Source organism: Bowdeniella nasicola, assembly GCF_900107735.1.
Lineage (GTDB): Bacteria > Actinomycetota > Actinomycetes > Actinomycetales > Actinomycetaceae > Bowdeniella > Bowdeniella massiliensis.
This window is the reverse complement of record NZ_FNQV01000008.1, coordinates 57,155-114,825: the sequence shown is the minus strand read 5'-3', so window position 1 is coordinate 114,825 and position 57,671 is coordinate 57,155. Positions and strand designations below refer to the sequence as shown.

General features: G+C 64.3%; 53 protein-coding genes (2 of these 53 running past the window's edge). 46 read left to right on the top strand and 7 right to left on the bottom strand.

The features are described from left to right. A protein-coding gene (gene polA / locus BLU67_RS07475) for a DNA polymerase I (protein WP_092564551.1) crosses the window boundary here: on the top strand, positions 1–1,957 show its 3' portion. The gene continues 722 nt to the left of window position 1, outside the view; the window shows 1,957 of its 2,679 coding nt (coding positions 723–2,679); its start codon lies beyond the left edge, outside the window; the stop codon is at positions 1,955–1,957. Here the strand turns inward: polA and BLU67_RS07470 are convergent. After that, positions 1,954–2,754, bottom strand: coding sequence for a class I SAM-dependent methyltransferase (locus BLU67_RS07470; protein ID WP_092564549.1), 801 nt, complete (start codon positions 2,752–2,754; stop codon positions 1,954–1,956). The two genes, polA and BLU67_RS07470, sit on opposite strands and share 4 nt — an antisense overlap. 173 nt (positions 2,755–2,927) lie before the next feature. Here BLU67_RS07470 and rpsA point away from each other — a divergent pair, with 173 nt between their 5' ends. From rpsA to rarD, 6 genes are all read left to right on the top strand, one after another. Continuing rightward, a complete protein-coding gene (gene rpsA, locus BLU67_RS07465; protein WP_092564547.1) occupies positions 2,928–4,394 on the top strand; it encodes a 30S ribosomal protein S1 in 1,467 nt (488 codons plus the stop codon). Between the two features lie 79 nt (positions 4,395–4,473). After that, the gene (locus BLU67_RS07460) at positions 4,474–5,316 is read left to right on the top strand and encodes a siderophore-interacting protein (RefSeq protein WP_143027370.1); all 843 of its coding nucleotides are present in this window, start codon (positions 4,474–4,476) and stop codon (positions 5,314–5,316) included. 1 nt (position 5,317) lies between these two features. After that, positions 5,318–5,956 (top strand): dephospho-CoA kinase, encoded by a 639-nt coding sequence (gene coaE, locus BLU67_RS07455; protein WP_092564543.1) that lies wholly within the window; start codon positions 5,318–5,320, stop codon positions 5,954–5,956. A 102-nt stretch (positions 5,957–6,058) separates the two neighbouring features. Then, the gene (locus tag BLU67_RS07450; RefSeq protein ID WP_261977067.1) at positions 6,059–7,063 is read left to right on the top strand and encodes a TerC family protein; all 1,005 of its coding nucleotides are present in this window, start codon (positions 6,059–6,061) and stop codon (positions 7,061–7,063) included. Between the two features lie 25 nt (positions 7,064–7,088). Beyond that, positions 7,089–9,182, top strand: a complete 2,094-nt coding sequence (gene uvrB, locus BLU67_RS07445; RefSeq protein WP_092564539.1) for an excinuclease ABC subunit UvrB — start codon at positions 7,089–7,091, stop codon at positions 9,180–9,182. 19 nt (positions 9,183–9,201) lie between these two features. Then, on the top strand, positions 9,202–10,143 hold the full coding sequence (gene rarD, locus BLU67_RS07440; protein ID WP_092564537.1) for an EamA family transporter RarD: 942 nt from the start codon (positions 9,202–9,204) through the stop codon (positions 10,141–10,143). 4 nt (positions 10,144–10,147) lie between these two features. On the opposite strand, the gene BLU67_RS07435 is transcribed toward rarD, so the two are convergent. Then, positions 10,148–10,786 carry an MBL fold metallo-hydrolase gene (locus tag BLU67_RS07435; protein ID WP_092564535.1) on the bottom strand — a complete coding sequence of 213 codons (639 nt, stop codon included), beginning with the start codon at positions 10,784–10,786 and terminating at the stop codon, positions 10,148–10,150. A gap of 61 nt (positions 10,787–10,847) precedes the next feature. On the opposite strand from BLU67_RS07435, the gene BLU67_RS07430 reads away from it, so the two are divergent. The 11 genes from BLU67_RS07430 to BLU67_RS07380 all read left to right on the top strand — a co-directional run bounded on the left by BLU67_RS07430 (position 10,848) and on the right by BLU67_RS07380 (position 25,342). Next, positions 10,848–13,286, top strand: coding sequence for an HAD-IC family P-type ATPase (locus tag BLU67_RS07430; RefSeq protein ID WP_092564533.1), 2,439 nt, complete (start codon positions 10,848–10,850; stop codon positions 13,284–13,286). Beyond that, complete coding sequence (uvrA, locus tag BLU67_RS07425) at positions 13,283–16,117, top strand: excinuclease ABC subunit UvrA (protein ID WP_092564531.1); 2,835 nt, start codon at positions 13,283–13,285, stop codon at positions 16,115–16,117. The genes BLU67_RS07430 and uvrA overlap by 4 nt, the downstream gene beginning before the upstream one ends. 180 nt (positions 16,118–16,297) lie before the next feature. After that, entirely contained in the window at positions 16,298–18,334 is a 2,037-nt protein-coding gene (gene uvrC, locus BLU67_RS07420; protein WP_092564529.1) for an excinuclease ABC subunit UvrC, read from the top strand. Between the two features lie 39 nt (positions 18,335–18,373). Next, on the top strand, positions 18,374–19,309 hold the full coding sequence (rapZ, locus tag BLU67_RS07415) for an RNase adapter RapZ (RefSeq protein ID WP_092564528.1): 936 nt from the start codon (positions 18,374–18,376) through the stop codon (positions 19,307–19,309). Between the two features lie 9 nt (positions 19,310–19,318). Next, positions 19,319–20,320, top strand: a complete 1,002-nt coding sequence (gene yvcK / locus BLU67_RS07410) for a gluconeogenesis factor YvcK family protein (protein WP_092564526.1) — start codon at positions 19,319–19,321, stop codon at positions 20,318–20,320. A 3-nt stretch (positions 20,321–20,323) separates the two neighbouring features. Further along, on the top strand, positions 20,324–21,307 hold the full coding sequence (gene whiA, locus BLU67_RS07405) for a DNA-binding protein WhiA (protein ID WP_092564524.1): 984 nt from the start codon (positions 20,324–20,326) through the stop codon (positions 21,305–21,307). Between the two features lie 166 nt (positions 21,308–21,473). Beyond that, a complete protein-coding gene (gene gap / locus BLU67_RS07400) occupies positions 21,474–22,478 on the top strand; it encodes a type I glyceraldehyde-3-phosphate dehydrogenase (RefSeq protein WP_092564522.1) in 1,005 nt (334 codons plus the stop codon). 108 nt (positions 22,479–22,586) lie between these two features. Then, entirely contained in the window at positions 22,587–23,777 is a 1,191-nt protein-coding gene (locus BLU67_RS07395) for a phosphoglycerate kinase (RefSeq protein ID WP_092564520.1), read from the top strand. Beyond that, the gene (tpiA, locus tag BLU67_RS07390) at positions 23,778–24,566 is read left to right on the top strand and encodes a triose-phosphate isomerase (RefSeq protein ID WP_092564517.1); all 789 of its coding nucleotides are present in this window, start codon (positions 23,778–23,780) and stop codon (positions 24,564–24,566) included. It abuts the gene before it with no gap. 165 nt (positions 24,567–24,731) lie between these two features. Continuing rightward, on the top strand, positions 24,732–24,977 hold the full coding sequence (gene secG, locus BLU67_RS07385) for a preprotein translocase subunit SecG (RefSeq protein ID WP_092564514.1): 246 nt from the start codon (positions 24,732–24,734) through the stop codon (positions 24,975–24,977). Positions 24,978–24,982: 5 nt separating this feature from the next. Then, on the top strand, positions 24,983–25,342 hold the full coding sequence (locus BLU67_RS07380) for an RNA polymerase-binding protein RbpA (RefSeq protein ID WP_092564511.1): 360 nt from the start codon (positions 24,983–24,985) through the stop codon (positions 25,340–25,342). Here the strand turns inward: BLU67_RS07380 and pgl are convergent. The 5 genes from pgl to tkt form a co-directional block, all read right to left on the bottom strand. Continuing rightward, entirely contained in the window at positions 25,339–26,127 is a 789-nt protein-coding gene (gene pgl, locus BLU67_RS07375) for a 6-phosphogluconolactonase (RefSeq protein WP_092564508.1), read from the bottom strand. The genes BLU67_RS07380 and pgl overlap by 4 nt on opposite strands. Continuing rightward, positions 26,127–27,053 (bottom strand): glucose-6-phosphate dehydrogenase assembly protein OpcA, encoded by a 927-nt coding sequence (locus tag BLU67_RS07370; protein WP_176780738.1) that lies wholly within the window; start codon positions 27,051–27,053, stop codon positions 26,127–26,129. Before BLU67_RS07370 ends, pgl begins: the two co-directional genes overlap by 1 nt. A 16-nt stretch (positions 27,054–27,069) precedes the next feature. Then, positions 27,070–28,617, bottom strand: coding sequence for a glucose-6-phosphate dehydrogenase (gene zwf / locus BLU67_RS07365; RefSeq protein WP_092564502.1), 1,548 nt, complete (start codon positions 28,615–28,617; stop codon positions 27,070–27,072). A gap of 78 nt (positions 28,618–28,695) precedes the next feature. Beyond that, on the bottom strand, positions 28,696–29,820 hold the full coding sequence (gene tal, locus BLU67_RS07360; RefSeq protein WP_092564499.1) for a transaldolase: 1,125 nt from the start codon (positions 29,818–29,820) through the stop codon (positions 28,696–28,698). Positions 29,821–29,822: 2 nt separating this feature from the next. Continuing rightward, positions 29,823–31,916 carry a transketolase gene (tkt, locus tag BLU67_RS07355; RefSeq protein WP_092564496.1) on the bottom strand — a complete coding sequence of 698 codons (2,094 nt, stop codon included), beginning with the start codon at positions 31,914–31,916 and terminating at the stop codon, positions 29,823–29,825. A 138-nt stretch (positions 31,917–32,054) separates the two neighbouring features. On the opposite strand from tkt, the gene BLU67_RS07350 reads away from it, so the two are divergent. The 28 genes from BLU67_RS07350 to rpe form a co-directional block, all read left to right on the top strand. Continuing rightward, positions 32,055–32,993 (top strand): heme o synthase, encoded by a 939-nt coding sequence (locus BLU67_RS07350; RefSeq protein ID WP_222842423.1) that lies wholly within the window; start codon positions 32,055–32,057, stop codon positions 32,991–32,993. 15 nt (positions 32,994–33,008) lie between these two features. After that, positions 33,009–33,932, top strand: coding sequence for a site-specific tyrosine recombinase XerD (locus BLU67_RS07345; RefSeq protein WP_092564490.1), 924 nt, complete (start codon positions 33,009–33,011; stop codon positions 33,930–33,932). Positions 33,933–33,984: 52 nt separating this feature from the next. After that, positions 33,985–35,352: a replication-associated recombination protein A gene (locus BLU67_RS07340; protein WP_092564487.1), complete on the top strand. Its 1,368-nt coding sequence runs from the start codon at positions 33,985–33,987 to the stop codon at positions 35,350–35,352. A gap of 130 nt (positions 35,353–35,482) precedes the next feature. After that, positions 35,483–36,106 carry a 30S ribosomal protein S4 gene (gene rpsD, locus BLU67_RS07335; protein ID WP_092564484.1) on the top strand — a complete coding sequence of 208 codons (624 nt, stop codon included), beginning with the start codon at positions 35,483–35,485 and terminating at the stop codon, positions 36,104–36,106. A gap of 73 nt (positions 36,107–36,179) precedes the next feature. Then, complete coding sequence (locus tag BLU67_RS07330; RefSeq protein WP_092564481.1) at positions 36,180–36,530, top strand: DUF948 domain-containing protein; 351 nt, start codon at positions 36,180–36,182, stop codon at positions 36,528–36,530. Beyond that, a complete protein-coding gene (locus tag BLU67_RS12260; protein WP_176780737.1) occupies positions 36,530–36,673 on the top strand; it encodes a hypothetical protein in 144 nt (47 codons plus the stop codon). The genes BLU67_RS07330 and BLU67_RS12260 overlap by 1 nt, the downstream gene beginning before the upstream one ends. 9 nt (positions 36,674–36,682) lie before the next feature. Further along, a complete protein-coding gene (gene alaS, locus BLU67_RS07325; RefSeq protein ID WP_092564478.1) occupies positions 36,683–39,364 on the top strand; it encodes an alanine--tRNA ligase in 2,682 nt (893 codons plus the stop codon). 11 nt (positions 39,365–39,375) lie between these two features. Then, positions 39,376–39,816, top strand: coding sequence for a Holliday junction resolvase RuvX (gene ruvX, locus BLU67_RS07320; RefSeq protein ID WP_261977066.1), 441 nt, complete (start codon positions 39,376–39,378; stop codon positions 39,814–39,816). Positions 39,817–39,830: 14 nt separating this feature from the next. Continuing rightward, the gene (gene mltG / locus BLU67_RS07315; protein ID WP_261977065.1) at positions 39,831–40,994 is read left to right on the top strand and encodes an endolytic transglycosylase MltG; all 1,164 of its coding nucleotides are present in this window, start codon (positions 39,831–39,833) and stop codon (positions 40,992–40,994) included. Beyond that, positions 40,987–41,643: a prepilin peptidase gene (locus tag BLU67_RS07310; RefSeq protein WP_092564469.1), complete on the top strand. Its 657-nt coding sequence runs from the start codon at positions 40,987–40,989 to the stop codon at positions 41,641–41,643. The genes mltG and BLU67_RS07310 overlap by 8 nt, the downstream gene beginning before the upstream one ends. Positions 41,644–41,655: 12 nt before the next feature. Further along, the gene (aroC, locus tag BLU67_RS07305; RefSeq protein WP_092564466.1) at positions 41,656–42,849 is read left to right on the top strand and encodes a chorismate synthase; all 1,194 of its coding nucleotides are present in this window, start codon (positions 41,656–41,658) and stop codon (positions 42,847–42,849) included. Next, positions 42,849–43,364 (top strand): shikimate kinase, encoded by a 516-nt coding sequence (locus BLU67_RS07300; protein ID WP_092564463.1) that lies wholly within the window; start codon positions 42,849–42,851, stop codon positions 43,362–43,364. Before aroC ends, BLU67_RS07300 begins: the two co-directional genes overlap by 1 nt. A 60-nt stretch (positions 43,365–43,424) precedes the next feature. Then, the gene (locus BLU67_RS07295; RefSeq protein ID WP_092564460.1) at positions 43,425–43,994 is read left to right on the top strand and encodes a hypothetical protein; all 570 of its coding nucleotides are present in this window, start codon (positions 43,425–43,427) and stop codon (positions 43,992–43,994) included. 121 nt (positions 43,995–44,115) lie between these two features. After that, complete coding sequence (efp, locus tag BLU67_RS07290; RefSeq protein WP_092564457.1) at positions 44,116–44,679, top strand: elongation factor P; 564 nt, start codon at positions 44,116–44,118, stop codon at positions 44,677–44,679. Positions 44,680–44,682: 3 nt separating this feature from the next. After that, entirely contained in the window at positions 44,683–45,579 is an 897-nt protein-coding gene (gene nusB / locus BLU67_RS07285) for a transcription antitermination factor NusB (RefSeq protein ID WP_092564454.1), read from the top strand. A 99-nt stretch (positions 45,580–45,678) separates the two neighbouring features. Next, complete coding sequence (gene pyrR / locus BLU67_RS07280; RefSeq protein ID WP_092564451.1) at positions 45,679–46,230, top strand: bifunctional pyr operon transcriptional regulator/uracil phosphoribosyltransferase PyrR; 552 nt, start codon at positions 45,679–45,681, stop codon at positions 46,228–46,230. After that, positions 46,227–47,210: an aspartate carbamoyltransferase catalytic subunit gene (locus tag BLU67_RS07275; protein ID WP_092564448.1), complete on the top strand. Its 984-nt coding sequence runs from the start codon at positions 46,227–46,229 to the stop codon at positions 47,208–47,210. Before pyrR ends, BLU67_RS07275 begins: the two co-directional genes overlap by 4 nt. After that, positions 47,207–48,514, top strand: a complete 1,308-nt coding sequence (locus tag BLU67_RS07270) for a dihydroorotase (RefSeq protein ID WP_092564445.1) — start codon at positions 47,207–47,209, stop codon at positions 48,512–48,514. Before BLU67_RS07275 ends, BLU67_RS07270 begins: the two co-directional genes overlap by 4 nt. Before the next feature lie 6 nt (positions 48,515–48,520). Further along, on the top strand, positions 48,521–49,366 hold the full coding sequence (gene pyrF, locus BLU67_RS07265; protein ID WP_092564442.1) for an orotidine-5'-phosphate decarboxylase: 846 nt from the start codon (positions 48,521–48,523) through the stop codon (positions 49,364–49,366). 10 nt (positions 49,367–49,376) lie between these two features. Further along, entirely contained in the window at positions 49,377–49,937 is a 561-nt protein-coding gene (gmk, locus tag BLU67_RS07260) for a guanylate kinase (RefSeq protein ID WP_092564439.1), read from the top strand. 36 nt (positions 49,938–49,973) lie between these two features. Beyond that, complete coding sequence (gene rpoZ, locus BLU67_RS07255; RefSeq protein ID WP_092564436.1) at positions 49,974–50,234, top strand: DNA-directed RNA polymerase subunit omega; 261 nt, start codon at positions 49,974–49,976, stop codon at positions 50,232–50,234. A 7-nt stretch (positions 50,235–50,241) separates the two neighbouring features. Then, complete coding sequence (gene coaBC / locus BLU67_RS07250; RefSeq protein ID WP_222842422.1) at positions 50,242–51,471, top strand: bifunctional phosphopantothenoylcysteine decarboxylase/phosphopantothenate--cysteine ligase CoaBC; 1,230 nt, start codon at positions 50,242–50,244, stop codon at positions 51,469–51,471. 67 nt (positions 51,472–51,538) lie between these two features. Next, positions 51,539–52,741 carry a methionine adenosyltransferase gene (gene metK, locus BLU67_RS07245; protein ID WP_092564433.1) on the top strand — a complete coding sequence of 401 codons (1,203 nt, stop codon included), beginning with the start codon at positions 51,539–51,541 and terminating at the stop codon, positions 52,739–52,741. 28 nt (positions 52,742–52,769) lie between these two features. Next, positions 52,770–54,737, top strand: a complete 1,968-nt coding sequence (locus BLU67_RS07240; RefSeq protein WP_092564430.1) for a primosomal protein N' family DNA-binding protein — start codon at positions 52,770–52,772, stop codon at positions 54,735–54,737. 17 nt (positions 54,738–54,754) lie between these two features. Continuing rightward, complete coding sequence (locus tag BLU67_RS07235; protein WP_176780736.1) at positions 54,755–55,375, top strand: HAD family hydrolase; 621 nt, start codon at positions 54,755–54,757, stop codon at positions 55,373–55,375. After that, positions 55,372–56,301 carry a methionyl-tRNA formyltransferase gene (gene fmt, locus BLU67_RS07230; protein WP_092564326.1) on the top strand — a complete coding sequence of 310 codons (930 nt, stop codon included), beginning with the start codon at positions 55,372–55,374 and terminating at the stop codon, positions 56,299–56,301. The genes BLU67_RS07235 and fmt overlap by 4 nt, the downstream gene beginning before the upstream one ends. Further along, complete coding sequence (locus BLU67_RS07225) at positions 56,298–57,653, top strand: RsmB/NOP family class I SAM-dependent RNA methyltransferase (protein ID WP_261977064.1); 1,356 nt, start codon at positions 56,298–56,300, stop codon at positions 57,651–57,653. Before fmt ends, BLU67_RS07225 begins: the two co-directional genes overlap by 4 nt. A 9-nt stretch (positions 57,654–57,662) precedes the next feature. Then, positions 57,663–57,671, top strand: partial view of a ribulose-phosphate 3-epimerase gene (gene rpe / locus BLU67_RS07220; RefSeq protein WP_092564324.1) — the 5' portion only. Its footprint extends 660 nt past the window's final position; only the first 9 of its 669 coding nucleotides appear in the window; it begins with the start codon at positions 57,663–57,665; its stop codon lies off the right edge, out of view.

Sequence of the window (57,671 nt, the reverse complement as noted above, 5' to 3'; positions counted from 1 at the left end):
CCTGCGCAACCGCAAGCTCAATCACCTCCTGACCGACATGGACCTCGCGGTCTCGCTGCCGGACCTCGTGACCGAACCCGTGAACCGGGAAGCAGTTCACGGCGTCTTCGATGCCTTGGAGTTCACCACCCTGCGAGAGCGCGTCTTTGCCATGCTGCCCGCCGATTCGGCCGCACCGGACCAGGACGAGAGCACCGAGCTGTCCTTCGATATTGCCTCGTGGGCAGACGATGGCGACCTCGCCGCATTCCTGCAGGCCCATGCTGATGGCGAGGACGCGCAGCGCATTGCGCTTGTCTTGGATGATGGCGCCACGGATGTCGAACGCCTCGCGCTCGCCACCCGCACCCATGCTCTTGTCCTCGAGCTTGCCGCCCTGCCCGCAGGTGAGGATGCCGTCCTTGCGGCGTTTTTGTCCGGGCCGGCGCCAAAAACCGCCCACGACGCGAAGTCCATGTGGCATCGCCTCACCGAACGCGGCTATGACCTGAAGTCGGTCGTCTTCGATACGGATATCGCCGCCTACCTCATTCACCCGGATCAGCGCCGCCACACTCTTGTCGATCTGGCCCAGCGCTACCTTGATCGCGATGTCGCCTCCGATGCGGCCGCCTCCGGCCAGCTTGCCTTCGACCTCGAATCAGATGCCACGATCGATACGCTCGCTCGCCAGGCCCTCGCAGTTGCCGAACTTGAGGTCCAGTTGACCGGCGCGCTGGAAGACCGGGGGCTGTCCCACCTCATGACGAAGCTCGAGCTTCCTGTCCAGCGCATCCTGCAGGACATGGAGGCCACCGGCATCGCCGTGTCGGAGACCGTCTTCAACGAGCTTTACGATCAGCTGGATGCCGACGTCAAGCAGGCAGCCGATGACGCCTACGCCGCCATCGGCCAAGAGATCAACCTTTCCAGCCCCAAGCAACTGCAAAAGGTCCTCTTTGAGGACCTCGATATGCCGAAGACGAAACGCACTAAGACCGGCTGGACCACGGACGCCGAAGCACTATCGGATCTTTTCGAGAAGACCGCGCACCCTTTCCTGGCCGCACTGCTCGCGCATCGGGACCGCATCAAGCTCCGCCAGATCGTGGAAACCCTGCGCAGCGCTCGCGCCGCTGACGGGCGGATCCACACGACGTTCCAACAGACGGTCGCGGCCACGGGGCGGTTGTCCTCGACCGACCCCAACCTGCAAAACATCCCCGCCCGGTCCGAGGATGGACTGCGCATCCGAGAAGCGTTCGTCGTCGGCGAGGGCTACGAGACCCTCATGACCGTCGACTACTCCCAGATCGAAATGCGGATCATGGCCCACCTGTCCCAGGATGCTGGCCTCATCGAAGCCTTCCGAGAGGGCGAGGACCTGCACAACTACGTCGGCGCGCGAGTCTTTGATGTGCCGATCGATGAGGTCACGGCCCAGATGCGTAGCCGCGTCAAAGCAATGAGCTACGGACTTGCTTACGGACTGTCCTCCTTCGGGCTCTCCCGCCAGCTCGGCATCGAGGTCGGCGAAGCCAAGGCTCTCATGGACGACTACTTCGATCGCTTTGGCGGAGTGCGCGACTACCTGCGCACAGTCGTCGAGCAGGCCCGGCGTACCGGCTACACCGAGACGATGTTCGGACGTCGCCGCTACCTGCCCGATCTCACGAGCGATAACCGCCAGCGACGCGACATGGCCGAACGCGCGGCCTTAAATGCTCCCATCCAGGGCAGCGCCGCCGACATCATCAAGATCGCGATGATTGCAATCGAGGATGCGCTTGAAAGAGAAAAGCTCGATTCTCGCATGCTGTTGCAGGTCCACGATGAACTCGTCCTGGAGATCGCGCCGGGCGAGCTTAAGCGAGTGGAAGCCCTGGTGCGTGAGCACATGGCGGGCGCCGCGAAACTTGATGTGCCGCTCGACGTCTCCGTCGGGCTCGGTCCCTCGTGGCGGGAAGCCGGTCACTAACGAAGTCGTGCGGAAATCAGGAGCGTGCCGGGGAACATCTCGGCACGCTCCTTGCTCCAGCCCGCCCACGTTGTCTCGATACCGGGCGCAAACCGCGGCTCCTTCAGGTCCTCGATAACGAAGCCCGCGGCTGCCAGGGCAGCCGCGTGATCCTCCAGGGTATGGTGAAACTCGGCGTAGGTGGCGACCTCACCTCGCATCTCGACGTAGGGACGACGATCAAAGTAGGAGCGACGCATCGCTGGGGCCGCCACGTCTGCTGGATCGTCTGAAAAAACCCAGCGCATCGGGTGCGCCGTAGTAAACACCCAGCGAGAACCCGGCTTCAGTACTCGGGCGACCTCCGAATACAGTGCCGCCAGATCCAAGACGAATGCCACGGCCCCGAAGGCAGAAAATGCCAGATCGAACGTATCCGCGGCAAACGGCAGCTGCGTCGCATCGGCGGCAATGAGCGGGGGAGCAGGCGCTTTGTTTCTTGCGGCCAGTTCGATCCCTTCCCGGATCATCCCTGCCGCGACATCGATACCGACAGCCTTTGCCCCGAGCGAGGAAAGGTAGCGGGTGCCCTGGCCGAGCCCGCACCCGATCTCAATAACCTGCCTGCCGGCAAGCATGCTCGGGTCACCGAGCCAGCGAACCTCAGCCTCATCCCAACCCTCCGGCCCCCAGATCAATCGGTCGATGGTTAAGTGCTCGAGATTCTCGCGAGCATACTCGGACGCTCCCTGATCCCAGTACTCGTGACTGATTTTGGTTCCTGGGACGATCTCGCGATAGCCGGATTGAGACTCCATACAGCACACGCTAGGTGAATTGTTGCCAAAACGTGACCCGTTTATCGGCGTTATTGGGCATAATTGGTTGCCCACACTTCGTCACCGTGAGTAGACTCGCCTACGGCGACGACTGCGTTGCCACAACATTGTCCACCAATACCTACAATTGTCCGTATCGGAGTCATCACTCAATGACCACCACCTCCACCACCCCTTCGACCCCCCAGGTCGCTGTTAACGATATCGGCTCGGAAGAAGAACTTCTTTCCGAGATCGATAAGACCATCAAGTACTTCAATGACGGGGATATCGTCGAAGGCACAGTCGTCAAGGTCGACCGCGACGAGGTTCTCCTCGACATCGGCTACAAGACCGAAGGTGTCATCCTCTCCCGCGAACTCTCGATCAAGCACGACATCGACCCGGATGAGGTCGTTGAGGTCGGCGACAAGATCGAAGCCCTAGTCCTCCAGAAGGAAGACAAAGAAGGCCGTCTGCTGCTGTCCAAGAAGCGCGCTCAGTACGAGCGTGCCTGGGGCACGATCGAAAAGGTCAAGGAAGAAAACGGCGTCGTCACCGGTACCGTCATTGAGGTCGTCAAGGGCGGCCTGATCCTGGACATCGGCCTGCGTGGCTTCCTGCCTGCGTCCCTCGTCGAGATGCGTCGCGTGCGCGATCTGCAGCCCTACATCGGCCGCGAGATCGAAGCCAAGATCATCGAACTGGACAAGAACCGCAACAACGTCGTGCTCTCGCGCCGCGCGTGGCTTGAGCAGACCCAGTCCGAGGTTCGCTCCCACTTCCTGCAGACCCTGCAAAAGGGCCAGGTCCGCTCGGGCGTGGTCTCCTCGATCGTCAACTTCGGTGCGTTCGTGGATCTCGGTGGTGTCGACGGCCTCGTCCACGTCTCCGAACTGTCCTGGAAGCACATCGACCACCCGACCGAAATCGTCGAGGTTGGCCAGGAAGTCACCGTCGAGGTGCTCGACGTCGACATGGATCGCGAGCGCGTCTCCCTGTCGCTGAAGTCCACCCAGGAAGATCCGTGGCGTCTGTTCGCCCGCACCCACGCCATTGGCCAGGTTGTGCCGGGTAAGGTCACCAAGCTCGTTCCCTTCGGTGCGTTCGTCCGCGTCGAGGACGGCATCGAGGGCCTCGTGCACATCTCCGAACTGGCGGTGCGCCACGTCGAGGTGCCTGAGCAGGTCGCGAAGGTCGGCGATGAGCTCTTCGTCAAGGTCATCGACATTGATCTGGACCGCCGCCGCATCTCGCTGTCGCTCAAGCAGGCCAACGAGGGCGTCGACCCGAACTCCGATGACTTCGATCCGTCGCTGTACGGCATGGCTGCGGAGTACGACGAGCAGGGCAACTACAAGTACCCCGAGGGCTTCGACCCCGAGACCAACGAATGGCTCGAAGGCTACGAAGCCCAGCGCGAGGCTTGGGAAGCGCAGTACGCGCAGGCCCAGGCTCGCTGGGAAGCCCACAAGGCTCAGGTCGCCAAGGCGATGGAAGACGACGCTGAGGCTTCGGCTGAAGGCGACACCTCCGTGCCGGCTCCGGCCTCCTACACCGCAGCTCCGGCCGATGCCGGCGGCACCCTGGCCTCTGATGAGGCACTTGCCGCGCTGCGTGAGAAGCTCACCGGTAACTAAGACCCGATAGCTGCACAGTTCCGCCCGCCCAGCCACTCGGCTGCGGCGGGCGGTTCGCTGTTACCGATAGACTGCGAACGTGTCGATCCCTCTTTCCAGCAGTCCGATTACTCGGGACAAAGTACGCCACGACTTTCGGGCCCGGCCCGTCACCGTCGCGGCCGTCTCACGCATCACGACGAACATGATTCGCGTGACATTCCAAGGGCCAGACCTCCTGGATTTCGCGTCCTTCGGGCCGCACGACCACCTCAAACTCGTGGTTCCGGACGACACCGGCACCGCACCCGAGCCGCGGATCATCGATGGCCGACTCGAGCGGCCCTTTGACGGCATCCTGCGCGACTACACGCCCCGCTTTTACTCCACCGCCATCCGCCCGCCCGAGCTCATGATAGATTTCTTCGACCACGACGATCCGGGCCCCGCCACCGCCTGGGCCCGCAGGGCCCGGCCCGGCCAAATGACGTGGATTCTTGGACCGCGGGGCTCCGCGCTCGTGCCTAATGGCGCCGAGGAACTCCTGTTGTTCGCTGACGAGACGGCGCTGCCATCGATCGCGCGATGGATCGAGATGAGTCCGGGGCTCGACATCACCGCACACGTCATTGCCCGCGACGGCGACCGAGCCTACCTCGACTACCTGCCCGGGGCGGCTGATCCTTCCCTGGCGGCCGATCCCGAGGCTCCGGGCGCCCCCGCCATCGTGTGGCACGAGGATCCGGCATCCCTGCTTGCTGCGGCCCGCGCCATCACCACCGTGGCCCCCACGACCTTCGTCTGGGCTGGGGGAGAGGCTGGCCTGCTTGCCGAGCTGCGCCGCCACCTGCGCACCATCACCGAGCGCCCCCAACTATCGATCGTTGGCTATTGGCGCGCTGGCGAAGCCAACTACGACCACCACGCACCCCTGCCGGATTAGCATGCCCGCTCTACGTATCGGACTGACCGGTGGAATCGCCGCCGGCAAATCGACCGTGGCCTCCCACCTGGTCCGCCGCGGCGCCATCCTCATCGACTATGACGTGCTGGCGCGTGAGGTCGTTGCACCGGGAAGTCAGGGCCTGGAGTACATTGTTGAGCGATTCGGACCCAAGGTCCTCACTGCTAGCGGAGACCTCGACCGGGGGGCCCTTGCCGCACTCGTCTTTTCCGATCCGCAGGCGCGCGCGGATCTGAACGACATCACTCACCCCCTCATCCGCCAGCGGGCACGCGACCTGGATGCGGCCGCACCGCCAGATACCATCACGGTCCACGACGTTCCCCTGCTCGCGGAATCCTCGATGGCAGGTTTCTTCGACGTCATCATCACCGTTGAAGCCGATGAGGAAACCCGCCTGGGCCGCCTCATGACAACGCGCGGGATGACGCGAGAAGACGCACTCGCGCGCATCCGAGCCCAAGCAAGCGATGCGCAGCGGCGCGCCATTGCGACCTACGTCATCGACTCAACGCTGCCACGTGACGCGATGCTCACCGCGGTCGATGAGTTGTGGCGCGAGCTTAGTCCCCAGTCACGTTATGATGACCGACGAGGGGAGTATTCCCGCGACCGGTAGTCCGTCATCACAGCGCGCGAGGCAGCGTGCTCGGACCCGGAGCCAGACCAGGCGGAAGAGACCTCGCCCGGTTTCCCGTCCCCTCAACCGAAAGGCTCCCCATTGGGATCTGCACACTTATCTTGGACCTTTGAGGCCATCGCGCTTGGCGTCATGTGCGCCGTCATCATCTTCGACCTCCTGTGGGTGGTGCGCCGTCCACACATCCCGACGATGCGCGAATGCACAATCTGGGTCTCGATCTACGTCTCGGCCGCGCTGATCTTCGGTGGCGTGCTCTACCTCGTCGCCAACGCCCAGGTCGCCACCGAGTTTTACGCCGGTTGGCTCACCGAGTACTCGCTGAGCGTCGATAACCTTTTCATCTTCGTCATCATCCTGTCGCGCTTTAAGGTGCCGCCGAACCGTCAGCAGGAGGTCCTGATGATTGGCATCATCATCGCGCTGGTCTTGCGCGGCATCATGATCCTCATCGGTGCCGCCGTCATCTCGCGATTCTCCTGGGTGTTCTTCATCTTCGGCATCTTCCTCATCTGGACCGCGATTTCGCTCATCCGCTCCCACGGCGAGGACGAGAGCGATTACAAGGAGAACTTCGCGATCCGCGCGCTGCGCCGGGTCCTACCGATCCACGATAAGTACGACGGCATGAAGCTGCGCACCGTTGTCGACGGCAAGAAGCTGTGGACCCCGATGCTCGTCGTCATCCTGGCGCTCGGTTCCACGGACCTACTCTTCGCTCTCGACTCGATCCCCGCGATCTTTGGTCTGACGAAGGACCCGTTCGTCGTCTTTTCCACCAACCTGTTCGCGCTCATGGGGCTGCGTCAGCTCTACTTCCTGCTTGGCGGCTTGCTCGACCGGCTCATCTACCTGCCCTACGGGCTCGCCTTCATCCTCGGTTTCATCGGCGTCAAGCTCATCTTTGAAGCAATGCACACGAACTCGCTGTCCTTCATCAACGGGGGCCAGCCCTTTGACTGGGCGCCCCACGTCCCGATCTCCGTCTCGCTCGGGGTCATTGCCGGCGCACTGCTAATTACGACAGTGGCCTCGCTCATGGCATCACGCCGAGAGAAGAAGAAACCGAGCCTGTCCGACCGGTAGCAGCGCCGTCAACTACCCTGGGAGCATGCGCCCAGTTTCCGACATCGTTCGCACTCCCAACCGGCTCGAGGTTATCTCCGACTTCACGCCGTCCGGCGACCAGCCGAGCGCGATCAAAGAACTCACCGAGCGCATCAATGCGGGCGAGAAGGACATGGTCCTGCTCGGCGCGACGGGCACCGGTAAGTCGGCGACGGCCGCGTGGTTGATCGAGCAGGTCCAGCGACCGACGCTCATCATGGCGCCGAATAAGACGCTGGCCGCTCAGCTCGCCGCGGAACTTCGCGAGCTGCTGCCCAATAACGCGGTCGAATACTTCGTTTCCTACTACGACTACTACCAGCCTGAGGCCTACGTCCCGCAGACCGATACCTATATCGAAAAGGACTCATCGATCAACGACGAGGTCGAGCGGCTGCGGCACTCGGCCACGAACGCGCTGTTGACTCGCCGCGATGTCGTCGTCGTTGCCTCGGTCTCGTGCATCTATGGCCTTGGTACGCCGCAGGAGTACGTCGACCGAATGGTGCCGTTGCACGTGGGGATGCAGATCGATCGCGACGATCTGCTGCGCCAATTCGTCAGCATGCAATACACCCGCAACGATCTGGCCTTCACACGCGGTACCTTCCGGGTCCGCGGCGACACCATCGAGATCATCCCCGTCTACGAGGAACTAGCGATCCGCATCGAGATGTTCGGCGATGAGATCGATGCCCTCGCGACGTTGCACCCGCTCACGGGCGACGTCGTGGCAGAAACCGAGCAGGTCTTCCTTTTCCCAGCCTCCCACTACGTAGCGGGCCCGGAACGCATGGAACGCGCCATGAAGGACATCGAGGCCGAGCTCGCCGAGCGGCTGGCCGAACTCGAGACGCAGGGCAAGCTGCTGGAAGCCCAGCGGCTGCGGATGCGCACCACTTACGACCTGGAAATGATGCGTACGGTCGGCACGTGCGCCGGAATTGAGAACTATTCGCGCCATATCGACGGCCGCGGTCCGGGCACAGCGCCGCACACGCTACTGGACTACTTCCCGGAGGACTTCCTGCTCGTCATCGACGAGTCGCACGTGACGGTGCCGCAGATCGGGGCAATGTTCGAAGGCGATGCCTCGCGCAAGCGCACCCTCGTGGATCATGGCTTCCGGCTGCCGAGCGCGCTCGATAACCGCCCGCTGCGCTGGGACGAGTTCCTCGAACGGATCGGCCAAACCGTCTACATGTCCGCCACTCCCGGCGACTACGAGCTCAGCCAGGCCGACGGCGTCGTGGAACAGATCATTCGCCCCACCGGGCTGGTCGACCCGAAGGTCGTCGTCAAGCCCACCGAGGGGCAGATCGACGATCTGCTCGGAGAGATCACGGCCCGCGTCGAACGCGATGAGCGCGTGCTCGTGACGACCCTGACGAAGAAGATGGCGGAGGACCTCACCGACTATCTGCTCGATAAGGGCGTGAAGGTCCAGTACCTGCACTCGGATGTCGACACGCTGCGCCGCGTCGAGCTGCTGCGTGAGCTGCGCCTTGGCCAGTTCGATGTTCTCGTCGGTATCAACCTGCTGCGCGAGGGACTCGACCTGCCCGAGGTCTCACTCGTCGCGATCCTGGACGCCGACAAAGAGGGCTTCTTGCGATCGGCCAAGTCCCTCATTCAGACAATCGGGCGCGCCGCTCGTAACGTCACGGGTGAAGTTCATATGTACGCCGACAAGGTTACCGAGGCGATGCGGGTCGCGATCGATGAAACCGAGCGGCGCCGCGCCAAACAGATCGCCTACAACACCGAACACGGCATCGATCCGCAGCCGCTGCGCAAGAAGATCGCCGACGTTACCGACATGCTCGCCCGCGAGGACATTGACACGGCTGAGCTGCTCGCCGGTGGCTATCGCGGAGCCGGTAGCGGTCCGAGCGCTGCGGAACGAAAGAAGGCGGGCTCCAAGGTCCGCCAACGCGTCGTGACCGAGTCCGAAGGGGATCTCGTCACGCTCATCGAGGACCTATCGGAGCAGATGCGCGGGGCCGCAGCCGAGTTGCAGTTCGAGCTCGCGGCGCGGTTGCGCGATGAGATCTCGGACCTGAAAAAGGAGCTGCGTCAGATGAGGGCCGCGCAGTGAGCGGGCGGGGTGATCTGATGTGAGCCCCGCGACGGCGTCGACCTCGCCCCACTTCTCGCGGGGCGTCATGGCGTCAATTGGCGCCTCGGTCCTGTTTGGCGTCCTCGCCTTCTACTCCGATCTCCTTGCTAGTTTTCTTGGCGGCTGGGAGATCTTTGGCTGGCGGTTGCTGCTCACGTTTCCCGCTCTGACCGCTGCCATGGTGCTCTCCGGCAGGTGGCCGCGCATCGTCCGGTTCGTTACGACGTTGACGCACTCGTGGTGGCGCATCCCCGTGCTCGTGATCAACGCGGCGCTGCTCACCGCCCAGATGGTGCTCTTTACCTGGGCTCCGGGCGCCGGGCGCACCGCAGAACTCTCACTCGGCTATTTCCTCATGCCGCTCGTCATGATCGTTATCGGCCGTGTGGGTTTTCGCGAATCGATCACCCGCGGCCAGGGCGTCGCGACCGGGCTCGCTGCGCTTGGCGTCGGATACGAGATCGTGCGCTCCGGGGGGCTGGGGTGGGTGACTCTTGTCGTCGCGATCGGCTATCCCGCCTACTTCGTCCTGCGGCGCCTTGCGTCGATGGCGTCCTCGTCGGCGCTGTGGGCCGAGATGGGGCTCATGGTGCCGCTGTCGATCATCATCGTGGGGAATCCCGGCTCGCTGAGTGCCGTCGCAAGCTGGCAGGCCGTCGCTTTCATCGGGGGATTGGGAGTGCTGTCCGCAGGGGCGATGGCGATCTACACCGGGGCCCAGATCTGGCTGCCGTTCGCGCTGTTCGGGCTGCTGAGCTACCTCGAACCGGTCCTGCTCGTCATCGTCGCTTTTACGTTGCTCGGGGAATCGATCGAGCCCGCAGAGTTACCGACCTATGGCCTGATCTGGCTCGCCGTCGCCGTGCTCGCGATCGAAGCGAGCATGCGCATCGTGCGGCGCCGGCGCCGCCACCAGCTGTGGTGGCCCGACGAGAGCTGAGTCGCTACCAGCCGCGTTCGCGCCAGGCCGGAATGCTCCCTCGTTCGGCGCCGAGCGTCGTCGCATCGCCGTGACCGGGCAGCACGACTGCCTCATCGGGGAGCTTCGCGAAGATCTTGGCCTCGACATCGGCGAGCAGCCGGTCGAAATCCTCCCGCGAGTTCGTCTTGCCAACGCCACCGGGAAATAGCGAGTCCCCGGAGATCACGACCGGTGGGTGAGTGAGCGGCTTGAGGATGAGGGCGATGCCGCCCTCGGTGTGCCCCACGAGCTCGATGACGTCCATGATGACGCGGCCGTGGCGGATCTGGTCGCCATCGGCGAGCGGATGCTGGACAACTCCGGTCGCGTCCTGGATCGCTTGGGCGTCGTTAACGCCAGCAAATGCTTTGGAGGCCGTGCGGGCGGCGACGGCGCCGAGCGCCTTGATGTGATCGGCGTGCCGATGGGTGGTGATGATGCGTTCGACGCGGACGTTGCCGAAATCGTCCTGGCAGGCATCGACGATTGCCTCGACATCGTCGGCGGCGTCGATAATGATGACGCGACCGGACTCGGTATCGCGCACGAGGTAGACGTTGTTGTCCATCGAACCGACCACGAGTCGCGTGATGGTGACTTCGGTGCTCTCCACTATGACCATGTGCCCATTGTGGCCGTCCTCACGGCGGGCCGCCAGTGGGCGCGGGACCTAAGCTAAGGGCATGAACACCAGCACAGGGGGCGTGTCAGTCCTGTCCGGGCTGACCGGTGCCGAGGTCTCCGCCCAGATTCAAGCCGGTCACACGAACCGGGCGGCGACGCCGCATGGCCGCACGACGGGCGAGATCCTCCGGTCGAATATCTTTACGGTTTTTAACGCGATCCTCGCGGTGGCCGTCGTCATTGTGCTGCTCGTGGGGCAGTGGCAGGATGCCGTCTTCGGCGTCGTCCTCATTTTTAACACTGCGATCGGTACGATCGCAGAGATTCGAGCCAAGCGAGTCCTCGATAACGTCGCGATCCTGGACGCCCCCACCGCGCGAGTAATCCGAGATGGCGAGGGTGTCACAATTCCCGCGCAAGATATCGTGCTTGGCGACCTCGTCGAGGTCAAACTGGGTGATCAGATTCCCGTCGATGGGCGGGTCGCGCACACCGAGAATCTGCGGGTTGATGAGTCGATTCTGACAGGGGAGTCCGACGCGCTGTATAAGCACACCGGGGACAAGGTGCTCTCGGGCTCAGCCGTCGTTGCCGGAAGTGCGCTGGTTGAGGCAAATCGCATCGGCCCCGATTCCTATGCGAATCAGCTGGCTGCGCAGGTACGTAGCTACCGCAAGGTGCGCTCCGAACTCGCCGATGGCATCGACTACATCCTGACGCGGCTGTCGTGGATCATCGTGCCGCTGGCGCTGCTCGTCATGTTCTCCCAACTGCGGGCGCACGGCAGCGTGGGCGAAGCGATCGATTCGGGCCAGTGGAAGCCCGCTGTGGTGCTCGGGGTCGCTGCCGTCGTCGGGATGATTCCCCAGGGTCTCGTATTGCTTACCTCAATGAACTTCGCCGTCGCCGGCGCGAAGCTGGCACGCCGCGGCGCGATTGTTCAGGAGCTGCCGGCCGTCGAAGTTCTTGCTCGAGTCGATACCTTATGCCTAGATAAGACCGGCACGCTGACGACCGGCGCCATGGCGGTGCGGTATCTCGACGATGACGGGAAACCGCTCGATACTGCCGAACGCAGCGCGCTTGCTGCCCTGTGTGCCGACCGCGGCAACGCGACGGCGGAGGCGCTCGACGATTATGTCCGCACGTTGCCGGAGCAAGACGACCTACCGACATGTGATTACGCCGCATTTGATTCCACCCGGAAATTTGGTTCCATCCGGGTGGGGGAGACGACCTATGCGCTGGGCGCGCCCGACGTGCTGTTGGCAGGCGATGAGGTGGCTCGGGCGCGAGGCATCGCGGCGGAGGGTTACCGCGTCGTCGCCTTTGCCAGCGCCGCCGCGCACGAGTCTGCGGGGGCCGCTCGGCCAGACTTCCAGCTGCGGGTGCTTATTGTCATCGGTGAGGAATTGCGTCCCGACGCGCATGAGACCTTCGCTTACCTCACGGAGCAGGGGATCAGGCTGCTCGTCATCTCGGGTGACCACCCGGCCACGGCCGGTGCGGTGGCCGCGAACGTCGGGATCGCCGATGGCCATCCGCGGGTGCGGGATGCGCGCTCGCTACCGTATCCCGCGAGGGAAACCCCCACGGACGCGGAACGGGCTGAGCTGGCTGCTGCCCTGAAGGACGTTGACGTCCTCGGACGCGTGACGCCGGAGCAAAAGCGGGACATCGTCTTGGCGCTGCAATCCGAAGAGCACGTGGTCGGAATGACGGGCGATGGCGTGAACGACTCGCTGGCGCTGAAGGAAGCCGACCTCGGCATCGCGATGGACAACGGCGCCCGCGCGACAAAGGCCGTGGCCCGACTCGTCCTGCTGTCCGGTAAGTTTTCCGTACTGCCGCACGTCCTGGCCGAGGGCAGGCGAGTCATGGCTAATATGGAACGCGTCTCCGCGCTGTTCTTAACGAAAACGATGTATGCGATCCTGCTCGCGGTAGCAACCTCGGGGCTCGCCTTCACCTATCCGTTCTTGCCCCGCCACCTGACGATCATCGGTTCGCTGTCGATCGGGATTCCTGCGTTCGTCCTCGCGCTCGCCCCCAATACGCGCCGCTACCGACCAGGGTTCCTCAGGCGCGTCGTCAGCCTCGCCGCCCCGGCGGGGGCAGTTATTGCGGTCGCAGTGCTGGTGGTGCAGGGCCTGGCCTTGGACCCACCCTTCGCGCTGACGCGCGAGCAGGCCTTTGCCGCAACGATGCTCACCACCCTGATCATCGCACTCACGCTGCTTGGGCTGTTCTGCCAACCACTGACAACGAGCGCAGGCAGGCCGACGTGGCGGGCAGGTCTCCTCGCCGCCATGGTCGCTGCCGTGTTAGCGATTTTGGCGATTCCGCCGCTGCGGAGATTCGCAGCTCTGGATCTCCCGTCGTGGCAAGGCTGGGGCCTGGTGATCGGCGTCGGTGCCGTCGGCGCAATCCTCGTGTGGCGACTCTCGCATAGAACACGTGTGCGAAATGGCGATGGTGCGCCTACGATCAAGGGGTGAGTGATCGGCTTATTGTTCAGGGCGCTCGGGAACATAATCTCACCGGCGTCGATCTCGACCTGCCTCGCGACGAACTCATCGTCTTTACCGGATTGTCCGGCTCGGGAAAATCCTCCCTCGCCTTCGATACGATCTTCGCCGAAGGCCAACGACGCTACGTCGAGTCTTTGTCGAGCTATGCTCGCCAGTTCCTCGGGCAAATGGACAAACCCGATGTTGACTTCATTGAGGGACTCTCGCCCGCGGTCTCGATCGATCAGAAATCAACGAGCCGCAATCCGCGCTCGACGGTTGGCACCATCACCGAGGTATACGACTACCTCCGTCTCCTTTTCGCCCGGGCGGGTATCCAACACTGTCCTCAGTGCGGTGAGCGAATCGTCGCACAGACCCCGCAGCAGATCGTTGACCGGCTGCTGGCAGAGGACGAGGGGACACGCTTTCAGATCCTTGCGCCCGTCATCCGCGGTCGTAAGGGTGAATACTCCGAGCTCTTCCGCGAACTGCAATCGCGCGGGTTCGCGCGCGCCATCGTTGATGGTGAGGCCATCCGCCTGGATGCGCCCCCGACGCTAGAAAAGAAACTCAAGCACGACATCGATGTAGTGATCGATCGTCTCGCCGCTAAGCCGAGTATCAAGAATCGCCTGACGGACTCAATCGAAACGGCGCTCGAACTCGCCGATGGCCTGGTCGTTGCTGATTTTGTTGACCGAGATGAGGCGGACCCGGAGCGTCGTCGGCGATTCAGCGAAAAGCGCGCCTGCCCTAACGATCACGTCCTTACTCTGGAGGAAATCGAACCGCGGACGTTCTCGTTCAACGCACCCTACGGGGCTTGCCCGGACTGCACCGGTATCGGCTCGCGACTTGAAGTCGATCCCGAGCTTGTCATCCCAGATCCGGAACTGAGCCTCGAAGGCGGCGCTATTACGCCGTGGATGCGCGGCTCGAGCGAATACCACCTTAGGCTGATGCGAGCGCTCGGCGATGACATGGGATTCTCAGTTGATACGCCGTGGCGTGATCTGCCGAAGAAGGTCCAGCAGGCGCTGCTCTACGGTCGCAATCACAAGGTCCACGTGCGCTATCGCAACCGGTGGGGTCGCGAGCGGCAGTACTCCACGGGATTTGAGGGCGTGGTGACCTTCATTGAGCGCAAACACGCGGAAACCGAGTCGGAGAACTCCCGTGAACGCTACGAGGGCTACATGCGCGAAGTCCCGTGCCCGACCTGCGGTGGCGCCCGTCTGAAACCCGAAGTCCTCGCCGTCACGATCGGTGGGAAATCGATAGCCGATGTGACGGGAATGTCGATCGAAAATGCGCGGGACTTCCTTGCGACCCTCGACCTCACTGGCAGGGAAGCGGCTATTGCCGGGCAGGTCCTCAAGGAGATCAACGCCCGCCTCGGCTTCCTCGTCGACGTTGGCTTGACATACCTGACGCTCTCGCGTTCGGCCGGCACGCTCTCCGGCGGTGAGGCCCAGCGTATCCGTCTGGCTACTCAGATTGGCTCCGGCCTGGTCGGCGTCCTCTATGTCCTCGACGAGCCCTCTATCGGGTTGCATCAGCGTGATAATCGCAAGCTCATCGATACCCTGACGCGGTTGCGCGATCTCGGCAACACTCTCATCGTTGTCGAACATGACGAAGACACCATCCGCACCGCCGATTGGGTCGTGGACATCGGTCCGGGTGCCGGCGAACATGGCGGTCGCATCGTCCACTCGGGAACCTACGCCGGCCTGCTGAAGGCCAAGGAGTCCGTCACAGGGGACTATCTTGCCGGGAGGCGAGCCATTGAAACCCCGACCAAGCGTCGCGAGGTCGATCCCGAACGCGAGCTCACGGTCACCGGTGCGCGCGAGAATAACCTGAAGGACGTCACCGTCTCGTTCCCGCTGTCGACACTCATCGCGGTCACAGGTGTCTCCGGTTCCGGCAAGTCAACACTGGTCAACTCCATTTTGTACCGCGTCCTTGCCCGGGAATTGAACAAGAATCGGACGCCTGCGGGTCGCCACACTCGGGTCACTGGGGTGGAGCATCTCGATAAGGTCGTCCACGTCGATCAGTCACCCATCGGCCGGACACCGCGCTCGAACCCTGCGACATACACGGGAGTGTGGGACCACGTCCGTAAACTCTTCGCCCAAACCCCTGAAGCTCAGGTCCGTGGCTACGGACCGGGTCGGTTCTCGTTCAACGTCAAGGGTGGGCGCTGTGAAGCCTGCAGTGGTGACGGCACGATCAAGATCGAAATGAACTTCTTGCCCGATGTCTACGTCCCGTGCGAAGTCTGTAATGGAGCGCGCTATAACCGCGAAACCTTGGAGATTCGGTTCAAGGGAAAGAACGTGGCCGAAGTCCTCGATATGCCGATCAGCGAGGCTGCGGATTTCTTCGCCAATGTTCCCGCGATCGCGCGTCATCTCACGACGCTCACGGACGTCGGTCTTGGTTACGTCCGGCTAGGGCAATCCGCGCCGACCCTGTCGGGCGGCGAGGCGCAGCGCGTCAAGCTCGCATCCGAGTTGCACCGGCGATCCAACGGCCGCTCGATCTATGTGCTCGACGAGCCAACCACGGGCCTCCACTTCGAGGACATCCGCAAGCTGCTCCTCGTGCTCCAGTCCCTCGTCGATAAAGGCAACACGGTCATCGTCATCGAGCACAATCTCGACGTCATTAAGAACGCCGACTGGGTGATTGACATGGGTCCGGAGGGCGGAGATGGTGGCGGCCAAGTCATTGCCGAAGGAACACCTGAGGACGTCGCCAAGGTGAAGACGTCCTACACCGGCCAGTACCTGAAGGAGATTCTCTAGGGGTTCTCACCCTGAGAGCTCCTCGATAGCGCGCGAGGATGGATGCCGCGACAGGTGGCCACCGTCCTCGCTCATCGTTGGCGATGACCGTGCGGAAGCGGCCTGTCCGCAGCTTCCGCCGTCGGAGGACTTCTACGGTTTGCCTCCGCAATAGTCGAGCAGCTGTCATAGGCTTGACGGGTGCCCGATCCCGCAACCTATCGCCCGAAACGAAGCCATATTCCGACTTCGCCCGGCGTCTATCGGTTTTCTGACCCCGATGGGCGGGTGCTGTACGTGGGCAAGGCGAAGAACCTGCGGGCCCGCCTCTCCAGCTATTTCCAGGACCCGAGCGGGCTAAACCCGCGCATCCGCACGATGGTCTACTCGGCGAGCGCCGTTAAATGGACCGTCGTCACCAGCGAGATCGAGGCACTCACTCTCGAGTACGCGTGGATTAAGGAGTTCGAGCCGCGGTTTAACGTCATGTACCGCGACGATAAGTCCTATCCCTATCTCGCTGTGTCGCTCAGCGAGCAGGTTCCGCGGGTCTATGTCACGCGGCAGGCGAAGCGGCGCGGTTCTCGCTATTTCGGTCCCTATACGAAGGTATGGGCCGTCCGGGAAACCCTCGACATGCTGCTGCGGGTCTTTCCTGTTCGCACGTGCACCGCTGGCGTGTACCGCCGAGCCGCAGCGAGCGGGAGGCCCTGTCTGCTCCGTTATATCGACAAGTGTTCGGCACCCTGCGTTGGGCGCATCAGCCCCGACGACCACCGTGCCCTTGTCGACTCCCTGTGTGACTTCATGGCCGGACGGACTCAGGGCATCACGGAGCGGCTGCACGCCGAGATGCTCGAAGCTGCTGCGGCCGAGGAGTTTGAAAAGGCTGCAGCCCGACGCGACGATCTCACGGCTCTTGCCACCGTTGCGGAGAAAAACACGCTTGTCCTGGCAGAAAACGTCGATGCCGATGTCTACGCCTTAGAAGTCGATGAACTTGAGGCCGCAGTCCAAGTGTTCTACGTACGTGCCGGTCGCGTGCGTGGTCACCGCGGCTGGGTTACGGACCGTATCGATGACGCCTCCCCGGAGGAACTCATCGAACGACTCCTGACCCAGATGTATGGCGAACGAGCTGATGTATCGCTGCGCCCACGCCGTACAAAGCGCAGTGTCGATGACATCGACCACCTGTCAATCGACGCCATCCCACCAGAGATTCTCGTGCCGGTTCTTCCCACCGATTCAGCAACGATGACACGCTGGCTGGGGGAGTTGCGTGGCGCCAAAGTGCGACTACGTGTGCCTGAGCGTGGCGCCAAGCGCACCCTGATGGAAACCGTCCACGCCAATGCGAAAGCCGCACTGAAACTCCACCGCACCAAGCGGGCCGGTGACCTGACTGCGCGCTCGGCAGCGCTGGAAGAACTGCAAGACAATCTCGACCTGACCGAGGCGCCCTTACGGATCGAGTGTTTCGACGTCTCCCATACCCAGGGCACGAACCAGGTCGCGTCGATGGTCGTTTTCGAGGACGCCATCCCGCGCAAGGCGGACTACCGCCACTTAATTATTCGCGGTGAGAACGGCGATGGTGCCGCAGATGACACCGCAGCGATGAGCGAAGTGCTGCGGCGCAGGTTCTCCCGACTCGCCGCGACGATAGGGGAGCAGTCCCCGGCCGAAGACGACGGTGAGCCAACCGATGACATTCCGACCTCAGGTGCCGTCGACCCGGAGACGGGACGCCCACAACGTTTCGCCTACCGACCCCAATTGGTGGTGGTCGACGGCGGGCTCCCACAGGTTAACGCGGCCCAGCGCACCTTGGACGAGCTGGGGGTCGACATCCCCATCATTGGCCTCGCCAAACGTCTCGAAGAGGTCTGGATTCCAGGGGAGAACTTCCCACTCATCCTGCCGCGCACCTCGGCAGCGCTTTATCTGTTGCAACACCTGCGCGATGAATCTCACCGGTTCGCGATCTCTTTCCACCGCAAGCGCCGCTCCGGCGCCATGACCCGATCTGCGCTCGATAACATCCCTGGGCTCGGCCCCTCTCGCCAAGCCGCGCTGCTCAAGCACTTCGGATCAGTCAAAGCCATCCGAGCCGCAAGCCTGGCCGAACTGCAGGAGGTCGACGGGGTAGGACCGGCACTTGCCGCCTCGATTGCTGCTGCCCTGGCCCCACCACCAGCTGACAGCCAGGCATCCGATCACACAACCTCTAGCTGACACGCCCCAGCGGGGCGTCCCTCATGAGAAACTGAAGCCATGAGCTCCACGCCTCCGCCCACGGTTCCGCATGGTATCCCTGTCCTTGACGAAGAAACGGAGCTGCCACGCTCCGAGCGTCCCGAGATCCTCATTATCTCGGGCATGTCGGGCGCCGGACGCACCCGCGCTGCTGCGGCATTGGAAGATCTCGATTGGTATGTGATCGATAACCTGCCGCCCCGCATGCTCATGCCGCTCGCCGTCATGATGCGCTCCGGGGACGGCATTCACCGTCTCGCCGCCGTCGTTGACGTCCGCTCTGGCGAGTTCTTCGCCGAGCTTGTCAATGTGCTTGACGAACTCCGCCGCAACTCGATCGACTACCGCATCATCTTCCTCGACGCCTCCGATGCCGAACTTGTGCGACGGTTTGAAACCGTCCGGCGCCCCCACCCGCTGCAAGGCCCCGGCCGCATCATGGACGGTATCGAAAATGAGCGGATCGTCCTGGAGCAAATGCGCAATCGCGCCGACGTCGTCATCGATACAACGGACCTATCCGTCCACGATCTGGCCCACAAGATGCGCGAAGTCGTGGCCTCTGACGATGCCGAACGCCCGCTGCACATCACCGTGATGTCCTTCGGGTTCAAATACGGACTGCCGCTCGACGCCGATCACGTCGTCGACATGAGGTTCTTAGCTAACCCGTACTGGGTGAGTGAGCTGCGCCACCTCACCGGCCGAGATAAGGAAGTCTCCGATTATGTCCTTGGCCTTCCTGGCGCCAAGGAATTTGCGACGAGCTACGTGGGCACGTTGACCCCGGTTCTCGACGGTTACCAAAACGAACTCAAGCCCTATGTCACGATCGCGGTGGGTTGCACCGGCGGCAAACACCGCTCGGTCGCGATGAGCGAGGAGATCTCGCGTCAACTGCGGGATTCGGGCTTCGCGGTCCGCACGATCCACCGCGACCTCGGGCGCGAATAGGGGCGAGCAATGCCCCGCACATTACGCGCCGTCGCGCTGGGCGGCGGACACGGCCTTTCCGCCACGCTGCGCGCCCTGCGATTCCTATCCGAAGACATCACGGCCGTCGTCACCGTCGCAGACGATGGCGGCTCATCGGGCCGGTTGCGTGACGAGTTTGGTTGTTTGCCTCCCGGCGATTTGCGGATGGCCCTTGCCGCGCTGTGCGAAGGCAATGAGTGGGGCCGGACGTGGCGCGATGTGCTGCAACACCGCTTCGCCTCCGATGGTCCACTCGGCGGTCACGCGGTCGGCAACCTCCTCATTGCCGCGCTGTGGGAGAAACTCGGCGACGAGGTCGCGGGCCTTGATCTCGTCGGCCGCCTCCTCGGTGCGGGCGGCCGGGTCCTGCCCATGAGCGCGATCCCACTCGTTATCGAAGCCGATCTGCATATTGAGCCGACAGCCGACAGCAGCCACCGCGGGGCGGAACCTGTCGCACCCCGAACGATCCGCGGCCAAGTCACGGTCGCCGAAGCGCGTGGCCGCCTCGATAATGTTCACCTCGTGCCGGACAATCCACCCGTGCGGCCCGAGGTGCTGCAGGCTCTCGAGGCCGCCGACCTGATCATCCTTGGCCCCGGATCCTGGTACACCTCGGTCCTGCCGCATCTCCTCGTGCCAGATCTCGCCGCGGCGATTCGCAGCGCCAAGGCCCGCCGCATGATTGTGATGAACCTTGCGCCCCAAGATCAGGAAACAGCTGGCCTAACGCCCGCCGACCACCTGCGAGTGCTGCAGGATCATGACGCTGCCTTGCGGTGCGACACCGTCATCGCCGATCCGCTAGCCGTCGCCGATCCCGATGATCTGGTCCACAGTGCGTACGCGATGGGCGGCCGAGTCGTCTTCCGTCAGGTACGCTCAGCCGAGCGGGCCGATGTGCACGACCCGCTGCGTCTTGCCGCCGCCATTCGCGACGCCTACGAAGGCAGCCTCGGCGATGTGGCACCGAACCTGGATGAGGAGTAACCGATGAGTCTGACGATGGATGTCAAAGACGAGCTCGCCCGAGTAAGCGTTGACGCCACCGCCGACCGTAAGGCCGAAACCGCCGCGACGATCCGGTTCGCCGGCGGGCTGCACAAGATCGGCTCCAATATCGTTATCGAAGCTGAGCTCGACACAGGCATAGCCGCTCGTCGAGTACGACAGGCGATCTTCGAGCTGTACGGTCACACCTCCGAAGTCATCGTCGTCGACGGTGGGGGACTGCGTCGCGGGCGCCGCTACGTCGTGCGCGTCATTCAGGGCGGCAGCGAACTCGCGCGCCTCACCGGGTTGATCAATGCCTACGGCCGACCGGTGCGCGGCTTGCCGCCGGCCATCGTCTCAGGAGCGCAGAGCCAAGCGGTCGCCGCATGGCGGGGTGCCTTCCTCGCTCACGGCTCGCTCACCGAACCCGGCCGGTCGGCCTCCCTGGAGGTCACCTGCCCCGGCCCCGAGGCCGCGCTCGCCCTCGTTGGCGCGGCGCGCCGGCTCAACATCACCGCCAAGGCGCGCGAGGTGCGCGGCGTCGATCGCGTCGTCGTGCGTGACGGCGAAGCGATCTCCACGCTGCTGCGCGTCATGGGGGCGGGCACTGCCGCTGCCGAATGGGATGAGAGGCGCAAACGTCGCGAAATTCGCGGGGACGTCAACCGCCTGTCGAACTTCGATGACGCGAATCTGCGCCGCTCCACCCGCGCCGCCGTCGCGGCCTCCGCCCGGGTGGCCCGTGCCTTTGAAATACTCGGTGCCGATGGCGTGCCCGATCACCTCGAGCAGGCCGGTCGCCTCCGGCTCGCCCACCGCGAAGCCTCCCTGGAGGACCTCGGCCAGGCCGCCGATCCGCCCCTGACCAAGGACGCGGTCGCCGGGCGAATTCGGCGATTGCTCGCACTGGCCGACAAGAAAGCCGCCCAGCTCGGTATCGATGACACGATGAGCGTCCTGACCGAGGACATGCTCGAGGACTGAGCCCCAAGCCCTTGGACCATGGTCCCTTAGCGATCGGGGCCGCGGCCTGGTAGCGTTTAACCTGCCGGCTGGTCCGGACTTGGCCGGCCGGGAATGCACGAGCATCTCCCGATACGATCGACTTTTCGTGCGTCTGATACAACGGCGCACATGTTGGAGGATCACAGTGACCATCCGCGTCGGCATTAACGGCTTTGGCCGCATCGGCCGCAACTTCTTCCGTGCAGCACGCGCTGCCGGTGCAGACTTCGAGATCGTGGCCGTGAACGATCTCACCGATAACCACACTCTTGCTCACCTGCTGAAGTACGACTCCATCCTGGGCCGTCTCGATGCAGACGTGACCTACGACGAGGATTCCATCACCGTCGACGGCCAGCGCATTGTGGCCCTCGCCGAGCGCGACCCGGCCAACCTGCCCTGGGGCGACCTCGATGTCGACATCGTCATCGAGTCCACCGGCTTCTTCACCGACGCCGAGAAGGCCAAGGCCCACATCGAGGCCGGCGCCAAGAAGGTCATCATCTCCGCTCCGGCGAAGAATGAGGACGCCACCTTCGTCATGGGTGTCAACGATCAGGATTACGATCCCGAGAAGGACACCATCATCTCGAACGCTTCCTGCACCACGAACTGCCTGGCCCCGATGGCCAAGGTTCTGGACGAGGAGTTCGGCATCGAGCGTGGCCTCATGACCACCATCCACGCCTACACCGGTGACCAGAAGATCCACGACGCGCCCCACAAGGACCTGCGTCGCGCCCGCGCCGCGGCCGTGAACATCGTTCCGACCTCCACCGGCGCCGCCAAGGCGGTCTCCCTGGTGCTGCCGCAGCTCAAGGGCAAGCTCGATGGCTACGCCCTGCGCGTGCCGGTCATCACCGGCTCCGCCACCGACCTCACCTTCACCGCGTCCAAGGACGTGACCGTCGAAGAGGTCAACGCCGCCATCAAGAAGGCCGCCGAGGGCCCGCTCAAGGGCATCCTGGCCTACTCCGAAGAGCCGCTGGTCTCCACCGATATCGTGACCGACCCGCACTCCTCGATCTTCGACGCTGGCCTCACCAAGGTCATCGGCAACGAGGTCAAGGTCGTCTCGTGGTACGACAACGAGTGGGGTTACTCCAACCGCCTCGTCGACCTCACCAACCTCGTTGGTGAGAAGCTCTAACGAGCTCTGCCACTAGCTCAGCCGCTAGGACGTGCGAAGCGCCCGCGAGCCGGCCACCGGCGCGCGGGCGCTTTGACATGAGCCCCACTTCCCACATTGGAGTGAATCGTGAAAACCATTGATACCCTCGGAGACCTGGCCGGCAAGACCGTCCTCGTTCGCTCCGACTTCAACGTACCGCTCGACGGCACCACCATCACTGACGACGGCCGTATCCGCGCCGCGCTGCCGACACTGCGTCGCCTGCTGGATGCGGGCGCCAAGGTCGTTATCATGGCGCACCTGGGCCGTCCCAAGGGTGAGGTCAACCCCGAGTTCTCGCTTGCCCCCGTGGCAACGCGCCTCTCGGAGCTCGCCGGTGTTCCGGTGACCCTTGCCTCCGACGTCGTCGGTGATGGTGCGAAGGACGCGATCGCGGCCGCGGGAGCCGGCGAAATCGTGCTGCTGGAAAACATCCGCTTCGACGCGCGCGAAACGTCCAAGGACGATGCCGAGCGCGAAGAGCTCGCTACCGAACTCGCCGCCCTTGCTGATGCCTTCGTCTCGGATGGCTTCGGCGTCGTTCACCGCAAGCAGGCCTCCGTCTACGACATCGCCAAGAAGCTGCCGAGCGCTGCCGGCGAACTTGTCGTAAAGGAAATCGAATCTCTGCGCCGCGCGACCCACAACCCGGAGCGCCCCTACGCCGTCGTCCTTGGCGGCTCCAAGGTCTCCGACAAGCTGGGCGTCATCGCGAACCTGCTTGATAAGGCCGACATCCTGCTCATCGGTGGCGGCATGGCTTTCACCTTCCTGAAGGCCAAGGGCTACGAGGTCGGAACCTCGCTGCTCGAAGAGGACCAACTCGACACCGTCAAGGGCTACATCGAGCGTGCCGCCGAGAAGGGCGTGGACCTCGTCCTGCCCGTCGACGTGGTTGTTGCTCCGGAGTTCTCGAAGGACGCCGAGGCGACCGTCGTGCCCGCCGATCAGATCCCGGCCGACCAGATGGGCCTGGACATCGGACCGAAGTCGCAGGAACTGTATGCGCAGAAGATCGACTCGGCTAAGACCGTGGCGTGGAATGGCCCGATGGGCGTCTTCGAATTCGATAAGTTCGCGGACGGCACCCGCGCCGTTGCACGCGCCCTGTCCGAAGGGGAGATGTTCTCCGTCGTCGGCGGCGGCGACTCCGCTGCGGCCGTGCGCCTGCTCGGCTTTGACGAGGACACGTTCTCGCACATTTCCACGGGTGGCGGAGCCTCCCTGGAGCTCCTCGAGGGCAAGACCCTGCCCGGCATCGACGTATTGGAGAAGTAAATGACTCGCACCCCGCTTATGGCTGGCAACTGGAAGATGAACCTCGATCACTACGAGGCCGTCGCGCTCGTGCAAAAGCTCGACTGGACGCTGAAGGATGCCAAGCACGACTACGAGACCGTCGAGGTCGCCGTTATCCCGCCCTTTACCGATATCCGCTCCGTGCAGACCATCGTGGACGCCGACAAGATGGGAATCGTCTTCGGCGCCCAGGATGTCTCCGAGCACGAATCGGGCGCCTACACCGGTGAGATTTCGGCCGCGATGCTCTCGCGCCTCGGCTGCACCTACGTCGTCATCGGTCACTCCGAGCGGCGCCAGTACCACGGTGAGGATGACGCCCTCATTGGCCGTAAGGCCAAGGCCGTCCTGAAGGCCGGCATGACGCCGATCATCTGCTGCGGTGAGGGCCTGGATGTGCGGAAGGAAGGCCGCCAGGTCGACTACACGCTCGCCCAGATCGACGGTGCCTACGCGGACCTCGACGCCGATGAGGCGAAGAAGACGGTCATCGCCTACGAGCCCGTGTGGGCTATCGGCACCGGTGAGGTCGCGACCCCCGAGGACGCGCAGGAAGTGTGCGGAGCGATCCGCGCCCGCCTTGCAGAGCTCTACGATCAGGAGACCGCCGACGCGGTCCGCATCCTGTACGGCGGCTCGGTCAAGTCCTCCAACGTCGCGGAGATCATGGCCAAGGACGACGTCGACGGTGCACTCGTCGGCGGCGCATCCCTGAAGGCCGAAGAGTTCGCGGCGATCGCGCGCTTCACGGAGCACGCGGGAGCCTAAGCGCTGCCAGCTAGCGCATTAGCGTGAGGATGCGGGCCGGGTGAGACGAATCGCCCGGCCCGCAGCTGTACGCGCGGGCAGATCATGCCTTATTGTTGATGTTTGGGTCTACGCTCGCCTTCGGGCTGCCCATTGGACGAACGAACAGTAGAAACGGGTCTCATCGTGACCGCACTGCGGATTATCTTGGACATCTTCCTGGTGATCACCAGCCTCTTTTTGATCTTGACGATCCTCATGCACAAGGGTCGCGGCGGTGGCATGTCCGACATGTTTGGCGGCGGGCTGTCCAGCTCCTTTGCGTCCTCCGGCGTCGCGGAGCGTAACCTCAACCGCATCACCATCGGCGTTGCGCTGGCGTGGACGATCACCATCATGCTGATCGGTATCGTCACGCGATACGCGGGGTAGGGCCCGTGACGTCGACGAACTCTATCCGCGGATTTCGCGTCGGCTCTTACGCCAGCCACGAAAACGATGCCGGCCAGCCGCTAGCCCAGCGCTTCAGCGTCCAGTACTTTTGCGCCAGCGGTCACGTTACCGAACCGTCCTTCTCGATCGATGCCGATCCGGAAGAAATCCCCGAGGAATGGACCTGCACCAGCTGCGGGCTACCGGCCGGCCGCGACGCGAGTGCGCCCCCGGCTCCGCCCAAGAACGTGCCGTTTAAGACGCACCTGGACTACCTCATGGAGCGGCGCAGCACCGATGAGTGCGAGGAACTGCTCGCCGAGGCCCTCGAGGGGCTTCGTAAACGTCGCGGCACCGCCCGCTAACGCTCCTTGGCCCCGCCAGCTTCGATGAGCTGGCGGGCGCTCACGTCACTGAGCACCGTTGTACGGTCGGTCAGGGCCAGGCGCGCCGGCAACTCAAGAGCCCCGGCGCTGGAAGGCGCAGGAACATTGGCGCGCGTCTGCTCGCCATCAAGGCTGGCGCCGGCTAGCAAAGCTGCCGCCGCAGCATGCTTCTCTTCCCCGGCAAACAGCAGGACGATTTCGGCTGCAGCGCGCAGCCTCGAACCACTCATCGTCACGCGCTGTGGCGGCGGCTTGGGGGAGTCGAGCTCGGCCAGAGCGTCTGCCGAATCCTCAAGGACCTGCTCGTGGCCAGGAAACAGCGACGCGATATGGCCATCGGGGCCCATCCCGAGAAATACGATGTCAAACTCGACGCCGGCGAGCTCACGAGCATAGCTCGCGGCCGCGTCCTCGGGCGAGGCAGCCTCCTCGGGGCCTGGCACGAGGTGCAGGGTGGCACCGCTGAGCGCGCCCGCCATTGCATCAAGCGCCTGGCCCGAGTTACGGTCCTCGTCGCTGCGCCCGACGAATCGTTCATCGCCCCACCACAGGTGCACGCCCGCAAGGTCCTGCGGCAGCCGCGCGGCGAAGCGCTCGCTCGTCAGGTTGGCGAGCATTGCGATACCGAGGCTGCCGCCCGTCAGGACGAGATCGGCGCGGCCGCGTGCGTCAAGCGCGCGGTGCATGGCGGCAAGGAGTCGGTCGGTGGCGGCCTGGCTGACCGCTTCGGGGCCGTCGAAGGCACACCAGGTAACGTTCGCCATTAGCGTTCCACCATCGCAATCCCGCGGGTCACAACCTGGGCGTACATATCGTCTGGATCCAATCGCCGAAGGTCCTCGGTTAGGCAGTCGGCAACGGAGCGCCGGGGCAGGTTCACGCGCTGATCTTGCCGGTTGGGATGGGATAGCGTCGCCACGGACTCGCCGTCGGGCCGGCGGATGACGAGCTCGCCGTCAGCGCGCTGCAGGACGACCTCGGTCAGGGTGCGGGCGCCGTCGACGGCTTCGAGCTCAACGCTGATATCGAGTTGGACAGCGAGCCACCCGGCCATGAGGTGCATCGCGGGCTGGTCGAGGTTGCCACGCACCTTGGCGGCCGTGATCTCGCCGTGGGGGCGTTCCTGCACGAGGGTGACCGCCAGGGCTCGCCACAGCGTGATGCCCGCCCAGGCGAGATCGGTGTCCCCGGGGTGGTAGTTCAGCGCGAGGCGCTCGAGATAGTCCACGGGGTTGTCGTTGTGACGCGAGTCCGTGATGCGGCGCGTGGCGAGGTTGCCGAGCGGGTGCTCCTGGGGGGAGTCCGGCCCGACCTCCGGCCACCACACGACGACGGGCGTGTCCGCGAGCAGCAGCGGCATGACGAGCGTGTCGAGATCCTCGCACGCGCCGCCCTTGGGGTACAGGACGACGACCTCGGAGGCGCCCTCGTCCTCGCTGAAGCGAATCTCGGCATCGAGGCGGGAATCGCAGGAGGCTTCGGCCTGCTCATCGTGAACGATGACGACGACGCGGCACGGGTGGGCGCGGGAGGTCGCCGCGGCCGTCGCGATGGCGTCTTCGACGTCATCGGCGTGGGGCACAACCGCGAGCAGGGTCAGGACCCGGCCGAGGGTGACGGAGCCGGCGTCGACCTTAATGGTGTTGAGCTCGACTGCGATATCGACGGTGTTGGTGTTTTCAAGTTTCATCGTGCCTCGTCCTTCCCTACGGGATGCGCCAGGTGCGGCCATCGTTGGCGAGCATGAGATCGGCGGAATCCGGCCCCCACAACCCCGGGCGATAGTCCTCGGGCGGCCCCTGCTTCGCCCAGTGCTTCACCACCGGGTCAAGGATCTTCCAGCTGAGCTCGACCTCGCTTTGGCGCGGGAAGAGCGGCGCGTCGCCGCGCAGCACATCCAGGATCAACCGCTCGTAGGCCTCCGGGGAGTTCTCGGTGAACGCCTCGCCGTAATCGAAGTCCATCGTGACATCGCGGATCTGCATCGCCGTGCCCGGCACCTTGGAGCCGAAGCGGATCGTCACGCCCTCATCGGGCTGGATACGAATGACGAGGGCGTTTTGCGCCTGCTCCGGTACGTCGGTGTTGTCAAAGGGCATGTGCGCATTGTGCTTAAAGACGAGCGCAATCTCCGTGACGCGCTTTCCTAGCCGCTTGCCCGTGCGCAGGTAGAACGGCACGCCCGCCCAGCGCCGGGTATTGATGTCCACGCGCATCGCAGCGTAGGTCTCCGTCGTGGAATCATCGGGCACGCCCTCTTCATCGACGTAGGCCGTCACGAGTTCGCCCGCCTGGCGGCCGGCGGCGTAGCGACCGCGGGCCGTGTGGGCCGACAGATCGCTCGGCAGGGTGACGCTTGCGAGCACCTTTTCCTTTTCCGTGTGCAGCGCAGCGGCCGAGAAATTAATCGGCTCTTCCAGTGCCGTGAGGGCCAGCAGCTGCAGCAGGTGGTTTTGGATGACGTCGCGTGCGGCACCGATGCCGTCGTAGTACCCGGCGCGCGATCCGATCCCAATGGTCTCGGCCATCGTGATCTGGACGTGGTCGACGTAGTGCGAAGACCACAGCGGTTCCCAGATCGAGTTGGCAAAGCGCATCGCGAGGATGTTCTGGACGGTTTCCTTGCCGAGGTAGTGATCGATGCGGAAGATCGAATCCTCGGGAAAGACCTTGCGGATCGTCTCGTTCAGCTCGATCGCGCTGGCAAGATCATGACCGAAGGGCTTTTCGATGACGACTCGGCGCCAGGCCCCGGACTCGCGGATGCCTTCGGGCGCATCATCGTTCACGAGACCGGACTTCGCGAGGTTTTCGCACACTGGCCCGAACCAGTCGGGCGGGATCGAGAGGTAGAAGGCGTGGTTCCCGCCGGTGCCGAAGTGCTCGTCCAGTTCGGTCACGACGTCGGCGAGCTTATGGAAGGAGTCCAGATCGTCGAAGGAGCCTTCGACAAAGCGCATCCCCTCGGCGAGGTGATCGAAGGTGGCCTGGTCAAAGGGGGTGCGCGCGTGTTCGCGGATCTGCTCTTCGACGAAGGCCACGAAGCTCTCCCGGCCCCAGTCGCGCCGGGCAAAGCCCGTCAGGGCGAAAGCTGGGTGCAGCAGGCCGCGGTTGGCAAGATCGTAGATTGCGGGCAGAAGTTTTTTGCGGGCGAGATCGCCCGTGATCCCGAACATCACCATGCCGCACGGCCCCGACATGCGTGGCAGGCGTCGATCGTCGGGGTTGATGAGGGGGTTGTGCCAGTCGGCCATCGATTCTCCTAGTGGCAAAGCAGGGGCAGACGAATCGCTCGGGCGGGGCGAGTGGTAGCCCCGCCCGAGCGGTGGGAGTTAGGCGGAGGCGTCGTCGATGCCGGCCTGGACGGCCGCAATCAATTCGTCCCAGGAGTCCTCGAACTTCTTTACGCCTTCGGCTTCGAGTTCACTAAAGACGTCCTCGAGCTCGATGCCGAGCTTGTCGAGGGAGGCCAGGACCTCCTCGGCGTCGGCGATATTCGGCGTGACGGTGTCCTCCGGAATCTCGGTCAGCTCGCCGACGCCCTTGAGCGTGTCGCGCGGCATCGTGTTGACCGTGTCAGGAGCGACGAGGCCGACGACGTACTTCGTCGCCTCATAGCTCGGGTCCTTCACGCCCGTGGAGGCCCACAGGGGACGCTGGACGTGGGCTCCGTCGAGCTCGGTGAAGCGCGGCTGCGAGAAGGTCTCCTCGAACGCCGCGTAGCACACGCGGGCGATCGCGAGTCCCACTTCGCCGCGCAGCTCGGCGGCGCGCTCGTTGCCGGCTTCGGCGAGCTTATCGAGCAGCGGATCGACCTTGGCGTCGGTGCGCGAGATGAACAACGAGGCAACCGAGCGGATGGCCGACAGGTCCACGTGATTGCGCGCGGCAGCGTGCAACCCGTCGAGGTAGGCACCCATGACGGCGCGGTAGCGGTCGGGGGAGAAGATGAGCGTGACGTTAACCGAAATGCCCTCGGAGATCGCCTCGGCGATCGCGGGCAGTCCTTCGACCGTCGCGGGAATCTTCACCAGCAGGTTTGGCCGATCGACGAGATGCCACAGCATGCGGGCCTGCTCGACCGTCGCCGCCGTATCGTGGGCGAGCCGCGGATCGACTTCGATGGAGACGCGGCCGTTGAGGCCATCGGTTTCTTCGAAGACGGGCGCGAGCAGATCGCAGGCCTGCTGCACGTCTTGGACCATGAGCGCGAGCGCAATGTCCTCCGTCGAGTGTTCCTCACCGGAGTCCAGGAGCTCGCGGATGCCGGGCGCGTAGACCGCGCCGTCCTTCAGCGCGGCCGCAAAGATCGATGGATTCGTCGTTACCCCGACGACGTTGCGCTGCTCGATATCAGTCTTCAGGGCGTTCTTATCGCTTGGATCGAGCGCCGACTTGGACAGGTCATCGAGCCAGATCGCGACGCCGCGCGCGGAGAGTTCTTCGTAGGGATTCATACCTAGTCCTCCTGCTGGAGTGCGGCCAGGGATTCGCGGGCCGCGGTTACGACCGTGTCGGCGGTGATGCCGAATTCGCGGTAGAGGGTTTCGTAATCGGCGGAAGCGCCGAAGTGTTCGAGGGAGACCGAACGGCCCAGGTCACCCACGTAGGGGCGCCATGGGGCGGCAAGGCCAGCTTCGACGGAGACGCGGGCACGTACGCTCGGCGGCAGCACCTCTTCGCGGTAGGCGGCGTCCTGCGCATCGAACCACTCCATCGAGGGCATCGAGACGACGCGCGTGGGCGTGCCATCGGCCTGCAGGGTCTCGCGGGCCTCAAGGGCCAGCTGAACCTCGGAGCCGGAGGCGAGCAGGATGACCTCGACGTCGCCATCGGCTTCGGCCAGGATGTAGCCGCCACGATCCACGCCCTCGGCCGGTGCGTAGGTTTCGCGATCAAGGACGGGCACGTTCTGGCGGGTCAGAATGAGGCCGGTCGGACGGGCGTCGCGCTTGAGCAGCGAGAGCCAAGCCTGGGCGGTTTCGGTCGCATCGGCCGGTCGGACGATATCGAGGTTCGGGATCGCACGCAGCGCGGTCAAGTGCTCGACGGGCTGGTGCGTCGGGCCGTCCTCACCGAGACCGATCGAATCGTGCGTCCACACGTAGGTCACCGGCACACCCATGAGGGCGGCCAGGCGCACGGCCGCGCGCATGTAGTCGGAGAACACGAGGAAGGTGCCGCCGTAGGGGCGGGTGAGGCCCTCGAGCGCGATACCGGACAGGATCGAGCCCATCGCGTGCTCGCGGATACCGAAGTGCAGGGTACGACCAAAGACGTTGCCCGGGAACATCTCCGAGGAGCGATCCGCCGGCAGGAAGGACGGCTCGCCCTTCATCGTCGTGTTGTTGGAGCCGGCGAGGTCGGCCGAACCGCCCCACAGCTCCGGCAGCGGCTCCGCCAGGGCGTTGAGCACCTCGCCGGAGGCGGCGCGGGTGGCCAGCGAATCCTTGCCCTCGAAGGTTGGAAGCTTGGAGGCGAGGTCCTCGGGCAGGGTGCGGGCGACGAGCCGGTCGAGGAGTTTCTTGCCCTCGGGGTTCTTCTCGGCCCAGGAATCAAAGCCGGGCTGCCACGCCTCACGCGCCTTCTTGCCGCGCTCCGCGGCCCGCTCCCGCAGCGTCGAAATGAGCTCGGGATCGACGTCGAAGGTCTTGTTTGGATCGAAGCCGAGAATTTCCTTGGTCGCCTTGACCTCGTCCTCGCCGAGCGCGCTGCCGTGGATCGCGCCAGTGTCCTTCTTGTTCGGCGCGGGCCAGCCGATGATCGTGCGCAGACGGATCAGGACGGGGGCGTCCGTCGTCTCGCGGGCTTCGATCAGAGCGCGGTAGAGCTCTTCGATGTCCTCGTGGTATTCCTCGCCGGAGCGCCAGTTGACCTCGAGAACCTTCCAGCCGTAGGCGCGGTAGCGCGCCGAGACGTCTTCGCCGAACGCGATCGAGGTGTCGTCCTCGATCGAGATCTGGTTGTCGTCCCAAATCACGACGAGGTTGCCAAGTTCCTGGGTGCCGGCGAGCGAGGAAGCTTCCGAGGTCACGCCCTCTTGCAGGTCGCCATCGGAGGCAATAACCCAAATATCGTGATCGAACGGGCTCTCACCGAGCGGCGTATCGGCATCGAGCAGGCCGTGCTCGCGGCGGGTTCCCATCGCCATGCCGACGGCGGAGGCAAGACCTTGGCCCAGGGGACCGGTCGTGATCTCGATGCCGTCGGTGTGCTTGTACTCGGGATGGCCGGGCGTCTTGGAACCCCAGGTACGCAGCGATTCCAGGTCTTCAAGCTCGAGGCCGGTACCCGTCAAATACAGCTGAATGTACTGCGTGAGCGAGGAGTGGCCCGCGGACAAGACGAACCGGTCACGGCCGAGCCACAGGGGATCGGCGGGGTCCAGGCGCATGACCTTGTGGTAGAGCAAATAAGCCAGCGGAGAAAGCGACATCGCGGTTCCCGGGTGACCATTGCCCACCTTCTGCACCGCATCGGCCGCGAGAACGCGTCCGGTATCGACGGCGAGCTGGTCGAAGTCATCCCAAGTGAACTCTGGCGTGGTGGGCATGTGTTCCTCGTTTCCGTTGTCTCGAGTGATGTGAGCGGACTAACCGCACGCTTCTCCCATCGTATGCGCCTTGGCCGGGATGCGCGCCCATTGGCCAGGTACAGTAGGGGGACCACCGTCCAAGGAGTCATTATTCTCGTGCCCGATCGCTCCACAATGCCCGAGCGCACGTCCTCGCGAACCTATTCGCGAGGTGACGTGATCCGCGGGTACATTGCGTTGACGAAGCCGCGCATCATCGAGTTGCTGCTCGTCACGACGATCCCGACGATGATCTTGGCGGCGCGCGGCTGGCCGGGCACCTGGCTCATGCTCGCGACCCTCATCGGTGGCACTGCGGCGGCGGGAGCGGCCAACACCTTCAACATGGTCTATGACCGCGATATCGACGTGCTTATGGGCCGCACCCGGGCACGTCCGATTCCAGCGGGCATCGTCAGTGCGCGCGGCGCCACGATCTTTGGATTCGTTCTAGCTGCCGCCTCGATCGCGTGGTTCGCGATCTTCGTGAACTGGGCCTCGGCGGCGCTGGCACTTGCCGCCATCGTGCTCTACGCCGTCGGCTACACCATGATCCTAAAGCGCCGCACATCACAGAACATCGTGTGGGGCGGCGTCGCGGGCTGCATGCCGGTGCTGATCGGCTGGTCGGCGGTCACGGGATCCCTCGCGCTTGCGCCCTTTGTCCTCTTCCTCGTCGTCTTCTTCTGGACGCCGCCGCACTACTGGCCGCTGTCCATGCAGTTCAAGAAGGACTACGCCAAGGCGGGTGTGCCGATGCTGCCGGTCGTCGCGTCCAACGTGACGGTGGGCCGCAACATCCTCATCCACACCGCCGCGATGATCGCCTGCACGCTGGCGCTGATCCCGCTCGGGCAGATGAGCTGGTTCTACACCGTCGTCGCGGTTGCCGCCGGTGCCTGGTTCACGAACTCAGCAATCCAGCTCTACCGGCGAGCGCTGCATCCGGAGCGGGGCCGGCTCGCCGCGATGCGGGTCTTCCACCACTCGATTACCTACCTGTCGCTGATCTTCCTGGCGGTCGCGCTCGACCCGTTCATCGCGCGACTGTTCTAGCGGCTACTGGCGCTCATGGCAGGTCAACTAGCGCGAAGCGTCGAGGAATTCTTGGCCCATCTGCGCGTGGAGCGCACCCTGTCGGACAACACCATCGGTGCCTATCGTCGCGATCTCACCCGCTACGTCGATTTCCTGCAGGCTCGGGGCCGCAGCGCCGCTGGACAGATCACGACGGAGGACGTCTCGAGTTTCGTCCACGCGCTGCGCACGGGAAGCGATGGTGGCAGTTCACTGGCCGCCCGTTCCGTCTCTCGCGTGATCTCCGCGGTTCGTTCCTGGCACCGATTCCTGCACGCCGAAGGCCTGGCCCCCGACGATGTCGCTGCCGAGGTTTCGCCACCGGCTCCTAAAGCGGCCCTACCCAAAGTCCTCAGCATCGATCAGGTCAGCGAGCTCATCGCACACGCCGCTGTGGGCGAGGAGCCACTGGACCGGCGAGACGCCGCGTTCCTTGAATTCCTCTACGGCACTGGGGCTCGCGTCAGCGAGGCATGTGAGCTTGCCGTGGACGACCTCGATTTTGAGGGCCGTGCCGTGCGGTTGTTTGGCAAGGGCCGCAAGGAGCGGATCGTTCCGATGGGCCAGGCGCTCATCGATGCGCTGGGGGACTATCTCACGCGAGCCCGCCCGCAACTGTCGGCCGCCGGTCGAGGCGCGGCCGTCGTCTTTCTTAATGCCTGGGGCAAACCGCTTACCCGGCAGGCGGCCGGTGCCATCGTCCGCCGCCACGCCGAGGCGATCGGGCTTCCGGGTCCGGTCACTCCTCACATGCTGCGACACAGCTATGCCACGCATTTGTTGTCCGGCGGGGCAGATGTTCGCATCGTCCAGGAACTGCTCGGACATGCAGATGTCGCCACGACGCAGATCTACACCCACGTGTCCATTGATCACCTGCGAGAGGTCTACGCCACGAGCCATCCGCGGGCGAGGTGAGCCCTGCCGCTCCCGATGGGTGTGTGTCAGGCCGGCTCGATACCATGGCCACATGAGCACCCCCGATCTGTTTTCCGCCGCCGGGCACACATCCCCGGGCGATCTGCCCGCGGCCAATGCTCCGCTGGCCGTGCGGATGCGGCCACGGGAACTGGGGGAGGTGGCCGGTCAGGAACACGTGTTGAAGGCAGGATCGCCGCTCCGACGTCTGCTCGATCCGCAGGCGCCGGGAAGCCCCTCATCGATCATCCTTTTCGGTCCGCCCGGTACCGGAAAGACCACCCTGGCCTACCTCATCGCACGAACCTCGGGGCGAAAGTTCGTGGAGCTTTCTGCGGTCAGTGCCGGCGTCAAAGACGTCCGAGCCGTCGTTGATCAGGCACGGCGAGACCTCGCAACAAGCGGCACCGAGACCGTCCTGTTCGTCGACGAGGTCCACCGATTTTCCAAATCCCAGCAAGACGCACTGTTGCCGAGCGTCGAAAACCGGATCGTGACGCTGGTGGCGGCGACGACGGAGAACCCGTCGTTCTCGGTGATCTCCCCGCTGCTGTCGCGTTCCTTGCTGCTGACCCTGCAGCCGCTATCTGATGATGCCGTCGCCTCGCTCATCGACCGCGCGCTTGCCGACGATCGCGGCTATGGCGGCGACCTGGCGATCGAGGACGCAGCGCGCGAGATGATTGTGCGACTAGCCGGATCTGATGGCCGCAAATCCCTCACAATCCTGGAAGCCGCCGCCGGTACCTCCCAAGCACGCGGAGCGAAGGAGATCAGCGTCGCGGACGTGGAGGAATCCATCGACGAGGCCGCAGTACGTTACGACAAGACCGGCGACATGCACTACGACGTCATCTCGGCGTTCATCAAGTCGATGCGGGGATCGGATGTGGATGCCGCACTGCACTACCTCGCGCGCATGGTGGTGGCAGGGGAGGACCCTCGCTTCATCGCGCGCCGCATCGTGATCTGCGCCTCCGAAGATGTCGGCATGGCAGACCCGACGGCACTGACAACCGCCGTCGCCGCCTATGAAGCGGTCGCATTCCTTGGGATGCCCGAGGCACGGATTCCGTTGGCCCAGGCCGTCGTCCACATCGCCACGGCTCCGAAGTCCAATGCCGCCTATCTCGCGATCGATGCGGCGATCGCAGACATTAAGCGTGGCAAGGCCGGCAGCGTACCGTTCCACCTGCGAGACGCTCACTACTCCGGGGCAAAAGATCTCGGCCACGGGTTGGGCTACCAGTACTCCCACAACCACCCCCATGGCATCGCGGCGCAAGAGTATTTGCCTGAGTCCCTGGCCGATGCTCGCTACTACGAGCCCACATCCCACGGTCACGAGAGGGATATCACAGCCAGAATGCAGGCAATCGAGCGGTATTTGCGGCCGGGAGGCTCGAAAACCGAGGCCTAATCCTGCTAGTCTGTCGTGGTTGCCCGATTTGCTCGGGCTCCTGGGGTCTTAGCCCGCGTGGCCGGCCCCACCGGACGGCGGAATGCCGTCCGGTGACCTTGTTCAAGAACCAAGACAGGAGAAGCTTTCTATGGCTATTTCTCGCACTCGTCGCCAGGTGCGCCTCTCGCGCTCCCTCGGCCTGCCGCTGACCCCCAAGGCTCAGCGCTACTTCGAAAAGCGCCCCTACGGCCCCGGTGAGCACGGCCGCGCCCGTCGCCGCTCCGAGTCCGACTACGCCGTTCGTCTGAAGGAAAAGCAGCGTCTGCGCGCCCAGTACGGCATCCGCGAGTCGCAGCTGCGCCGCGCCTTCGAGCAGGCCCGCAAGGAGCCGGGTCTGACCGGTGAAACCCTGGTCGAGACCCTCGAGTGCCGCCTCGACGCGCTCGTCCTGCGCTCGGGCATTGCCCGCACCATCGCCCAGGCCCGTCAGGCCGTCGTGCACCGCCACATCCTCGTGGACGGCAAGCTCGTGGATCGTCCGTCCTACCGCGTCAAGCCCGGCCAGGTCATCCAGGTCAAGCCGAAGTCGCAGACGATGGTCCCCTTCCAGATCGCCGCAACGGGCGAGCACCAGAAGGTGCTGCCGGATGTTCCCGGCTACCTGGACGTGCAGATCGAGAAGCTGCGCGCTGAGCTGACCCGCGCCCCGAAGCGTGACGAGGTCCCCGTGACCTGCGACGTTCAGCTCGTCGTCGAATTCTACTCGCGCTAATTCAGTCGACGATGCCCCGGGCCGGTCCAGCCGGTCCGGGGCATCACGCAATATAGCCGCCCTAAGGAGCGACATGGATCTGGCAGGAATCGCCGGCCTCATTGCCGCGGGTGCGTTCGCGGTCCTCGTGGCCTTCACCTGCGTGGTACTGCTGAAAGCCGCCACCGTGCTCACCCGCATCGCCGATAGCGTCGAAGAGATCTCTGCCTCGGCCGCAGGCGTAGTGAAAGAAACCGGGGAGACTCTCGGCGAGGTGCGCCATCAGCTCGCCAAGGTCGACCTGGTGACGACGGCCGCCGCAGAAACGACGACCAATATCTCCGCCACGACCACCCTGATCTCCGCGACGATCGCTAGGCCCCTGATCAAACTCGCGGCCTTCTCCACCGCCGTGCGGCGCGTCATTTTGCGTCGGGATGCCTAATGCGCTCACCGAAGCAGATCCTGAACGAGTTCCGGCTCGTCATGGCCGCCGAAGAAATGCGGCTGCGGCACATCCTGCTGCAGGAAACCACCCAGCCATCTACTACTGTTGAGGACGAGGACACGTCCGTAACGAGATTGTGAAAGACCGAGATGCGTACTACCGACATTCGCACCCGCTGGCTTAACTACTTCAGACGGCAGGATCACCACATCGCCGAGTCCGTCTCGCTCATCTCGCCGGACCCCTCCCTGCTGTTCACCGTCGCGGGCATGGTCCCCTTCATTCCCTATATCGTCGGCACCGAAGAAGCCCCCTGGCCACGCGTCGCCTCCGTCCAAAAGTGCATCCGCACCAACGACATCGACAACGTCGGATTGACGACCCGCCACGGCACGTTCTTCCAGATGAACGGAAACTTCTCCTTCGGCGATTACTTCAAGGAAGGCGCCTCCACGATGGCGTGGGAGCTGCTGACCACCTCGATCGCCGAGGGTGGCTATGGCCTGGACGGCGACCGCATCTGGGTCACCCTGTGGGAAGAAGACGCTGAAGCCTATGACGTGTGGAGCCGCATCATCGGCCTCGACCCGCGCCACATCGTCAAGCTCACGCGCGAAGAGATCTTCTGGGACACGGGGCAGCCCGGCCCGGCAGGCCCCTGCGCCGAAATCCACTACGACCGCGGCCCTGAATTCGGGCCCGAGGCGGTCGGCGGCACCGTCGATCCTGGCGGCGACCGCTACCTCGAAGTCTGGAATCTCGTCTTCGATCAGTACCTGCGCGGCGAGGGCAGCGGCTCGGACTACCCCTTGATCAAGGAACTCGATCAAAAAGCGATCGATACCGGCGCCGGCCTGGAGCGCCTGGCCTTCTTGCTGCAAGACAAGGCCAACATGTACGAGATTGACGAGGTCTGGCCCGTTATCGCCAAGGCACAAGAGATCTCCGGCAGGCGCTATGGCGCTATCGATGCTGACGACGTGCGGATGCGCGTCGTGGCGGACCACGTCCGCTCGGCCCTCATGCTCGTCGGCGACGGCGTGCGGCCCGGAAACGATGGCCGCGGCTACGTGCTGCGCCGCATCATCCGCCGCGCCGTGCGCGCGATGCGACTTCTCGGCGTCCAGGAAGCGACCATGCCTGAATTGCTGACCGTCTCGCGCGATGCCATGAGCAGCTCCTACCCGAACGTCGCGAGCGATTTCGATCGGATCTCGCAGATCGTCTACGCGGAGGAAGAGGCCTTCGCTCGCACCCTCGGCGCGGGCACGACGATCCTCGATACGGCGGTCAAGCGCGCGAAGGACGACGCCTCGCATACGGTCAGCGGTCAGGAAGCCTTCCAGCTGCATGACACGTACGGATTCCCGATCGACCTCACCTTGGAGATGGCCCGCGAGCAGGGCGTCAAGGTCGACGAGGAAGCCTTCCGTACCCTCATGACCGAGCAGAAGGAACGCGCCCGGGCCGATGCTCGCGCCAAGAAGACGGGGCACGTCGACGCGCAGCTCTACCGCGACATCCGCGCCGAGGTCGGCCACGATGTCACCTTCCTCGGATACACCGAGACGACGACGAGCGCGAGGGTCGCGGGGCTGCTGCACGACGGCGTAAGCCAACCGGCGGCGACGGCCCCGGCTGAAGTCGAGGTCGTGCTCGACCAGACGCCGTTCTACGCCGAAATGGGCGGCCAGCTCGCAGACCACGGCTACATCCGCCTCAGCGGCGGCGGCATCGTCGAGGTCCACGATGTCCAGCAACCCGTGGCAGGCGTGCGGGTCCACCGAGGCACGCTCATCGAGGGCGACATTCACGTCGGCGAGAGCGCCGTCGCGGAGATCGACGTGCTGCGCCGACGCCAGATTAGCCAGGCCCACACCGCGACCCACATGGTGCACAAGGCGCTGCACGAGTTCGTGGGCGAGCAGGCCACCCAGGCCGGCAGCGAAAACTCGCCCTCGCGGATGCGTTTCGACTTCCATCACACCTCCGCGGTCCCGGCCTCCGTCATGGGCGAGATCGAAGAACGCGTCAACGCCCGCCTGGCGGATAACCTCGGTGTCACCGACGAGATCATGAGCCTGGACGAGGCGCGCGATTCCGGCGCCGTGGCCCTGTTCGGCGAGAAGTATGGCGACCGCGTGCGCGTCGTCGACATCGGCGAGGGTTGGTCGCGCGAACTGTGCGGCGGCACCCACGTCCCGCTGACCGGACACATCGGCCGCATCGACGTGCTGGGGGAGGGCTCCATCGGTTCGGGCATTCGCCGCATCGAAGCGCTCGTCGGCGCCGGCGCGTACGCCCACCAGGCCAAGGAACGCCTCATCGTCTCCCAGGTCACCTCACTCGTGGGTGGCCGGCCCGAGGACGCGCCCGAGCGCATCTCGAGCCTGCTCGAGCGCGTGAAGAGGGCGGAAAAGGAACTTGCGGCCCTGCAGGCCTCCCAGCTCCTCTCGCGCGCGGGCGACATTGCCAATACCGCCTATGAGGTCGCGGGCGTGACCGCGGTCGTCTCCTCGGTCGGCACGGTTTCTTCCGCCGACGATCTTCGCGCCCTCGCTCTGGACGTGCGCCAGCGCCTGGCCGCCAAGGGGCCCGTCGTTGTCGCCCTCATCGGGGAAGTAGCGAACAAACCCATGGTCGTGGTTGCGACGAACGAAGGCGTGCGCGAGCGCCAGCTCATGGCTGGACCGCTGGCGAAGCTTGCGGCTGCGAGACTCGGCGGCGGCGGCGGCGGCAAGCCGGACCTCGCCCAGGGTGGCGGCGTGGATCTGTCCAAGGTCTCGGAAGCCCTGGCCGCACTGAAAAACGCGATCGCGGAGCACCACTAGTGCGTCGCGGCGTGAGTGTAGCGATCGACGCCGGCGGGCGGCGCATTGGCGTCGCCCGCTGCGATAGCGACCGCATTCTCGCGCTGCCCGTTGCGACGGTGACAACCGATCGCTACGGTGGCCACCTCGATGAACTCCTCGATATTATTGCCGAGCTTGATGCCGTCGATATCTTTGTGGGACTTCCGGCACACCTCTCGGGTGCCGAAGGAGCCTCCGCGCAGGCAGCTCGAAGGTTCGCCAAAGCGCTGAGAAACCGCATTGGTCTGCCGATTCGCATGGTCGACGAGCGCCTGACCACCGTGCAGGCCCACGCCCATCTCAGCGAGGCGGGACGCAGCACGAGGAACCGCAGGAGCGTGATTGATCAGGCATCGGCGGTAGTCTTGTTGGAACATGTATTGGAAGCTGAACGGCGAACGGGTGAGATCCCGGGCCAGCTGGTGAAGTGAAGGACGAGTTGCCGGTGCCACGAACTGACCACAACCGCGCACAGCAGGATCGCCGATCCCGCCGCGACAACATCCGAGCTCGTCGCCGCGCGCGCCGAAATCGGTCGATCGTTGCCGTGATCGTCTCGGTCGCCGTCCTTGCCGTCGCCGCGTGGTTTGTCACGCCGATCGTGCGCGATCTGCTTCGTAGCTCCACGACGACAACAATCACCGACTATGAACCCGGCGGAACCGGGGAAGACGTCACCGTCACGATTCCCGAAGGCGCTACCGGCGGCCAAATGGGTCAGATCCTCAAAGACGCCGACGTCATTCATACCCCCGCGACTTTTGCGACGGCCTTCGCCGAAAACGAACGCTCCTCGCGCATCCAGCCCGGCACGTACAAGCTACGAACCAAAATGAGCGCCGCCGAGGCCGTCAACGCCCTGCTGGACCCCGTCAATCGGGCGGACGCAGCCCTGACGATTCCCGAGGGCTTCCACGCCGACCAGGTCTACGAGCGCGTCGCCAAACAACTCGATATCCCGCTCGACGAGGTCAAGGCAGCTGGCGCCGATAGCGAAGCGATCGGGCTACCCGGCGAGGCCAAGGGGAACCCCGAAGGCTGGTTCGCCGCCCAAACCTATAGTTTTGCCCCCGGCACGAGCGCGACCGAGGCACTAAAGCAGATGGTCGCGCGGACCGTGACCATGCTCGAAGGACTGAAGATCCCCAAGGATCAGTGGCAGGAAGCCCTGACCAAGGCCTCGATCGTCGAGCGTGAGGTGCCGCCCTCCTACTACGGCGAAGTCGCGCGCGTGATCGAAAACCGCCTGGCCGATACCGGGGGACCGACGTTGGGGCGCCTCCAAATGGACTCGACCGTGCTCTATGGCCTCGGCAAGCGCGGGGGAGTGCCGACACGCGACGAAGTTCGCAAGGACACCCCGTACAACACCTACATCCACGCGGGTCTGCCGCCCACCCCTATCGGTGCCCCATCCAAGGCCGCGATTGAAGCGGTCCTGAACCCGCCCACGGGCGACTGGATCTACTTCGTCACCGTCGACCTGAACTCGGGCGAGACCCTGTTTACCGGCGACTACGAGGAACACAAGCGCAACATCCAGAAACTGCGTGACTGGCGCGACGCCAACCGTGACCAGGAAACTTCGGGACCGACCGACGATGAATAATTCAGCGCCGCCGCCTCCACCGGAGACGAACGCTGGAGTCCTATCCGTCCCGATTTCCCTTTCGACTTCGCTGCCGCGGCAGATCCTCGGTATTTGCGTAGGCGCAGCCCTGGCGGGAGCCGCCGCCTACTTCGCGGCCCAAGGCCACCGGATGAGCCTCGGCGTCGCGATCACCGTGACCGCCATCTACGCCCTCCTCGGGGGCGCGGCAGGGTGGGCAGCGCTAATCGATATCACCGAGCATCGCCTGCCTAATCGACTGACGTACCCGCTCATTCCGGCGGTCGCGCTGTGCGCACTCGTCCTTGCGATTGTCTCGGGACAGGGGCATCGCTTGAGCGCCGCCCTCATCTCCGGGGTCATCGCGGGCAGCCTGTTTTTCGTCGCGGCGCTCGTCGCGCCCACCGGTATCGGTATGGGCGACGCGAAGTTCGCCGTCACCACGGGCGCGATGGCCGGCTGGTGGTCCTACGTGACCGCAATGTGGTCGATCTTTGGGGCGTTCTTCCTGGCCGCCCTCGTCGCTCTGGTGCTCATTGTCATTCGGCGCGCGACCGCCAAAACCCCGATCGCGTTTGGTCCCTTCTTGTTTCTCGGAGCCGTCCTAGCCATCTGGTGGAATGTGACGGCTTCGCCGTTTAGTTGGTGAAAGACTGAGGCAATGTTCAGCTGGTCAACCGCGGGTGAATCACACGGGCAAGCACTGGTCGCCATGGCGCAGGGCGTGCCGGCCGGAGTGCACATCACGAGCTCAGATATTGCAGCGGCGCTGCACCGCAGGCGCCTGGGTTACGGCCGCGGCGCGCGGATGAAGTTCGAGCAGGACGAGGTCAGCCTCCTCGGCGGCGTCGTGCACGGACAAACTCTCGGCTCCCCGGTTGCGCTCACCATCGGGAACACCGAATGGCCCAAGTGGACCGAAGTCATGAGTGCGGATCCCACTGAAGAGCCGCCCAGCGGCGCGCGCGCCAAAGCTCTGACTCGCCCCCGTCCCGGCCACGCTGATTTTGCCGGTATGGCGAAATACGGGCACCTCGACTGCCGCCCCATCCTGGAGCGTGCCTCGGCACGCGAAACCGCGGCACGGGTCGCGCTTGGCACTCTGGCCGAAGCAATCATCGAACAGATCGGTGACATCCGCGTCGTCAGCCACGTCATCGAATGCGGCTCGGTCCGCCTGCCCGATAATGGACTCCGCCCCGGCCCGAACGACACGACGGCGCTTGATGCCACCCAGGTGCGCTGCCTAGATGAAGCGACCGACGCCGCGATGGTTAAGGAGATCGATAGCGCTAAAGCTGCGGGCGATACCCTCGGCGGCGTCGTCGAGGTCATTGCCTATGGCGTGCCGGTCGGACTCGGCAGCCACGTCGAAGCGGAACGCCGACTCGACGCACGCCTGGCCGCTGCCCTCATGAGCATCCAAGCCATCAAGGGTGTCGAGATCGGCGACGGCTTCGCCCAGGCCCGTTCTCGCGGCTCCGCAGCCCACGACGAGATGACGTCAACCCAGCGCCTGACTAACCTCGCCGGAGGTATCGAAGGCGGCATGTCTAACGGTTCGCCGATCGTCGTACGCGCGGCGCTCAAACCCATTTCATCCGTACCCCGCGCGCTGCGCACCTTCGATGTGACCACCGGGGCGGAAGACGTTGCCATCAACCAGCGTTCCGACACATGTGCCGTCGCCCCCGCCGCCATCGTGGCCCAAGCAATGGTCGCACTCGTGCTCGCGCAATCATTGCTGGAAAAGACCGGCGGTGATTCCGTAGCCGAATGCCGACGAAATCTCGCCTCCTACCTCGAGAACCTGCCAGAGAGCATTAAGGCCGTGCTTTCTGGGGGAGAGCGCTAATGCCGCTTATTGCTCTCATTGGTCCTCCCGCCGCCGGTAAAACGACGGTCGGCGAGGCCCTAGGCGGACGCCTCGATATTCCCTTTATCGACGCCGATGAAGAAATCGAGCGCCGCAGCGGGTACACCCCGGAATCCCTCGCCGTCGACCTTCCGCCCCAAGAGGCGTTGTCGATCCTGTCCAAGACGCTCGCCGAGATTCTTGGTGACCTTCCGGCTGATGCTGTCATTGCCCTGCCCTCGCGAATCATCGAGGTCCAGGATGCGGGCGAGCTGCTTTCCGGGCTGCGGGTGGTCTTTCTGGACGTCGATTTAGCGACTAGCTTTCCACGCACCGGCCTTGGTGCACCGCGGCCGGTCGGCTTCGTCACCCCGCGTTCACTGTGGCACCAGATGTTGATCGAGCGGCGACCGCAATATACGTCGATTGCAGACAACACAATTGATGTGAGCGGAGCCACTATCGAGACAATTGTTGAACAGATCGTGGCTCTAGCTTTGATTAAGCCGGTTTAGAGCGTCCAAACTGGAGTATGTCTCTGCCATTACGCAACAAAACGCTGTAGTATTTGGTGCGTGTTTACGGTTGCAATATGTACGCGGCGGCCAGCTACCGCCGAAGATCTCAACGCGGTAGTCTCAGCTATCCGCACACCTATCGCTTCGAAGGATGAAACAGAAGCGGGGGAGGTCATCCTCCAGGTCGTCGATCCCGAAGCGGTCCTCCAAGCCATTGTCGCCGCCGCTCGACATACCGGCGTCTGCATTGGCGTCGGCGCAGACTCCGGCGAAGGACGCTCGCGTCTGACCGCACTCGATTTTGCGCGGCGCGCCCTGAAGCGGGCACGCTCTCGTTCGGGGGACATGCCCATCGTCATCTATGGTCGCGCCTCCGAGGCCGCGTCCTGGGCGACGGCCCTCGCGCAGTTGCTGCACTTCAGTCTCATGCGCCGTTCCGAGCCCGGGTGGGAAGTCGCCCACCTCGTCTCCCGCGGAATCTCACAAAAGGATGCCGCATTAGACCTGGGCATCACCGAGCAGGCTGTCTCTCAGCGACTGCGTGCCGCGGGATACCGGGAGAGCCGGAATATCGAGCCGCTGCTCCTGTGCCTGCTCGAGCAGTCCGCCCGGATTCCGACCCGATAGGATCCGAGCCCACCCGCTAAACTCTTAGGTGGACGACATCCACCGAGCATTGAGTCCGTTGCCCACATGGGCAATGGACTCGATGTGTGTATGGACTACAACAACGTGAAAGAAGGACGACGTGGCAACAACCAATGACCTGAAGAACGGTATGGTGCTCAACCTTGATGGTCAGCTGTGGACGGTGGTGGAATTCCTGCACGTGAAGCCGGGCAAGGGCCCCGCCTTCGTGCGCACCAAGCTCAAGAACGTCCTCAGCGGTAAGACTCTCGATAAGACGTTCAACGCCGGGGTGAAGGTCGATACCGCAACCGTCGACAAGCGCGATATGCAGTACCTGTACAAGGACGGCGAAGACTTCGTCTTCATGGACACCTCCACCTATGACCAGATCACCGTCACCAAGGACACCGTCGGCGATGCAGCAAACTTTATGCTCGAAGGTCAGGACGCCATCGTCGCGATGCACGACGGCCAGGTGCTCTACATCGAACTGCCGCCGAGCGTCGTCCTCGAAGTGACCTACACCGAGCCGGGCCTGCAGGGCGATCGCTCTTCGGCCGGCACGAAGCCCGCGACGGTGGAGACCGGTTACGAGATCCAGGTGCCGTTGTTCCTCGAGCAGGGCACCAAGGTCAAGGTTGATACCCGTTCGGGCGAGTACATCTCGCGCGTCAACGACTAGCCGATGTCTCGTCCCAAGGATTTCACTCGGCGCACAAGAGAACGTCGGCGCGCGGTCGATGTTCTCTACGAGGTCGATCAGCGCGGCCGCGTATCCTCTCGCTCGATCGCGGCGATGGCCGAACGCCGCACCTCGGAGCACGCGACCCAAACGGGCCTGCCGGACTATGCCCGGCAAATCGTCGAGGGCGTAGCCGATCACCTGGCCCACATCGACTACGCGCTCTCGCAGTACGCCCACGGCTGGACCCTCGATCGGATGCCCGCCGTGGATCGCGCCATCTTGCGCGTCGGGGTGTGGGAAATTCTCTATGAATCGGATGTCTCCGACCCGGTCGCCATCGATGAGGCCGTCAAGATCGCCAAGCTGCTATCGACCGATAAGTCACCCGGTTTCATCAACGGACTGCTCGACACAATCGCCTCGGTCAAGGCGGGCCTCATCGCGCAGGAAGCGGAACTGTCCGCGCCGGTCGAAGATTATGAGCCGGACTTCGATGAAGCCGACTTTGCCGGCGACGTTGATTTTGCCGACGAGGTCTATTCCGATGCGGAATACGGCGCCGACGATCTCGATGAGTATGGCTATGAGGCCGCGTTGGATGACGGCGAGCCGCTCGGTGAAGATGTGGCCGACCGGGAAGAAGTAGCCCCCGAGTCCGGCGAGCTCGACGATGTCCTCGACGACAGCGATGACGGGGACGACTCCGATGCCGCCGGTGATGAGCCCGAGGCGGCACCAGCGGCTGGAGCCGAGGACGAACCCGAGCAGGACGACGAGGAGGCTGAAGACGAGGCAGACGTGCCGCTGGAAGGTGACTACGCCTCGACGCAATCGCGTTTGACCTCGGCGGCTGACGCTGATCGACCCACGCTGTTTGATGATTTAGACGAGAAGTAAACACCCGCCATCTCACCTGGGGGCGGTTCCCATGCGCTAAGCTGGGGCCGCCCGCAATCCTTTAACCCCCGTCCAGAGAGGCGGAGAAGGAGAACACCTGTGGTGTCAACACCAGCAGGACGGCAGGTACTCGGCGAAGCCGATATCGCCCGTTCGCTCACCCGAATTGCTCACGAAATCATCGAACGAAATGAGGGTGGCGATAACATCGTCCTCCTCGGTATTCCCACTCGCGGCAAACCCCTCGCATTGCGCCTGGCCCAGATCCTGCAGGATCTCGGCCACGATATTGGGGTGGGATCTCTCGACGTCGTTCCCTACCGCGACGATCTGCACCGCCGCCCTACGATGACCATTGGTCGCACCGAACTGCCCGACGGCGGCATCGATGAAACCGTCGTCGTCCTCGTCGACGACGTGCTGTATTCCGGGCGCACGATCCGCGCCGCCCTGGAAGCGATCAACGATCTTGGCCGGCCAGCAAAGATTCAACTCGCGGTCCTCGTTGACCGCGGCCACCGCGAACTGCCGATCCGGCCCGATTTCGTCGGCAAGAACCTGCCGACCTCCTCGGAAGAATCGGTAAAGGTCCACCTGTCAGAGATTGACTCCGAAGACGCCATCTACATCGCGGGAGGGCAGTCGGCATGAAACACCTGCTCAACGCGAAAGACCTCACCAAAGCCGAAGTCCTGCGGCTGCTCGACACCGCCGAAGCGATGGCCGCCACCCAGGACCGGCAGGTGAAAAAGCTGCCCGTGCTGCGCGGCAAGACCGTCGTGAACCTCTTCTTCGAAGACTCCACGCGTACCCGCATCTCCTTTGAGGCCGCCGCCAAGCGCCTGTCGGCCGACGTCATCAACTTCTCGGCAAAGGGCTCCTCGGTGTCCAAGGGGGAGTCCCTCAAGGACACCGCCCAGACGCTGGACGCCATGGGGATCGATGGCGTCGTCATCCGCCACTCCGCCTCCGGCGCCCCGCACCGCCTGGCCGCGACCGACTGGATCGATGTGCCTGTGCTCAACGCCGGTGACGGCACGCACCAGCACCCGACCCAGGCGCTGCTGGATGCCTTCACCATGCGTCGCCACCTCATGGGCGAACGCGACGGTTCCCCCGCCGCCGACGGCACCGACCTGTCGGGCAATCACATCGTCATCGTTGGCGACGTCCTGCATTCGCGGGTAGCGCGCTCCAACGTCGAGTTGCTCAAGACCCTCGGCGCTAAGGTCACGCTCGTGGCACCTCCCACGCTGCTACCCGTCGGAGTTGAGGCCTGGGGAGCGGAGGTCTCCTACGACCTCGACGCAGCAATCGATGCGCAGCCCGATGCGGTCATGATGCTTCGCGTGCAACGCGAACGGATGAGCGCCGCCGGTGGCGGATTCTTCCCCTCACCGCTGGAATACCACCGTGTCTACGGGCTGGATAAGGTCCGCATGGATCGCCTGCCCGAGCATGCGATCATCATGCACCCCGGCCCGATGAACCGCGGCCTGGAAATCTCGTCCGACGCGGCCGACTCGCCGCGCGCCACCATCCTGGAGCAGGTCGCCAACGGCGTCTCCATCCGGATGGCCACTCTCTACCTTCTACTCGCCGGCGACAACACCGAGGAGCCCATCGCATGACCGCCTATCTCATCACGTACGTCTCCATCCTGGACGAGGACCCGACCGACCTGCTGCTGGCCGACGGCGTCATCGCCGCGATCGGCGCCGACGCAGCAACGGCAGCCGAGGACCTACAGGAAGTCGAGACGATTGACGGCACGGGCCTGATCGCGCTGCCCGGACTCGTCGACCTGCACACCCACCTGCGCGAGCCCGGGCGCGAGGACACCGAAACGGTGGAGACCGGCACCCGAGCTGCCGCGATGGGCGGCTACACCGCCGTTCACGCCATGGCAAACACGACGCCGGTGCAGGATACGGCCGGCGTCGTCGAGCAGGTCTACCACCTCGGCCAGGAGGCCGGCTGGGCGGACGTCTTCCCCGTCGGCGCGGTCTCCGTTGGGCTGAAGGGCGAAAAGCTTGCCGAGCTGGGCGCGATGGCCGCTTCCGAGGCGCGCGTTCGCGTCTTTTCCGATGACGGCATGTGCGTGCACGACCCGGTGCTCATGCGCCGCGCCCTGGAATACGTCAAGTCCTTCGACGGCTGCATCGCCCAGCACGCGCAGGACCCACGTTTGACCGAGGGCAGCCAGATGAATGAGGGTGTCGTCTCCGCTGAGCTCGGCCTTGCCGGCTGGCCCTCGGTCGCTGAAGAGGCGATCGTGGCACGCGACATCCTGCTGACCGAACACGTCGGCTCGCGGCTTCACATCTGCCACCTGTCGACGGCCGGCAGCGTGCGCCTCGTGCGCGACGCGAAGGCCCGCGGGCTGGATGTCACCGCCGAGGCGACGCCGCACCACATCTTGCTGACCGACGAAACGGCGCGCAGCTACGACCCCGTCTTCAAGGTCAACCCGCCGCTGCGCACCCAGGACGACGTCGATGCGGTGCGCGAGGGGCTGGCCGACGGCACGATCGACATCGTCGGCACCGACCACGCGCCCCACGCGAAGGAGGATAAGGACTGCGAGTGGGCCGCCGGTGCATTCGGCATGATCGGCCTGGAAACGGCGCTGTCCGTCGTCCAGCAGGCGATGGTCGATACCGGCAAGTTCACCTGGCAGGACGTGGCACGCACGATGAGCTACACGCCCGCCGCGATCGGCCGCCTGGACAACCAGGGCCTGCCGATCGAGGTCGGCAATCCCGCCAATGTGTGCCTCTATGACCCCAAGGCCACCCGCGTCATCGAACCCTCCGAGCAGGTCTCCCGCTCCGAGAACACGCCCTATGCGGGCCTGGAGCTGCCCGGTCGCGTCATCGCGACGTTCCTGCGCGGCAACGCCACCGTCCTTGACGGTGCGCTCGTTCAGCGGTAGTTCGCGATGTCCGAAGTGAACTCTTCGGCGGTGCTCGCCCGGCGCATGGCGGACCTCGGTCCGCTGTGCGTCGGGATCGACCCGCACCCCGCACTCCTAGATAGTTGGGGGCTGCCCGCCTCGGCCGCGGGACTCGAGCGGTTTGGGGAGATCTGCATCGCCGAGCTCGACGGCGTCGCGGCCGCACTCAAGCCCCAGGTGGCGTTCTTCGAAAGCTACGGCGCTGCCGGTATCGCGGCGCTCGAGACCGTCATCACTTCGGCCCGCGAGGCCGGCCATTACGTCATCACCGACGCCAAACGCGGCGACATCGGCTCGACGATGGCGGGCTACGCAGATGCCTACCTGCGCCCAGGCGCTCCGCTCGAATCCGATGCCATCACCCTGAGCCCCTACCTGGGCTTCGGGGCGCTGGAGCCCGCGATCGACCTGGCGCTCGAGCACGGAAAAGCGCTCTACATCCTCGCTCTCACCTCAAACCCGGAAGGTGCGAGCGTGCAACACGCGCGTAGCACCGACGGCCAATCGGTTGCCGGCGCCATCGTGGCGAGCGCTGAGGCGGTGAACGCTGATGTCATGGCTCGCGATGGTAGCGACGTTGGACCCATCGGCCTCGTCGTTGGCGCGACCGTCGGCTCGGCGCCGCGGGACCTCGGGCTCGATCTTGCCGATTTCAACGGCATTTTCTTGGCGCCCGGCGTTGGCGCGCAAGGGGCTGGGGGAGCGGAGTGTCACGACGTCTTCGGTGCGGCGAAGATGCTCGCCTCGGTATCTCGCGGCGTGCTTGGCGCGGGTCCCGGCAACCTGGCGGACGCCGCGCGGAGGTTTGTCGCAGAGATAGCTCCCGCGTAAAATTCGCTTCATGAGTGCCGCTCCCGTTCTTGTTCTCGTTGGCCCCTCCGGCGTAGGCAAAGGCACCGTCGTCGCTGCCCTGAAAGAGCGGTTTCCCGATGCCTGGCTCTCGGTTTCGGCGACGACTCGCAGCCCCCGCCCCGGGGAAGTGGATGGGGTGCACTATTTCTTCCTCACCGCCGAGCGCTTCACCGAGCTCGTCGAGCAGGGGGGAATGCTCGAATGGGCCTGGGTGCACGAAACCGACCGTTACGGCACCCCGCGCGGACCGGTCGAAGACCGCGAAGCGGCTGGTATCCCGGTAATCCTGGAGATCGATCTGCAAGGGGCTCGCCAGGTGCGCGAAACCAAGCCAGACGCGCTTTTCGTCTTCTTAGCGCCGCCTTCCGAACAGGAGCTGTACCAGCGGCTGACCGGGCGCGGCACGGAAACGCGGGAACAGATCGAACGCCGACTCGCGACAGCGGAAATCGAGATGGCGGCGATCAACGAGTTCGATCACGTCGTGGTCAACGACACCATCGACTCGGCTGTCGATCAGCTCGCCGCGCTCATGGGTTTGGTACACTAGCCGGGCATTACCGCGAAACGAAAGGGCGTACCTGAAGTGTCAGGAACCGTGGCAAACCCGACGGGTATTACGAACCCGCCGATCGACGACCTGCTGGAAGCGGTCGATTCGAAGTACGCGCTGGTGGTCTACGCCGCGAAGCGGGCGCGCCAGATCAACTCGTACAACGCGCAGCTTGAAGACAACATGATGGTCTCCGTTGGACCCCTGGTCGATGCCGGCCAGGAGGACAAGTCGCTGTCCATCGCGATGCGCGAAATCAACGAAGGCCTCCTCAAGCTCGAGCAGAAGCAGTAGCGTCATCATGACGCACACATCCCGCCCGTTGACCATCGTTTTAGGGGTCACTGGCGGGATTGCTGCGTATAAGGCCGCCCTTGTCCTTCGCCTGCTGACGGAAGCTGGCCACGAGGTGCGGGTCGTGCCGACCGAGGACGCGTTGAACATGGTCGGAGCTGCGACCTGGGAGGCGCTCAGCCACCACCCGATCGCCACGGGAATCTTCGAAAACACCGAGGCTGTCGATCACGTCAAGATCGCACAGGAAGCCGACCTCGTCCTTATCGCTCCGGCCACCGCCCATACGATCGCGAAAATCACGGCGGGGATGGCCGATAACCTCCTGACCGCCGTGGTGCTAGCGACTCAAGCGCCACTCGTCATCGTGCCGGCGATGCACACCGAAATGTGGCTCAACGCGGCCACCCAAGCAAATATCGCGACGCTGCGCGAGCGCGGCGTGCGCGTCATGGAGCCCGCGAGCGGCCGGCTGACCGGCTCCGACACCGGGATAGGGCGCCTACCAGACCCTGAAGACATCGTGACATTCGCCCTCGCGCAAACCTCACCCGGTGAGTCGGGCGACCTTGCCGGACGGCGATTTCTCATCAGCGCCGGTGGCACTCACGAAGCGCTAGATCCCGTACGTTTTCTCGGCAACCGCTCCACCGGACGCCAAGGCGTCGCGCTGGCGGCCGCGGCCGCGCGCCGAGGCGCCGACGTTACGCTGCTGGCTGCCAACGTCGCTGCCGACGTGACGCAGGATCTGCCCGAAGGAGTTGAGGTCGTCCCGGTCGTCTCGGCACGCGACCTGCACACCGCGGTTCTTGACCGGCTCGCCGATGTCGATGTCCTCATCATGGCGGCGGCCGTGGCCGACTATCGCCCGGAAAGCCAGGCCGAACACAAGCACAAGAAAACCGGCGACGATGGGCTCACGCTGCGGCTAGTGCAAAACCCCGACATCTTGAAAGCGGCCGTGGCCGCCAAGCGGGACGGGCAAGTCATCGTGGGCTTTGCCGCTGAGACGGGCGATGAGTCCACCGATGCACTAACCCACGGCAAGCAGAAGGCGGCACGCAAGGGAGCCGACCTGCTGGCGATCAACGAAGTCGGTGTTGACAGGGGATTTGGCGATACCCCGAACTACGTCACAGTGGTGCGCCCCGATGGGAACGTCGTCACCGAAGGCGGCGGCAGCAAGGCCGACGTCGCGGGTGTTCTGCTCGATTCCATCGCCTCCGAATTGAGCTAGCTCACGAGCTGTCCGCCACGGAGGCGAGCGGCGCACGCTTGCGCCAGGCCGTCGTAGACTTGGGGGCGTGACTGACCCAAGCGCTGTTCGACTCTTCACTTCTGAATCCGTTACTGAGGGCCACCCGGACAAGGTGTGCGACCAAGTCTCCGACGCCATCTTGGACGCCGTGTTAGGTTCGGACCCGCAGGCCCGCGTGGCAATCGAGACCTTGGCAACGACCGGCTTTATCCAAGTGGTCGGGGAACTATCGACGACGGAGTACGTGGAGATCCCGGAGATCGTCCGCAGCCAGATCCGACGCATCGGCTACACCTCCTCAGAGGCGAGCTTTGATGCGGATTCGTGCGGTGTGCTCGTCTCCATCGATCAGCAGTCCGGCGAAATCGCGGGAGGCATCGATAAGTCCTTCGAACTGCGAAGCGGCTCCCTGGATCCGCGCGACCAGCAGGGCGCGGGCGACCAGGGCCTCATGTTTGGCTACGCCTGCACGGACACGGCGACGCTCATGCCGCTGCCAATCCACCTCGCGCATCGCCTGACCGAAGCGCTCGCCGCCGTGCGAAAGGACGGCAGCGTGCCCGGCCTATACCCCGATGGCAAGTCGCAGGTCACGGTCGCCTACGACGGGGACACCCCGGTGGGAATCGATTCCGTTGTGCTATCCACACAGCACCACCGCGACATCAGTCAAGACGACCTGCGGGACAAGCTCATCGAGTCCGTCGTTGCGCCCGTGCTGCAGGCCGCAGGATTCGATGCCGGCGACGAATCGCTCAGCATTTACGTCAACCCTTCCGGCTCCTTTGAGGTGGGTGGACCTCGCGGCGATGCCGGGCTCACCGGACGCAAGATCATCGTCGACACCTATGGCGGTATGGCGCGCCACGGCGGCGGCGCCTTTTCGGGTAAGGACCCGTCCAAGGTTGACCGCTCCGGCGCGTACGCGATGCGCTGGGTGGCAAAGAACGTCGTCGCGGCGGGACTTGCGACGCGCTGCGAGGTTCAGGTCTCCTACGGCATTGGGATGGCTCGTCCACTCGGGCTGTACGTGGAGACCTTCGGGACCGGCGTCGTGCCCGATGCCGAGCTCGCCCGAATCATCGAGCGCGTCTTCGATCTGCGTCCGGCTGCAATCATCGACGAGTTGGACCTGCTGCGTCCGATCTATCGGCAAACCGCCGCTTATGGCCACTTTGGTCGAGAATTGCGCGATTTCACGTGGGAGAACACCGACCGCGTCGAGGACCTCAAGGCGGCCGTCAAGTAACGTCGGCGGGGTGTGATTCCATAGAGAGGTGAGCACCCAGCCGGAGATCCCAGGACTCGCGCTTCCCGAGCGCGAGCGTCACCGTGGTCCCGTCGCTGTCGTCCGGCTCGACCTGCCCGCAGCCCACCTCGATCAAGAATTCGATTACGCCCTGCCGGAAAAACTCCTTGCCGATGCGGCGCCCGGAGTGCGCATCACCGCGCGCTTCGGTCCAAGCGATCGCCCCGGTTTCATCACGCGCATCACGGACGGCTCCGATCACGAGGGCGAGCTACGAAACCTGCGTTCGGTCGTCTCCGACCTTCCAGTGCTCACCCCGGAGGTCGCCGCAGCCGTCGGTGAGGTAGCGAAGCACTACGCCGGCACCTATTACGACGTCTTGCGTCTCGCGATTCCCGCGCGGCACGCACGGACCGAGAATCAGGTGCGGGAGAGAGCGACCCAGCGGGCGATTCCGAGTCCGCCTCGGCCGCCAAACCCGGCAGCGTTGCATGCCTATCCCGGCGGCGATCAGCTCATTTCCAAACTCGCGTCAGGTGCCTCACCAACGATTGCCTGGCAGGCACTTCCCGGAGTCGTGGGCAGCACACCGCAGTGGCTCGTTGACGCACTCGAGCTCGTCCTTGCCACGCTGACCTCGGGGCGTCGAGTCCTCATCATCGTTCCAGCAGCCAGAGATATCACGCGAGTGCTCGCTGTCCTCGCCGAGGCTGGCGTCACCGCAATCGGATACGGGTCATCGCAAAAGCCTGCCGCACGGTACCGCGCGTTCCTCCTTGCTCTACTCGGCCAGGTTGATGTCGTCGTGGGTACGCGGTCCGCGGCCTGGGCTCCGCTGCCGGATCTTGGACTCACGATCGTCTTTGATGAGGCAGATCCGCTGTTGCGGGAACGGCATGCGCCCCGCCCGCAGGTATGGCGAATAGCGCTCGCCAGGGCGGGCGCTACGGTTTTTGCCTCACTCGGCCGCAGCGTCCAAACGCAGCTGCTGGTCCAGCGCGGGCAAGCCGAGTCTCTTACCCCGAGCCGAGATGCCCTTCGCTCGCACGGGGCGCGCGTCGTCATGGGGGATGCTTCCGATGGGCCCGCCCGCCGGTTGTCTTCCGTGGCGTTTTCCGTCGCGCGCGAAGCTCTGCAGCGGGGACCGGTCCTTGTTCTCGTGCCGCGTGCCGGCTACGTCAACATGGTGCGCTGCGCCCGTTGCGGAGAAGAAGTTCGCTGTCCCGAATGCGCCTCCCCGGTCACCATGCAGCGCGGCGCCAGGTTGCGCTGCACCTGGGCAGGCCACATCACCCACCAGTTTTCCTGCCCAGAATGCTCCTCGACCCACGTGCGCGCCGCTGCGATCGGTTCCGAACGCACCGCGGACGAACTCGGCCGAGCATTTCCCGGTGTCCTTATCCGCGTCTCGGGCGCCCGGACCGGAATCATTGAAAACGTCGATTCCCGCCCGGCAATCGTCGTGGCGACGCCCGGAGCCGAACCGATCGCCCCCGATGGTTACGAGGCCGGCATCGTCATCGATGCGTCGGTGCTCACTGCCCGCACTGAACTGTCTGGCACTGCCCACGCGACGACCCAGCTCGCGAATGCCTGGTCGCTCATCAAACCGGGGCCGCAGGGAGGTCGCTTTGTGCTTACCGGTGAACCAGACGAAGCCGTAGCACAAGCCCTCACCCGGTCGGATTTCCCGAACTTCGCCGACCGGCTCCTTGCCGAACGTGCAGAACTTCACCTCCCGCCTGTCGCTACGGTTGCTGACCTTACCGGTCCACGCGGAACGCTCGCTGACATTCCCGCCACGTTCTCCGATACCGCACCGGGCGTGGAGATTCTTGGACCCACAGCTCTCAACGAAACAACGGATCGGGTCCTGATCCGGGTACCGCACGCCGGGGCCCGAGCCTTGCGAGCGCGGGTGGCTGCGCTGATACGGAAACGCAGCACCCGCAGTGAGCCGCCCGTGTCTGCGACAATGGATCCGTTGGACCTCTAGGAAAGCGAAGGATAATCGTGACACCATCTCTTTCGACACTGATTTTCGATCTGGGGAATGTCGTCGTGAGGTGGGAGCCCCACGCCGCCCTGCCCGAAGAGCTTTCCGAACGCGACGTCGACGACTTTTTTGCTCGCACCGATTTCTTTACCAAAAATGCGGATCACGATGCCGGCAAGCCATTTGGCGACTGGATTTCTGAGCTCGAGAGTAGCGACAATCCTGAGGATGCGAAGATCCTTAAGCACTATGTCGAGAACTTCCGGGCATGTCTGACCGGACTCATCCCGGGGACCCATGAACTCCTCCACGACCTGAAGAATGCCGGGATTCGCCTATTCGGCCTGACAAACTGGTCCGCCGAGACCTTCCATCACGCGGAGGCGGCGGTTCCGTCCTTCGAGTTTTTCGACGACATCTTAGTCTCCGGCGCCGAGGGGATGGCCAAACCGGATCCACGGATCTTTGAGCTCGCGTTATCTCGGTGGGATCTCACACCGGAACTGACGGGATTCGTTGATGACAGCATTGCTAACGTCGAAGCCGCGGAATCAGTGGGTCTCACCGCTCACCACTTCACCAGCGCAAAGGATGCCCGCAGCTGGGCGCGAGATATGACGAGGTCCGCAAACGTATGAGACTGCTGTTTGCAGGAACCCCCCAGCCCGCAGTAACTTCGCTGACCCGACTTGCCACTGACCACGAGGTCGTGGGAGTGCTCACGATGCCTGATGCTCGCGGCAAGCGCGGTAAAACCCTCCACCCATCACCGGTAGCACTTGCCGCACAGGACCTGGATATCCCGGTCTATAAGACTGCGAGCCTAAAAGAGCCGGAAACCCAGGCCTGGATCGCCAGTCATGAAGCCGATGCCGTCGCCGTCGTTGCCTACGGCGCTCTCGTACCTGCCTCGGCCTTCGACCTGACGCGCTACGGGTGGATTAACCTCCATTTTTCGCTCCTTCCCGCATACCGCGGAGCGGCACCGGTGCAGCGCATGATCGAAGACGGCGCGGCCCCCTTTGGTGTGACGGTTTTTCAGATCGATGCTGGCCTCGATACGGGTCCAATCTTCCGTCGCGAGTCGATCGAGCTTTCCGACAGAGTCACCTCCGGACAGGCGCTCACAGAACTGGCCGAGCAAGGGACGGTTATTCTCTCGCAAACCCTCACCGCCATCGAAGAAGACCACCTCAGCGCCGTTGCGCAGGATGAGGACGGCATCTCGCATGCCCCGCAACTGACGCCCGCGCAAGGCCAGGTCAACTGGCAGCTCCCAGCAGCGCAGATCGACCGTCATATCCGCGCCTTCACGCCCGATCCTGGTGCCTGGACTCGAACGAGCGACGGTACGCGAATCAAGATCCTCGCCGCGCGAGAGGATACGAGGCAGGCCGGAACGGAACCCGGCACCTTCGAAGAAATTGGCGGGGATGTCATTGTGGCGACGGGAGCCGGTTCGATCCTGCTAGAGGAGATTGCGCCGGCCGGCAAGAAAGCCATGCCTGCCAGCGCATGGCTACGCGGATGGCGCGGAGAGAAGAGTTTTGAGGTAACCGAGTGAACCTGACCGATTCCCGCAGGGTTGCCATAGATACCTTGCTCGCCATCGATCTCGACGGCGCATACGCGAACCTCAAACTCCCGGAGATACTGCGCGAAGCCCGGCTATCGCCACGCGACGCGGCCTTCGCAACCGAACTGGTCTACGGCACGAGCCGCCTGACCGGACGATACGACGCGATCTTCCGGATGATCACGAACAGCCGCTCCATGGGTGACCTCGACGCCCCGATTCGGGCAATCCTGCGCATGGCCGCACACGACATGCTGGCACTCAAGACGTCTCCGCATGCCGCAGTTTCGCAAGCGGTCGACGCGGCACGCGAGTATTGCGGGCCCAAACCGACGGGCTTCGTCAATGGCGTCTTGCGAACGCTGTCGCGGCGCGAGCTTTCCGAGTGGAAGACGGACGTGTTGGCCGAGCGAGATGGGTTAGCCCACTGGTATTCCCACCCGGCCTGGCTCGTGCGGGAACTGTCGGCAGCGCTCGCAGCCCACGGCGAAGACCCGGGAGAGATCGCTCGCCTTCTCGTCGCGAACAACAATCCGCCGCAGGTCGATCTCGCCGTCAAAATCGGTGACCGCGACGCTCTCATTCACCATCTTCCCGTGCCGCTGGAAAAGACGCCGTATTCACCCATCGGGCTTCGCATGGAGCGCGGAAACCCCGGCCGCATCAGAGAGGTGAGGGCCGGCAAGATCGCCGTCCAGGACGAGGGCAGCCAACTCATGGCACTGCTCGCAGCACGCACCCCGATCGACGGACCCGATGAGAAGTGGCTCGATATGTGTGCGGGACCCGGTGGCAAAGCCGGCGTCCTCGCCGCCGAAGCCGCCCATCGCGGCGCGGACCTCGTTGCTAACGAAGTATCGCCCCACCGCACGGAACTCGTGCGCGGGGCGCTCGCTCCCTTCCCCGACGTCACCATTCGCACGGGGGACGGCCGCGAAATCGGTGCCGCTGAACCCGAAAGTTACGACCGTATCCTGCTTGATGCCCCGTGCACGGGGGTGGGCTCGCTGCGGCGTCGCCCCGAAGCACGCTGGCGGAAGCGCCCCTCCGACGTTCCCGACCTCACGGCCCTGCAGCGTGACCTGCTCGCATCGGCCGCTGCCGCACTGCGGCCGGGAGGGATCCTCACGTACGTCACGTGCTCGCCGCTCGTGGCCGAGACGCTGACCCAAGTGCGGCACGCGACCAAAGCACTCGGTCTAAAGCAACTGTCGGCGCCAGACTTGCTGCGCGAGGCCATCGGAACCGACATTGACCTTCCTGAAGGTGCGCAATCCGTGCAATTGTGGCCGCACCGTCACGGTGTCGACGCCATGTTTGGGGCAGTTTTTACCAAGTAGGCTAGGAATATGAGCGTC

What these genes read in the sequence shown, in the direction of transcription:
- whiA (WP_092564524.1), top strand. Translation starts at nt 20,324, where the DNA reads ATGAGTCTGACGATGGATGTCAAAGACGAGCTCGCCCGAGTAAGCGTT.
- BLU67_RS07435 (WP_092564535.1), bottom strand. Translation starts at nt 10,786, where the DNA reads ATGGTCATAGTGGAGAGCACCGAAGTCACCATCACGCGACTCGTGGTC.
- BLU67_RS07310 (WP_092564469.1), top strand. Translation starts at nt 40,987, where the DNA reads ATGAATAATTCAGCGCCGCCGCCTCCACCGGAGACGAACGCTGGAGTC.
- coaE (WP_092564543.1), top strand. Translation starts at nt 5,318, where the DNA reads ATGCCCGCTCTACGTATCGGACTGACCGGTGGAATCGCCGCCGGCAAA.
- rpsA (WP_092564547.1), top strand. Translation starts at nt 2,928, where the DNA reads ATGACCACCACCTCCACCACCCCTTCGACCCCCCAGGTCGCTGTTAAC.
- tpiA (WP_092564517.1), top strand. Translation starts at nt 23,778, where the DNA reads ATGACTCGCACCCCGCTTATGGCTGGCAACTGGAAGATGAACCTCGAT.
- coaBC (WP_222842422.1), top strand. Translation starts at nt 50,242, where the DNA reads ATGACGCACACATCCCGCCCGTTGACCATCGTTTTAGGGGTCACTGGC.
- alaS (WP_092564478.1), top strand. Translation starts at nt 36,683, where the DNA reads ATGCGTACTACCGACATTCGCACCCGCTGGCTTAACTACTTCAGACGG.
- aroC (WP_092564466.1), top strand. Translation starts at nt 41,656, where the DNA reads ATGTTCAGCTGGTCAACCGCGGGTGAATCACACGGGCAAGCACTGGTC.
- rpsD (WP_092564484.1), top strand. Translation starts at nt 35,483, where the DNA reads ATGGCTATTTCTCGCACTCGTCGCCAGGTGCGCCTCTCGCGCTCCCTC.
- BLU67_RS07330 (WP_092564481.1), top strand. Translation starts at nt 36,180, where the DNA reads ATGGATCTGGCAGGAATCGCCGGCCTCATTGCCGCGGGTGCGTTCGCG.
- zwf (WP_092564502.1), bottom strand. Translation starts at nt 28,617, where the DNA reads ATGGCCGACTGGCACAACCCCCTCATCAACCCCGACGATCGACGCCTG.
- gmk (WP_092564439.1), top strand. Translation starts at nt 49,377, where the DNA reads ATGAGTGCCGCTCCCGTTCTTGTTCTCGTTGGCCCCTCCGGCGTAGGC.
- yvcK (WP_092564526.1), top strand. Translation starts at nt 19,319, where the DNA reads ATGCCCCGCACATTACGCGCCGTCGCGCTGGGCGGCGGACACGGCCTT.
- BLU67_RS07300 (WP_092564463.1), top strand. Translation starts at nt 42,849, where the DNA reads ATGCCGCTTATTGCTCTCATTGGTCCTCCCGCCGCCGGTAAAACGACG.
- pgl (WP_092564508.1), bottom strand. Translation starts at nt 26,127, where the DNA reads ATGGCGAACGTTACCTGGTGTGCCTTCGACGGCCCCGAAGCGGTCAGC.
- fmt (WP_092564326.1), top strand. Translation starts at nt 55,372, where the DNA reads ATGAGACTGCTGTTTGCAGGAACCCCCCAGCCCGCAGTAACTTCGCTG.
- BLU67_RS12260 (WP_176780737.1), top strand. Translation starts at nt 36,530, where the DNA reads ATGCGCTCACCGAAGCAGATCCTGAACGAGTTCCGGCTCGTCATGGCC.
- uvrB (WP_092564539.1), top strand. Translation starts at nt 7,089, where the DNA reads ATGCGCCCAGTTTCCGACATCGTTCGCACTCCCAACCGGCTCGAGGTT.
- BLU67_RS07430 (WP_092564533.1), top strand. Translation starts at nt 10,848, where the DNA reads ATGAACACCAGCACAGGGGGCGTGTCAGTCCTGTCCGGGCTGACCGGT.
- BLU67_RS07470 (WP_092564549.1), bottom strand. Translation starts at nt 2,754, where the DNA reads ATGGAGTCTCAATCCGGCTATCGCGAGATCGTCCCAGGAACCAAAATC.
- BLU67_RS07340 (WP_092564487.1), top strand. Translation starts at nt 33,985, where the DNA reads ATGAGCACCCCCGATCTGTTTTCCGCCGCCGGGCACACATCCCCGGGC.
- BLU67_RS07270 (WP_092564445.1), top strand. Translation starts at nt 47,207, where the DNA reads ATGACCGCCTATCTCATCACGTACGTCTCCATCCTGGACGAGGACCCG.
- BLU67_RS07275 (WP_092564448.1), top strand. Translation starts at nt 46,227, where the DNA reads ATGAAACACCTGCTCAACGCGAAAGACCTCACCAAAGCCGAAGTCCTG.
- pyrF (WP_092564442.1), top strand. Translation starts at nt 48,521, where the DNA reads ATGTCCGAAGTGAACTCTTCGGCGGTGCTCGCCCGGCGCATGGCGGAC.
- tkt (WP_092564496.1), bottom strand. Translation starts at nt 31,916, where the DNA reads ATGCCCACCACGCCAGAGTTCACTTGGGATGACTTCGACCAGCTCGCC.
- BLU67_RS07345 (WP_092564490.1), top strand. Translation starts at nt 33,009, where the DNA reads ATGGCAGGTCAACTAGCGCGAAGCGTCGAGGAATTCTTGGCCCATCTG.
- nusB (WP_092564454.1), top strand. Translation starts at nt 44,683, where the DNA reads ATGTCTCGTCCCAAGGATTTCACTCGGCGCACAAGAGAACGTCGGCGC.
- rapZ (WP_092564528.1), top strand. Translation starts at nt 18,374, where the DNA reads ATGAGCTCCACGCCTCCGCCCACGGTTCCGCATGGTATCCCTGTCCTT.
- tal (WP_092564499.1), bottom strand. Translation starts at nt 29,820, where the DNA reads ATGAATCCCTACGAAGAACTCTCCGCGCGCGGCGTCGCGATCTGGCTC.
- BLU67_RS07370 (WP_176780738.1), bottom strand. Translation starts at nt 27,053, where the DNA reads ATGAAACTTGAAAACACCAACACCGTCGATATCGCAGTCGAGCTCAAC.